Annotated in this window: 53 protein-coding genes (1 of these 53 running past the window's edge); 30 read left to right on the forward strand and 23 right to left on the reverse strand. The window is 45.9% G+C overall.

Annotation, left to right across the window (positions count from 1 at the left end; translation table 11 throughout):
• Nucleotides 1-204: 204 nt before the first annotated feature.
• The 11 genes from HMPREF1254_RS07815 to HMPREF1254_RS07865 all read left to right on the forward strand — a co-directional run bounded on the left by HMPREF1254_RS07815 (nt 205) and on the right by HMPREF1254_RS07865 (nt 15697).
• On the forward strand, nt 205-3342 hold the full coding sequence (locus tag HMPREF1254_RS07815; RefSeq protein WP_023058141.1) for a SusC/RagA family TonB-linked outer membrane protein: 3138 nt from the start codon (nt 205-207) through the stop codon (nt 3340-3342).
• 21 nt (nt 3343-3363) lie between these two features.
• Nucleotides 3364-5049: a SusD/RagB family nutrient-binding outer membrane lipoprotein gene (locus HMPREF1254_RS07820; RefSeq protein ID WP_023058218.1), complete on the forward strand. Its 1686-nt coding sequence runs from the start codon at nt 3364-3366 to the stop codon at nt 5047-5049.
• Nucleotides 5050-5576: 527 nt separating this feature from the next.
• The gene (locus HMPREF1254_RS07825; protein ID WP_023058183.1) at nt 5577-7484 is read left to right on the forward strand and encodes an LptF/LptG family permease; all 1908 of its coding nucleotides are present in this window, start codon (nt 5577-5579) and stop codon (nt 7482-7484) included.
• A gap of 28 nt (nt 7485-7512) precedes the next feature.
• Nucleotides 7513-8724 (forward strand): bifunctional 3,4-dihydroxy-2-butanone-4-phosphate synthase/GTP cyclohydrolase II, encoded by a 1212-nt coding sequence (locus tag HMPREF1254_RS07830; RefSeq protein ID WP_023058204.1) that lies wholly within the window; start codon nt 7513-7515, stop codon nt 8722-8724.
• Nucleotides 8725-8836: 112 nt separating this feature from the next.
• Nucleotides 8837-10030 carry a pyridoxal phosphate-dependent aminotransferase gene (locus tag HMPREF1254_RS07835; protein WP_023058160.1) on the forward strand — a complete coding sequence of 398 codons (1194 nt, stop codon included), beginning with the start codon at nt 8837-8839 and terminating at the stop codon, nt 10028-10030.
• A gap of 216 nt (nt 10031-10246) precedes the next feature.
• Nucleotides 10247-11068 (forward strand): MotA/TolQ/ExbB proton channel family protein, encoded by an 822-nt coding sequence (locus HMPREF1254_RS07840; protein WP_023058216.1) that lies wholly within the window; start codon nt 10247-10249, stop codon nt 11066-11068.
• Nucleotides 11069-11099: 31 nt separating this feature from the next.
• A complete protein-coding gene (locus HMPREF1254_RS07845; protein WP_023058179.1) occupies nt 11100-11720 on the forward strand; it encodes an ExbD/TolR family protein in 621 nt (206 codons plus the stop codon).
• A gap of 2 nt (nt 11721-11722) precedes the next feature.
• The gene (locus HMPREF1254_RS07850) at nt 11723-12361 is read left to right on the forward strand and encodes an ExbD/TolR family protein (RefSeq protein WP_023058157.1); all 639 of its coding nucleotides are present in this window, start codon (nt 11723-11725) and stop codon (nt 12359-12361) included.
• Nucleotides 12362-12396: 35 nt separating this feature from the next.
• Nucleotides 12397-13233 (forward strand): energy transducer TonB, encoded by an 837-nt coding sequence (locus tag HMPREF1254_RS07855; protein ID WP_023058147.1) that lies wholly within the window; start codon nt 12397-12399, stop codon nt 13231-13233.
• Between the two features lies 1 nt (nt 13234).
• Entirely contained in the window at nt 13235-14197 is a 963-nt protein-coding gene (locus tag HMPREF1254_RS07860) for a PstS family phosphate ABC transporter substrate-binding protein (protein ID WP_023058224.1), read from the forward strand.
• Between the two features lie 84 nt (nt 14198-14281).
• Nucleotides 14282-15697 carry a tetratricopeptide repeat protein gene (locus HMPREF1254_RS07865; RefSeq protein ID WP_036879871.1) on the forward strand — a complete coding sequence of 472 codons (1416 nt, stop codon included), beginning with the start codon at nt 14282-14284 and terminating at the stop codon, nt 15695-15697.
• 237 nt (nt 15698-15934) lie between these two features.
• On the opposite strand, the gene HMPREF1254_RS11790 is transcribed toward HMPREF1254_RS07865, so the two are convergent.
• A complete protein-coding gene (locus tag HMPREF1254_RS11790) occupies nt 15935-16105 on the reverse strand; it encodes a DUF362 domain-containing protein (RefSeq protein ID WP_081454892.1) in 171 nt (56 codons plus the stop codon).
• Between the two features lie 331 nt (nt 16106-16436).
• Here HMPREF1254_RS11790 and hpt point away from each other — a divergent pair, with 331 nt between their 5' ends.
• The 6 genes from hpt (at nt 16437) to HMPREF1254_RS07895 (ending at nt 21454) form a co-directional block, all read left to right on the forward strand.
• A complete protein-coding gene (gene hpt / locus HMPREF1254_RS07870; RefSeq protein WP_023058137.1) occupies nt 16437-16976 on the forward strand; it encodes a hypoxanthine phosphoribosyltransferase in 540 nt (179 codons plus the stop codon).
• Nucleotides 16973-17545, forward strand: a complete 573-nt coding sequence (locus HMPREF1254_RS07875; protein ID WP_023058187.1) for an adenylate kinase — start codon at nt 16973-16975, stop codon at nt 17543-17545. Before hpt ends, HMPREF1254_RS07875 begins: the two co-directional genes overlap by 4 nt.
• A 243-nt stretch (nt 17546-17788) precedes the next feature.
• Nucleotides 17789-18154 carry a four helix bundle protein gene (locus tag HMPREF1254_RS07880; RefSeq protein ID WP_023058177.1) on the forward strand — a complete coding sequence of 122 codons (366 nt, stop codon included), beginning with the start codon at nt 17789-17791 and terminating at the stop codon, nt 18152-18154.
• 124 nt (nt 18155-18278) lie between these two features.
• Complete coding sequence (obgE, locus tag HMPREF1254_RS07885; RefSeq protein WP_023058225.1) at nt 18279-19451, forward strand: GTPase ObgE; 1173 nt, start codon at nt 18279-18281, stop codon at nt 19449-19451.
• A 32-nt stretch (nt 19452-19483) separates the two neighbouring features.
• Nucleotides 19484-20263 carry a peptidoglycan editing factor PgeF gene (pgeF, locus tag HMPREF1254_RS07890; protein ID WP_023058203.1) on the forward strand — a complete coding sequence of 260 codons (780 nt, stop codon included), beginning with the start codon at nt 19484-19486 and terminating at the stop codon, nt 20261-20263.
• A 69-nt stretch (nt 20264-20332) separates the two neighbouring features.
• Nucleotides 20333-21454, forward strand: a complete 1122-nt coding sequence (locus HMPREF1254_RS07895) for a M23 family metallopeptidase (protein ID WP_023058223.1) — start codon at nt 20333-20335, stop codon at nt 21452-21454.
• A 273-nt stretch (nt 21455-21727) separates the two neighbouring features.
• On the opposite strand, the gene HMPREF1254_RS11485 is transcribed toward HMPREF1254_RS07895, so the two are convergent.
• The 8 genes from HMPREF1254_RS11485 to HMPREF1254_RS07935 all read right to left on the reverse strand — a co-directional run bounded on the left by HMPREF1254_RS11485 (nt 21728) and on the right by HMPREF1254_RS07935 (nt 34144).
• Nucleotides 21728-22894, reverse strand: coding sequence for a thioredoxin family protein (locus tag HMPREF1254_RS11485; RefSeq protein ID WP_023058175.1), 1167 nt, complete (start codon nt 22892-22894; stop codon nt 21728-21730).
• Between the two features lie 10 nt (nt 22895-22904).
• Nucleotides 22905-24068: an aspartyl protease gene (locus HMPREF1254_RS07905; protein ID WP_023058158.1), complete on the reverse strand. Its 1164-nt coding sequence runs from the start codon at nt 24066-24068 to the stop codon at nt 22905-22907.
• Between the two features lie 89 nt (nt 24069-24157).
• Nucleotides 24158-25882, reverse strand: a complete 1725-nt coding sequence (locus HMPREF1254_RS07910; RefSeq protein WP_023058150.1) for a S8 family serine peptidase — start codon at nt 25880-25882, stop codon at nt 24158-24160.
• Nucleotides 25883-25956: 74 nt separating this feature from the next.
• A complete protein-coding gene (locus HMPREF1254_RS07915) occupies nt 25957-26850 on the reverse strand; it encodes a lipoprotein (RefSeq protein ID WP_023058139.1) in 894 nt (297 codons plus the stop codon).
• A 19-nt stretch (nt 26851-26869) separates the two neighbouring features.
• Nucleotides 26870-28366, reverse strand: a complete 1497-nt coding sequence (locus HMPREF1254_RS07920; RefSeq protein WP_023058138.1) for a RagB/SusD family nutrient uptake outer membrane protein — start codon at nt 28364-28366, stop codon at nt 26870-26872.
• A 20-nt stretch (nt 28367-28386) separates the two neighbouring features.
• Entirely contained in the window at nt 28387-31680 is a 3294-nt protein-coding gene (locus tag HMPREF1254_RS07925) for a SusC/RagA family TonB-linked outer membrane protein (RefSeq protein ID WP_023058148.1), read from the reverse strand.
• Nucleotides 31681-32750: 1070 nt separating this feature from the next.
• A complete protein-coding gene (locus HMPREF1254_RS07930; protein WP_023058123.1) occupies nt 32751-32942 on the reverse strand; it encodes a hypothetical protein in 192 nt (63 codons plus the stop codon).
• Nucleotides 32943-32962: 20 nt separating this feature from the next.
• Entirely contained in the window at nt 32963-34144 is a 1182-nt protein-coding gene (locus HMPREF1254_RS07935; protein WP_023058200.1) for a phosphoribosylaminoimidazolecarboxamide formyltransferase, read from the reverse strand.
• A 247-nt stretch (nt 34145-34391) separates the two neighbouring features.
• Here HMPREF1254_RS07935 and HMPREF1254_RS07940 point away from each other — a divergent pair, with 247 nt between their 5' ends.
• The gene (locus HMPREF1254_RS07940) at nt 34392-34700 is read left to right on the forward strand and encodes a hypothetical protein (RefSeq protein ID WP_023058142.1); all 309 of its coding nucleotides are present in this window, start codon (nt 34392-34394) and stop codon (nt 34698-34700) included.
• Between the two features lie 146 nt (nt 34701-34846).
• Here the strand turns inward: HMPREF1254_RS07940 and rplS are convergent, their stop codons facing one another.
• Nucleotides 34847-35206: a 50S ribosomal protein L19 gene (gene rplS / locus HMPREF1254_RS07945; RefSeq protein WP_023058209.1), complete on the reverse strand. Its 360-nt coding sequence runs from the start codon at nt 35204-35206 to the stop codon at nt 34847-34849.
• Between the two features lie 376 nt (nt 35207-35582).
• On the opposite strand from rplS, the gene HMPREF1254_RS07950 reads away from it, so the two are divergent.
• Nucleotides 35583-36347: a 5'-nucleotidase C-terminal domain-containing protein gene (locus tag HMPREF1254_RS07950; protein ID WP_023058188.1), complete on the forward strand. Its 765-nt coding sequence runs from the start codon at nt 35583-35585 to the stop codon at nt 36345-36347.
• Between the two features lie 32 nt (nt 36348-36379).
• Nucleotides 36380-37228, forward strand: coding sequence for a bifunctional metallophosphatase/5'-nucleotidase (locus tag HMPREF1254_RS07955; protein ID WP_036879917.1), 849 nt, complete (start codon nt 36380-36382; stop codon nt 37226-37228).
• A 94-nt stretch (nt 37229-37322) separates the two neighbouring features.
• On the opposite strand, the gene porT is transcribed toward HMPREF1254_RS07955, so the two are convergent.
• Entirely contained in the window at nt 37323-38069 is a 747-nt protein-coding gene (porT, locus tag HMPREF1254_RS07960) for a type IX secretion/gliding motility protein PorT/SprT (RefSeq protein ID WP_023058219.1), read from the reverse strand.
• Between the two features lie 133 nt (nt 38070-38202).
• Nucleotides 38203-38400 carry a hypothetical protein gene (locus HMPREF1254_RS07965; protein ID WP_023058230.1) on the reverse strand — a complete coding sequence of 66 codons (198 nt, stop codon included), beginning with the start codon at nt 38398-38400 and terminating at the stop codon, nt 38203-38205.
• Between HMPREF1254_RS07965 and HMPREF1254_RS07970 the strand changes: the two genes are divergently transcribed.
• Complete coding sequence (locus HMPREF1254_RS07970) at nt 38392-40539, forward strand: M3 family metallopeptidase (protein WP_023058199.1); 2148 nt, start codon at nt 38392-38394, stop codon at nt 40537-40539. The genes HMPREF1254_RS07965 and HMPREF1254_RS07970 overlap by 9 nt on opposite strands.
• Before the next feature lie 187 nt (nt 40540-40726).
• On the opposite strand, the gene HMPREF1254_RS12185 is transcribed toward HMPREF1254_RS07970, so the two are convergent.
• Nucleotides 40727-41002: a hypothetical protein gene (locus HMPREF1254_RS12185; RefSeq protein ID WP_156099857.1), complete on the reverse strand. Its 276-nt coding sequence runs from the start codon at nt 41000-41002 to the stop codon at nt 40727-40729.
• 123 nt (nt 41003-41125) lie between these two features.
• Here HMPREF1254_RS12185 and HMPREF1254_RS07980 point away from each other — a divergent pair, with 123 nt between their 5' ends.
• From HMPREF1254_RS07980 to rodA, 6 genes are all read left to right on the forward strand, one after another.
• Nucleotides 41126-41719 (forward strand): MGS-like domain protein, encoded by a 594-nt coding sequence (locus tag HMPREF1254_RS07980; protein ID WP_023058221.1) that lies wholly within the window; start codon nt 41126-41128, stop codon nt 41717-41719.
• A gap of 69 nt (nt 41720-41788) precedes the next feature.
• A complete protein-coding gene (locus HMPREF1254_RS07985; RefSeq protein ID WP_023058127.1) occupies nt 41789-42811 on the forward strand; it encodes a rod shape-determining protein in 1023 nt (340 codons plus the stop codon).
• A gap of 38 nt (nt 42812-42849) precedes the next feature.
• Entirely contained in the window at nt 42850-43713 is an 864-nt protein-coding gene (gene mreC, locus HMPREF1254_RS07990; protein ID WP_023058159.1) for a rod shape-determining protein MreC, read from the forward strand.
• An 11-nt stretch (nt 43714-43724) separates the two neighbouring features.
• Nucleotides 43725-44225, forward strand: a complete 501-nt coding sequence (gene mreD, locus HMPREF1254_RS07995) for a rod shape-determining protein MreD (RefSeq protein WP_023058143.1) — start codon at nt 43725-43727, stop codon at nt 44223-44225.
• A 29-nt stretch (nt 44226-44254) separates the two neighbouring features.
• Nucleotides 44255-46105, forward strand: a complete 1851-nt coding sequence (mrdA, locus tag HMPREF1254_RS08000; protein WP_023058145.1) for a penicillin-binding protein 2 — start codon at nt 44255-44257, stop codon at nt 46103-46105.
• Entirely contained in the window at nt 46086-47555 is a 1470-nt protein-coding gene (gene rodA / locus HMPREF1254_RS08005; RefSeq protein WP_023058208.1) for a rod shape-determining protein RodA, read from the forward strand. Before mrdA ends, rodA begins: the two co-directional genes overlap by 20 nt.
• Before the next feature lie 30 nt (nt 47556-47585).
• On the opposite strand, the gene HMPREF1254_RS08010 is transcribed toward rodA, so the two are convergent.
• The 3 genes from HMPREF1254_RS08010 to HMPREF1254_RS08020 all read right to left on the reverse strand — a co-directional run bounded on the left by HMPREF1254_RS08010 (nt 47586) and on the right by HMPREF1254_RS08020 (nt 50500).
• Complete coding sequence (locus HMPREF1254_RS08010) at nt 47586-48041, reverse strand: gliding motility lipoprotein GldH (RefSeq protein WP_023058135.1); 456 nt, start codon at nt 48039-48041, stop codon at nt 47586-47588.
• A gap of 6 nt (nt 48042-48047) precedes the next feature.
• Nucleotides 48048-49265: a PSP1 domain-containing protein gene (locus tag HMPREF1254_RS08015; RefSeq protein ID WP_051331308.1), complete on the reverse strand. Its 1218-nt coding sequence runs from the start codon at nt 49263-49265 to the stop codon at nt 48048-48050.
• Between the two features lie 83 nt (nt 49266-49348).
• A complete protein-coding gene (locus HMPREF1254_RS08020) occupies nt 49349-50500 on the reverse strand; it encodes a DNA polymerase III subunit (RefSeq protein WP_023058227.1) in 1152 nt (383 codons plus the stop codon).
• A gap of 859 nt (nt 50501-51359) precedes the next feature.
• Here HMPREF1254_RS08020 and HMPREF1254_RS08025 point away from each other — a divergent pair.
• The 3 genes from HMPREF1254_RS08025 (at nt 51360) to HMPREF1254_RS08035 (ending at nt 53577) form a co-directional block, all read left to right on the forward strand.
• Nucleotides 51360-52487 (forward strand): TlpA family protein disulfide reductase, encoded by a 1128-nt coding sequence (locus HMPREF1254_RS08025; RefSeq protein ID WP_081699056.1) that lies wholly within the window; start codon nt 51360-51362, stop codon nt 52485-52487.
• Between the two features lie 82 nt (nt 52488-52569).
• Nucleotides 52570-53001, forward strand: a complete 432-nt coding sequence (locus HMPREF1254_RS08030) for a hypothetical protein (RefSeq protein WP_036879893.1) — start codon at nt 52570-52572, stop codon at nt 52999-53001.
• A 150-nt stretch (nt 53002-53151) separates the two neighbouring features.
• Nucleotides 53152-53577, forward strand: a complete 426-nt coding sequence (locus HMPREF1254_RS08035; RefSeq protein WP_036879896.1) for a hypothetical protein — start codon at nt 53152-53154, stop codon at nt 53575-53577.
• Between the two features lie 159 nt (nt 53578-53736).
• Here the strand turns inward: HMPREF1254_RS08035 and HMPREF1254_RS08040 are convergent, their stop codons facing one another.
• The 7 genes from HMPREF1254_RS08040 to HMPREF1254_RS08075 all read right to left on the reverse strand — a co-directional run.
• Nucleotides 53737-54156 carry a hypothetical protein gene (locus HMPREF1254_RS08040; RefSeq protein ID WP_036879899.1) on the reverse strand — a complete coding sequence of 140 codons (420 nt, stop codon included), beginning with the start codon at nt 54154-54156 and terminating at the stop codon, nt 53737-53739.
• A complete protein-coding gene (locus HMPREF1254_RS12350) occupies nt 54140-55243 on the reverse strand; it encodes an RHS repeat domain-containing protein (protein WP_036879902.1) in 1104 nt (367 codons plus the stop codon). The genes HMPREF1254_RS08040 and HMPREF1254_RS12350 overlap by 17 nt, the downstream gene beginning before the upstream one ends.
• A gap of 86 nt (nt 55244-55329) precedes the next feature.
• The gene (locus HMPREF1254_RS08050; protein ID WP_196806301.1) at nt 55330-55749 is read right to left on the reverse strand and encodes a DUF2750 domain-containing protein; all 420 of its coding nucleotides are present in this window, start codon (nt 55747-55749) and stop codon (nt 55330-55332) included.
• Nucleotides 55724-56368 carry a polymorphic toxin type 8 domain-containing protein gene (locus HMPREF1254_RS11490; protein WP_196806302.1) on the reverse strand — a complete coding sequence of 215 codons (645 nt, stop codon included), beginning with the start codon at nt 56366-56368 and terminating at the stop codon, nt 55724-55726. The genes HMPREF1254_RS08050 and HMPREF1254_RS11490 overlap by 26 nt, the downstream gene beginning before the upstream one ends.
• Entirely contained in the window at nt 56325-56588 is a 264-nt protein-coding gene (locus tag HMPREF1254_RS12465) for an RHS repeat-associated core domain-containing protein (RefSeq protein WP_036879909.1), read from the reverse strand. The genes HMPREF1254_RS11490 and HMPREF1254_RS12465 overlap by 44 nt, the downstream gene beginning before the upstream one ends.
• 6 nt (nt 56589-56594) lie before the next feature.
• Nucleotides 56595-57167 (reverse strand): hypothetical protein, encoded by a 573-nt coding sequence (locus HMPREF1254_RS08070; protein WP_023058126.1) that lies wholly within the window; start codon nt 57165-57167, stop codon nt 56595-56597.
• 370 nt (nt 57168-57537) lie between these two features.
• A protein-coding gene (locus tag HMPREF1254_RS08075; RefSeq protein ID WP_023058193.1) for a hypothetical protein crosses the window boundary here: on the reverse strand, nt 57538-57671 show its 3' portion. The gene runs 259 nt beyond the window's last position; only the last 134 of its 393 coding nucleotides appear in the window; its start codon lies off the right edge, out of view; the stop codon is at nt 57538-57540.

Genomic DNA, 57671 nt, shown 5'->3' on the forward strand with positions numbered 1-57671 from the left:
TTTAATTCTGAGAAAAATAATGATACTTTTATTTTGACCTTATCTAATTTTTGTCTATTTTTGTAGCGTGATAGCCATATATAGCCATCATGATGCAATAACCATTGAAGCTAATCAATAAAAAACAAGAAAAGGTAACCATTTTATTTTGAGAAAACACCCTTTATTCAATTTATAGTTAATTCTTTAATACAAACAAGAAGCATGATTAAAAAAGAGTATGCATTTAGGCTTTCCATGAGGGCTTGCTTGGCAGTTTTGTTCATGTTGGTATCATTATCGTTGCATGCACAAAATTCTACTGTAAAAGGTACCGTTGTTGATAACTTAGGCGAGCCGGTTATCGGTGCAACAGTTAAGGTCAAGGGATCCAATGTCAGTACCATTACAGACATTGATGGACACTACACCATCGCGTGTCCGTCCCATTCTACCTTGGAGTTCTCCTATGTAGGTGCCCGGACGTTGAGTGTGTCTACGAATGGCAAAAGCACCATCGACGTCACACTGGAGAATGAATCGCAGGCCATCGACGAGGTGGTGGTGACAGCATTGGGCATCAAGCGACAATCGCGCTCTCTGGGTTATTCCACGACGAAAGTCGGTGGAGAGGACTTCCAGTTGGCTCGTGACCCGAACATCGGAAATGCCTTATCTGGTAAAATCGCTGGCGTCAACGTGGCCGGCAACGGTACGGGATCTACTGGTACATCGCGTGTGATCATTCGTGGCAATGCCTCGTTGACAGGTAACAACATGCCGCTGTATGTGGTTGATGGCGTGCCTTTCGACAACACCAACCAGGGCTCGGCAGGAATGTGGGGCGGCATGGACTCGGGTGACGGCTTAAACAACATCAATGCCGATGACATTGAGAGCATTCAGGTGCTCAAAGGCGCCGCTGCATCCGCCCTTTACGGCTACCGGGGCGGTAACGGAGCCATCCTGATTACGACCAAAAGCGGCAAGAAAAACCAGCCAGTTTCGGTAGAGCTGAACGAGAACCTCACGGTCAACAGTATTTACGACTATCGTGACTGGCAGAATGTGTATGGCCTGGGGCTCAATGGCATCAAGCCTACCGACGTGAAGGCTGCCCAGGAGGGTGAAAGCAATAGCTGGGGTGCCATGATGGACGGATCGGAAGCCACCAACTTCTTAGGGAATACCTATAAATACAGTCCGGTGGACAACTGGAAGAAGTTCTATGGCACGGGTGTCACATCGAATACCTCTGCCGCAGTGTCGGGGTCAGCACAGAATGTCATCTACCGTTTTGGAGCCTCCTTCAACAAGGAGAAGAGCATTCTGCCGAATGCCGGCAACAGACAGCTGGGCTTCAACATGAACACCACCTACGACATCTTCAAGAACCTGCACCTGACGGTTACCGCCAACTACACCTTTGACAAGTCAAACGGCCGATCTAATCTCTCTGACGGGAATGGCAACACCAACGCTGCCTTGCTTTACCGAGGTAACTCGTTTGACATCACCTGGATGGAAGGAACTGAGAAGGGATGGGGTACCACTCTGGAAGGCAAGGAGATGATTGGTGGAACCAACAAATACTTCAACAACCCGTACTGGCTGCAGTACCGCAAGACCAATGACTTACAACGCGAGCGTCTGGTGGGCTCGGTCAATTTGAAATGGGACATCACCGACTGGCTGTATCTCCAGGGAGCAGCCCAGCGCGACGGCTACAGCATCGAGTTCAAGCAGGTGCAGCCCATTGGAGCCGCAGCCGACCCCAAAGGATTCATGGCAGAAAACGAGAAGAACTTCTACGAAAACAACTTCAACTTCCTGCTGGGCTTAAACAAGGCATTTGGCGACTGGTCGCTTGGCGCTACATTCGGTGGCAACACACAGTTTAACAACACCCGCCAGTATATCGTGACCGATGGAGGACGCCCCTTCATTGTTGACGGACTGTGGTCCATAAACAACCTGGACGACAAGCGTCCGGCAAAGGCGCATATTCGCTACCAAGTGAACTCGCTTTACGGCACGGCCGACCTGGGATGGAAGAACCAACTGTTCCTGAACCTGACGGCACGCAACGACTGGTTCTCCACACTGGCCGACGACAGTAACAGCCATTTCTATCCATCAGCTACCCTCTCATGGGTGTTCACCGACACGTTCCGCGAGCAGCTGCCCGAGGCGTTCGACTTTGGTAAGTTCCGCGTCGGCATGGCTTCAGCATCGAATGGAACATCTGCCTATCAGAACCTTTTACTCTATCAGCTGCGCAACTATAAGGTGAACGGTCAGTCCACGGCTACCCAGAACAATGGCAACAAGTTGCCCAACAATACCCTGAAGCCCGTACACATCTCAGAGTTTGAAGCTGGTCTGAACCTTTCATTCTTCCAGAGCCGTCTGAACTTTGACATGGCTTATTATGTCAAGAAGACCACCGACGACATCGCGACGGTATCCACCTCCTCAGCCTCGGGATATGGTTCAAAGGTCATCAATGCCGGCAAGATGAAGAACAACGGCTTCGAGTTCATGGTTGACGCCTACCCCGTAAGGAACAAGGACTTCCAGTGGAATACGACACTCAACTTTGCCTACAACAACTCCAATGTGGAGTTCCTGGGCGATGGCGTAGATCGCCTTTCCATTGACGGTGCCCAGAGCCGCAACGGCAATGTGTACATTTATAATGTGGTGGGCAGTCCCTACGGCGAGATTATCGGTAACAAATACAAGAGAAACGAGCAAGGACAGCTGCTCCTGAAGAAGGGACTGCCACAGGCCGGTGAGCAGACAAGCCTTGGCAATGGCGTGTACAGCTGGACAGGTGGTTGGCGCAACACGTTCACCTACAAGGACTTCACCCTGGGATTCTTGATCGACGCCAAGTTCGGTGCCAAGATTTTCTCGGGTACCAACTATATGCTTTACTACTATGGCATGCACAAGGAAACCCTGAATGGGCGTACAAAGGAAAACCCCATTGGCAAAATCGTGGCAGCCGGTATCGACGAAGAAACAGGTAAGGCCAATACAACGGCCGTTTCCTCGCAGGATTACTACCGTGCCATCACGAAAGCAAACATCGCAGAGGAGTTTGTATACGACGCAAGCTACATCAAACTGCGTGAGCTTTCATTGGGCTACACTTTCCCAAAGGCCATGCTAAGCCGCGTGAAGTTTGTCAAAGGACTGAGTCTCTCTGTCGTCGCACGTAATATCTGGACCATCATGAAGCATACGCCGAACATCGATCCAGAGTCTGCACTTAATGCGTCGAACGGACAGGGACTTGAGCTCAACGGCTATCCCGCAACCCGTAATGTTGGTTTCAACTTGAATGTTAAGTTCTAATTTTTTTAATCGAGATTGAATATGAAAAAGATAAAATATATTGCATTAGCATCAGTGTTCTCTTTGGGCATGACAAGTTGTGGCGATTTCGGTGATCTAAACATCGACCCAGAACACTTGAACGAGGCTAACGTCCCCTTTGAGATGGTCTTCTCCAATGCCCAGCACCAGGCATTGGGGTCCGACTGGGACTTGTGGCGCACAGGCTGTATTTACTCAGCCCAGTGGACGCAGCAGCTGACCTCTATTGACTGGTGGGACGGCTACGGCCGGTACAACTATAGCGATGGCTACTCGGCATCTTTCTGGGATACTTTCAGCGGCGACCGTGGGGCCATGCGTGACGTGACTACCTGCTACGACAAGTGGAAGGACCAGAAGGGGTTGGAGATAGACTGGAACATGGCTCGCGTGATGCGCATCTATGCCTTTGCGAAGATGTCTGACCTGTACGGTGACATTCCATACACCGAGGCCGGACGCCCCAAAGAGTTCTCGTATCCCAAGTACGACTCGCAGGAAAGTATCTACAAAGGGATGCTGAAGGAACTCGATGAGGCTCAGGCCAAGCTGGCTAGCGGAAAAGCAGAAATGGGCGTGCAGGACCTGTACTATAAAGGTGATGCCGCACAGTGGAAGAAATTCGCCAACTCGCTGATGCTTCGCCTGGCCATGCGACTTGTAAAGGTTGACCCGACAACGGCTAAGACCTATGCCGCGAAAGCTTACGCCAATGGTGTTATCACAGACGTAGCCGACAATGCCAAGCTGGACCATGCAGGTGGCGTGACAACTAACGACTCTTCTGAGCCCTTTGCAAAAATCAACGCAAGCGAAGACAGGGAGTTCTTCTTGAGCAAGACTTTTGTTGACATGCTTAAGCAGACCAACGATCCACGCTTGTCGCTCATTGGAACCACCGTGAGCAAGAAAGACCTGATCTCCGTGCAGGATGGCTGGCAGGAAGATGATTTCGGTGATATGACGGCCGAGAAACAAGAAGGAATCCTTTCTGGAGGATACAGTCTGAACCCCACCAGTCCCTACGCTATAGCAAAGGTTGACCCTCGGTTTGGGATAAAACCTGAGAACATTGTGGAATACAAGGAGGGGAAAGCCGATGACGGAAGCGTGAAGAAAGAGCCGGTTTATTGGTACTCCCGTTACACGCGCTATTTCTCAATTCCTAACCGGTATACCTACAGTGATCCTACTGCGCCTACATTCATCATCACGGCCGCACAGACCAACTTCTTGTTGGCAGAGGCTGCCATCCGTGGATATATTAGTGGTGACGCAAAGACTTTCTACGAGAATGGTGTGAAGGCTGCATTCAAACAGTTCACGCAGTTCCCCAATGCTGGCAAGGTGTACAACAAGTATCTACCGGAAGGCGCTGTTGAGAAGTATCTCAAGGAGAATCCGTTCGACGTAGCTAAAGCTTTGGAGCAGATCAACACACAGTACTACATCACAACATTTGGCGATCCTCACGAGGTGTTTGCCAACTGGCGCCGTTCGGGCTTCCCCGTGCTGACACCAGCCGCGATGGCCAAGCAGGATGGACAGTGTGCAACCGACGGTTCTATACCACGCCGCTTCCGCTATCCTTCTTCAGAGTCACAGGTCAACAAGGCCAACTACGATGCTGCTGTTAGCCGTCAGGGTGGTGATACTTTCAGTACTCGAGTGTGGTGGGATAAATAGTAAAACCATTACATGTCCAAATAACAATCCAGGCCAGCACAGTGCTAGCCTGGATTTTTAATTGGAGTATGAGTCATTTTGCAGGCGTGTTTGTGTTAAATGTAAAATCGTTCAAATTGCAGACTAGTTTAATTTGGAATATTCAAGGAATTTATACACCATCGCCATGCTGTCTGAAGCGCAGTGAGGGCTGGTGTGAAGCAACTCCATGAGGAATAGGAGATTGTATAATGTGTATCGAGTAGGAGGTAAACACTAATTTTGGTATTTATCTCTTACTGACTTCTTATACTACCATACATGCAGTTCGACATATAGCGGTTTCGTTCCTTCCTTTCACACTATGCGTAGCAAGTTGTAATTAGCTAGTCGTTCTAATTTCATCACTTCTATCTTATAATTGGATTTATTGCTGCATGCTTCAAGGCGGCATCATGCTTAAAAAAGCGAAAATCGGTGCATATCTTATTTTTTTATGCTATTTTTGCACATCGTTCGTACACGTGTACAACATAGCAAGGGCATAGATGTTTCGTATCAAGAAATTAGATTTATTCATCGCCAAGCAATTTGGACTGCTGTTTGCCGGAACCTTCTTCATCTGTCAGTTCGTACTGATGATGCAGTTCTTGTGGAGGTATGTCGACGTGCTCATCGGCAAAGGACTGTCCATGGAGGTCATGGCACAGTTCTTTTGGTACATGGGCTTGTTTCTGGTTCCACAGGCTTTGCCGCTGGCCATCTTGCTGTCGTCCCTCATCACGTTTGGCAATTTAGGCGAGAGTAGCGAGCTCACGGCTATCAAGTCGGCGGGCATATCAACCATGCGAACCTTTCGCTCGCTCATCGTCATCTCGGTTGTGGTTTGCTTTTGTTCTTTTTATTTTCAAAACTATGTAGGCCCCAACGCTAACATGAAGATGGCCCAGCTGATGATTTCGATGTCACAGAAGAATCCGGAGCTTGAGATTCCTGAAGGCATCTTTTACGATGGCATTCCCAACAGCAATATTTATGTGCAAAAAAAAGACCTAAAAACCGGCAAGTTGTACGGCATCATGATTTACAGGATGACAGGCAGCTACGAGGATCAGGCTATCATTTTAGCTGATTCGGGCATGCTCCAGGCTACAGCCGACAAGAAACATCTGCTGCTGACCCTGTGGAGTGGCGAATGGTTTGAGAACATGCAGTCGCAAGAACTGGGTGCCAGTGCCAGCATTCCTTACCGCAGAGAGACCTTTGCCGACAAACGAATCGTGCTCGACTACGATGGCGATTTTAACATGACCGATGCCGCTGCGCTGTCCAATAACGCCCGATCAAAAAGCTTGTCACAACTCACTTCGAGCATCGACTCGCTCAATATAACATACGACAGCGTGGGGCGCAGCATCTATGACGATGCGCAGCGAATGTATTACCGTATTCCGAAAGTTAACAAAAGAGATTCACTGGCCGCTGTGAAATTAGCGCAAGGCAAAACATACCATTTTGACTCGATATACAACAAATTAACCAAAGAGCAGAAATTGAGCGCGGTGAACATGGCACTTAGTTCCGTTCAGTCGGAGGTGAGCGAGCTTAACTTCAGAAGCATGATAACCAGTGACGGCGACAAGCTGCTTAGGGAGCATTATATTGAGATGATTAACAAGTTTACGCTGGCCCTGTCGTGCATCATCTTCTTTTTCATTGGCGCGCCGCTGGGTGCCATCATCCGGAAAGGCGGACTGGGCATCCCCGTGATTGTATCGGTATTGGTCTTCATCGTGTACTATATTCTCGACAATACCGGCTACCGTATGGCGCGTGGCGACATGTGGACGGTGGAATTCGGCAAGGGGCTGGCCCCTGCGGTGCTCATCCCCTTGGCGGGTTTTGTTACATACAAGGCCAACCGCGAATCCATGGTATTCAACATCGATCAGTGGAAAGCGGTTATTATGAAAGCGCTGGGCTGGCGAACCAAGCGTCATGTATACGGCAAGGAAGTAATCATCGAAGATCCCAACTACATTGAAGACCGCCAGTTGCTGCTGAACCTGAACGAAGACATAAGGCGTTATGCCGAGGAACATCGGTTGAAATCGCTCCCCAACGTGGTGCAGGTGTTCTTTAAATACCAGCCCGACCACGAGGTGGAACGCATCAGCAATGAACTTGAAAAAGTGATAGATGACCTCACGAACACCCGGGACAAAGTGGTCTTGAACGAGCTGAACAACTATCCCGTGCTGGCAGTAAAGGCCCACACGCGTCCCTTTGAGCACAAGTGGCTGAACATAGTTTCGGCCATCATCATCCCGCTGGGACTGTTCTTCTACCTCAGAATGTGGCGATTCAGAATTCGGCTGCTGCGCGATCTCAGACAAATCGTGCAGACAAATGATGCGGTGACCGAGCAAATTACGAAAATAATTCATTCAAAATAACACCTCTTTATATATAGATATATACGATATGGAAAACTTTAAACTGGCCAGCATCGAGGATGCGCTCAAAGATTTCAAGGAAGGAAAGTTCGTCATCGTTGTGGACGATGAAGACAGAGAGAACGAAGGCGATCTCATTATCGCAGCTGAGAAGATTACTCCAGAGAAGGTGAACTTCATGCTGAAACACGCCCGCGGAGTGCTTTGTGCCCCCATCACGTTATCCAGATGCGAGGAGTTGGATCTTCCGCATCAGGTGACAGACAACACATCGGTGCTGGGAACCCCATTTACCGTGACCGTAGACAAACTGGAAGGATGCACTACGGGTGTTTCAGCTCATGACAGGGCTGCCACCATCCTCGCACTCACAGACCCAACATCCACCCCACAGACATTTGGTAGACCAGGACACATCAACCCGCTGTATGCGCAAGACAATGGAGTGTTGAGGCGCAGTGGACATACCGAGGCAACCGTAGACCTGTGCAGGTTGGCCGGACTTTACCCCGCCGGGGCCCTGATGGAAATCATGAACGAGGACGGATCCATGGCTCGCATGCCCGAATTGCAAAAGTTGGCCACGGAGTGGGGAGTGAAAATCATCACCATCGCTGAGCTCATCGCCTACAGACTGAAAAAGGAGTCGATTATAGAAGTGGGCGACGAGGTAGACATGCCTACCCGATACGGGCATTTCCACCTCATACCTTTCAGGCAACAGAGCAACGGCTTGGAACACATGGCTTTGGTGAAAGGCAAGTGGGAACGGGACGAACCGGTGCTGGTTCGCGTGCATTCGTCTTGTGCCACGGGCGACATCCTGGGAAGTTTGCGTTGTGACTGCGGACAGCAGCTGCACAAGTCGATGGAACTGGTTGAGAAAGAGGGAAAAGGCGTTGTCATCTACATGCAGCAAGAGGGTAGAGGCATCGGGTTGATGAACAAAATTGCAGCTTACAAATTGCAAGAAGAAGGATACGATACCGTGGATGCCAACATACACTTGGGCTTCAAACCCGATGAGAGGGACTATGGCTGCGGCGCACAAATGCTGCGTCATCTTGGCGTACACAAGATGCGACTGCTGACCAATAACCCCGTGAAGCGCGTTGGACTGGAAGCATACGGATTGGAAATTTCCGAAATCGTGCCCATTGAGGTGACCCCCAACCGATACAACGAGCGTTACCTGAAGACCAAACAGGTGAAGATGGGACACACGCTGCACCTCAAATAAATGCCTGAATGTTACAAAATCAAAACGATTGTTGAAATAATATCACTTTTATTTCGCCTCAAAGAATAAAAATGCTACTTTTGCAGTCAACAACTATTCAATTGTAAAACAAATGGCACACCTATCAAACCGTCTGAACCGTCTGGCTCCTTCAGCCACGCTCGCCATGTCGCAAAAGAGCAGTGAGATGAAAGCTCAAGGCATTGACGTCATCAACATGAGCGTTGGCGAACCTGATTTCAACACGCCGGAACACATCAAGATAGCCGCAAAGCAAGCCATCGAGGAGAATTACTCGAAATACTCCCCCGTACCGGGATACCCGGACTTGAGGAAAGCCATCGCGGAGAAACTGAAGAGAGAAAACCAGCTCAGTTACGATACCGCCGAGATTATGGTGTCCAATGGCGCCAAGCAGAGCGTATGCAACACGCTCATGGCGTTGGTAAACGACGGAGACGAGGTGATTATCCCAGCACCTTATTGGGTGAGTTATCCGCAGATGGTCAAGCTGGCAGGTGGAAATCCGGTGATTGTGAAGGCTGGTTTTGAACAAAACTTCAAGATGACGCCCGAGCAGTTGGAAGCTGCCATCACGCCTAAGACGCGCATGCTGATACTCTGCTCACCCAGTAATCCTACCGGAAGTGTTTACTCAAAGGAGGAACTGGAGCAACTGGCCAACGTCATCAAAAGGCATGAAGACGTGTTTGTGCTGGCTGATGAAATATACGAGCACATCAACTATGTTGGACGTCACGAGAGCATCGCACAGTTTCCCGGCATGAAGGAACGTACTATTCTTGTCAATGGCGTTTCAAAGGCGTATGCCATGACAGGCTGGAGAATAGGATACATCGCCGCTCCCGAGTGGATTGTGAAAGGCTGTAACAAGCTGCAAGGACAATACACCAGCGGACCGTGCTCGGTGAGTCAGCGTGCCGCGCTTGCAGCATACGTCACAGAGCAAGCATGTGTGGAGGAAATGCGTCTGGCTTTTCAACGTAGAAGAGATTTGATTGTGCGGTTGGCAAAAGAGATTGACGGCTTTGAAGTGAACGTACCACAAGGAGCTTTCTACCTGTTCCCCAAGTGCAGCAGCTATTTTGGTAAGAGTGACGGTCAGCATACCATCAACAATGCTACCGACCTGGCTATGTATCTGCTTGAAAATGGGTACGTTGCCACTGTTGGCGGTGATGCCTTTGGCGATCCAGAGTGCATACGCATGAGCTATGCCACCAGCGATGAAAATATTCGGGAAGCACTCAGGAGAATGAAAGAAGTACTCGCAAAATTGAAATAAAGAAGGGCCAAACGAAGATAAATTGCAAGAAAAAGCAAGATTATACTCGTTAAAACTTCTTAATTTCACAAAGATTTATCTATAAATTATATATCTTTGCGATGTTAAACCCCAAGTAAATCTCCTTTGTTGAATGAGGATGGTGGAAATCTTGAAAAACGATTAGCATATTAACAACTTAAATTATTAATAACCAAAAATTAAAATTATTAAATTATGGCAACAACAAAAGCAGCCCCACAAAAAAAGTCTAAGGGCTTTCAGGGCGTTAGACATGCGTTTATTATCATTATCTTGGCATTCATTGTAGGATGGGCATTCTACAACTTTATTCTTGGTGATCCTGCCAACTTCGCTAACGGCGATCGTGAAGGTCATCCTTTGAATATGCTGGGTACCGTTTACAAAGGTGGATGGGTTGTGCCTATTATCTTTGGTTTGTTGTGTACCGTAATTGCAATGTCTGTTGAGCGTTTGATTGCAATCAGCGCTTGCTCGGGTAAAGGTAGCGTGATAAAATTCACAGAAAACGTGAAGGCAGCTCTGAGAAATGGTGACATCGCTAAGGCTGAACAGCTTTGCAACAAGCAGGGTGGTTCCGTGGCAAACGTGGTATTGGCAGACTTAAAGTCTTACAAAGAGATGGAAACGGCTAATATCAAGTTGAAGGAGAAAGTGGCTACCATTCAGAACTCACATGATGAGGCTACTGCACTTGAAATGCCTACCATGACGATGAACTTGCCGATTATCGCTACGATCGTAACATTGGGTACACTTACCGCTTTGTTCGGAACCGTGCTTGGTATGATTCGTTCGTTCGCAGCTTTGGCAGCTGGTGGTGGTGCTGACTCTATGGCACTTTCTACTGGTATTTCTGAGGCCTTGGTAAATACGGCTTCTGGTATTGCTACATCTTGGTTCTCTGTAGTTTCTTACAACTACTTCACCAACAAGATTGACAAGTTAACATTTGCAATGGACGAGATTGGTTACACAATCGCTCACACATTCGAAGAAAAGCATCCAGAAGCTTAATTTTAGCTAACCCCTTAAAAATTATTCAGTTATGGGTAAGTTAAAAGTTAAGAAACAAGATGTCTGGATCGACATGACTCCTATGTCGGACGTGATGGTGCTGTTGCTGACGTTCTTTATGTTGACCTCAACATTCGTAAAGAACGAACCAGTGAAAGTAAACCAGCCATCGTCTGTCTCTGAGATCAAGGTTCCAGAAAGCGACGTGCTAAACATTCTTGTCAATGACAAGGGCAAGGTGTTTATGAGTATGGATAATCAGAACGACATGCTTTCGCTCATTCAGGGAATGAATGAGACAGGCAGCCTCGGACTGACTGATGCTGAAATGAAGAAGTTCCAGACCGACCCAATGTGGGGCGTTCCTTTGGACAACTTGAAAGGCTACTTGGGTTTGCCTACTGAGAAGATGACAGAAGTGATTACCAGTGCTGAGGCTGGCGTTCCTTTGGATTCTATCGATGGTGGAAAGAGTGAATTCCAACACTGGGTAACCGAAGCATTGAATGTCAATGAAGACATCAAGATTGCTATCAAAGTTGATGCGAAGACACCTTACGCTAAGATGAAGAAGGTGATGTCTGAACTTCAGGATATGAATCAAAACCGTTATTACCTTATCACTACATTAAAAACGGGGGAGGATAAATAAGTATGGCAAAATCTAAAGATACAAGTAAGCAGAAGAAAATCAATGTCCGCGTAGACTTTACGCCTATGGTGGATATGATGATGCTTCTTATTACGTTCTTCATGCTCTGTACTTCATTGGCCAAACCTCAAACGATGGAGTTGAGTATGCCTAGTAACGATAAGAACATGACAGATCAAGACAAGTCGGTAACGAAGGCTTCATACACGATTACCGTATATGTGGCTGGGAACAATAAGATCTTCTACACGGCAGGTTTGCCTAAATACGACGATCCATCAACCCTCAAAGAAACAACTTGGGGTAAAGACGGAATCCGCAAAGTCTTCATGCAGCACGTGACCGAGGACAACACGCAACCCGTGCTACAGGTAATGAAGGCCAAGGCAGAGCTCGATCAGAAGAAAGACCAAATGCCCGACTCCGTATACAAGCAGGAATTGACTAAGATCAAGGCCGGTGAGATCGGTGGTCAGAAGATCCAGACAATGACTGTCATTATCAAGGCTACGGATAAAGCGTTAGCACAGAATGTTATAGATGCTCTCGACGAGATGCAGATTTGCAGCATAGCTAAATACGTTCTCGACAAGATTTCCCCAGACGACGCAAAGTTGTTGAAGTCCAAGGGCGTTGAGTAAGAGAACAAAGTATTAACTATTAAAAAAGAGAAACAATGTCAAAAATTGATTTGATCTCTGGTGAATGGACCGACCTTGTTTTTGCCGGTCGTAACCAGGCTTACGGTGCCTATCAGCTAAGGAAAGGTACTGGTAAGAGAAATGTTATCTCTATCATTGCTGTAGTCGCATTAGTGTTGTTGTGTCAAATCGGTCTTACTTTAAAGAAGGCCGCTGACGCAGAAGCCAGAAAGAGAGCAGCCATGACAGAGGTAGTTGAACTTTCTAAGTTGGAACAGCCTAAGAAAAAGGCCGAAGTAAAACAACTAAAGAAAATTCAAGTTGAACCTGAAAAGGTTGTTGAGCGAGTAAAGAGTTCTATCAAGTTTACCGCACCTGTCATCAAGAAGGACAACGAGGTGAAACCTGAAGAAGAATTGAAAACTCAAGATGAATTGATGAATACGAAAACCGCCATTGGCGCCATTGACGTAAAAGGTAATGACGATAAGGGTGGTGAAGTTTTGAAACTTAAGGAAGCAGTTGCTCAACCTGAGCCTAAACCTGAAGTTGAGAACAAGGTATTCGATGTAGTTGAGCAGATGCCATCATTCCCTGGTGGTCCTTCTGCCTTGATGAAGTATTTGAGCGAAAACGTTAAGTATCCTGTAGTGGCACAAGAAAATGGTGTTCAGGGACGTGTGGTTGTTTCTTTCGTAGTAGAGAAAGATGGACATATCACTGACGTTAAAGTAGTTCGTTCAGTAGATCCTTCTTTGGATAAGGAAGCAGCTCGTGTTGTAAAGAGCATGCCAAGCTGGATTCCTGGTAAGCAAAATGGCTCAGCCGTACGTGTGAAATACAACGTGCCTGTTTCGTTCAAATTGCAATAATATGAATTGTAAATTATCTTACGTCATCGTAGGATTAACACTCTCTGCTTTTCTTTTGGCTTCTTGCCAAAACAAGAAGTCAAAAGATGGCAGAACAGATACTTATTCGTCAGGAGCAATAACTTTTGCTTCTGACGAAAGTTTTAGTCCTGTTATCGAAGAGGAGCGCGAGCTCTTCGAGTTTACTTATCCAGAAGCTAAGCTGACTCCCATCTATACGAACGAGTCAGATGCCATTAACAAACTTCTCAAGGGAGAGGTGTTCATGGCCATAACGTCGCGTGATTTTACAAAAGACGAGCTGGAAAGTTTGAAAGCAAGCAAACAGTTTCCTCGCTCTATCAAGTTCGCATACGATGGACTTGCTTTGGTTCAGAATATAAACAACACAGATTCTTGCATCAGTGTTGACAATATAAGGAAGATATTTAACGGAGAAATTACTAAATGGAGTCAAATCTATCCCCATTCTAAGATTGGAGATATCACGGTAGTATTTGACAATCCTAACTCTTCTGCCGTGCACTATGTCGAAGACTCCATCCTTGGAGGGAAGCCTATTGCGAATAAAAATGTAGCTGCAGTCAAAAAGACGGAAGAGGTTATCAAATACGTCGAAGAAAATAAGGGAGCCATTGGCATCATTGGCAGCAATTGGCTCAATGATAAGCGTGACTCCACCAACCTTACTTTCAAGAAAGAAATACGCCCGATGGCTGTTTCTTCAATTCCGGTGGCAAATGTGCAGAACAGTTGGAAGCCTTATCAGTATTACTTCTACAATGCTAATTATCCTTTGGTGCGTACTTTATACATTCTATTGAATGATACTCACATGGGCCTACCCACAGGATTTTCCAATTTCATTATCTCGCAAGACAAGGGCCAGAAAATAATTCTAAGGTCAGGATTGCTGCCCGCTTATGGAAATTTAACTATACGAAACGTCCGTGTTTCAGAATAAAAATGTACTTTTGGCACGAAAAGACTGACAAACAAAACGTGAGGAGCGTTGAATTATCAACAAAACCAAAGAAAGTAGAAGATTATGAAAGCAATTAAATATTTACTGATTGGAGCCTTGTTACTAGGATTTTCAGCTCCATCAATGGCTCAAAACGATGTAGCCATCACACAAGCGACTCAGATTATCAAGGCAACAAGTCCTGCGACTGTCGAAAAGGCATTGAAGGATATTGTGAAAGCAAACAAAAAGAATCCAGCAGTATTAGTGGGCATTGGCCATGCGTTTTTGGATCAGAAAAATACGGAATTAGCAATGAAGTATGCCGAGTTGGCCATGGCTCGTGATAAGAAATATGCTCCTGCTTACATTTTGGCTGGCGATGTTGAAGTAGCCAAAGACGATGGTGGTGCTGCTGCAGGATGGTATCAGCAGGCAAAATACTTTGATCCAAAGAACCCGGATGCTTACTTCAAGTATGCCAACATCCTCCGTGGTCGAAGCCCTGAAGAGGCTGTGGCAAATCTCAATGAGCTGCGTACACAGCGTCCAGATATTGCGGTTGACGCACTGGCTGCCAGAATTTATTACAGTTCAAACATGCTTGATAAGAGTATGCAAGCGTATGAAAAAGTGGACAAAAGCAAGCTTGAAGATGTAGATATTACCAATTATGCCATGGCTGGCTATTTGTCACAGCATCGTCAAAAGAGCTTGGATATGGCTCTATATGGACTCAATAAGAATCCACGCAACGCAGCTTGGAACCGTCTGGCGTTCTATAATTACACAGATGAGGGAAAGATTGAAGAGGCGCTTCAATATGCTGACCGACTTTTCAACGCTTCTGACAGTGCGAAGATTTCTGGATACGACTATACATATTATGGTCAGGCATATTTAGCCAATAAGCAATATGACAATGCTATTGATATGTTCAAGAAGGCTTTAACTGCCAATGCTGAAAGTAAGGACCTGGCTAATAGCAACAAGAAAAGTCTCTCTGATGCTTATTTGGCTAAGGGCGACCATGCCAATGCCATTTCTTATTATGAAGAATATCTGAAAAATGTTAAAGAACCTACTGCGACAGATTTGGCAGGATTGGGATCAATCTATACGACCATGGCAGCAAGTCAGACCGGCGAAGAGCAGAAAGCTACGTATCTGAAAGCTGATGGGGTGTACAAGCAGTTGGGTGAGAAATTCCCAGCCAACATTGATTTTGCAAATTTCTTGCGTGCACGGGTAAATTCTAATCTGGATCCTGACACCAAGCAGGGATTGGCAAAGCCATTCTATGAGGCTTTGGCCAGCTCTTTGAGTCAAAAGGCAAATCGTGATAATGTGGACAATACTCGTTTAATCGAGGCTTACAGATACTTGGGTTACTACCACTTGCTTAAGGACGATAAATCAACAGCCGATGGCTATTGGAAGAAAGTCTTAGAGTTGGATCCCGAGAACGAAACAGCCAAGCAAGCTTTGGGAATGAAATAATCAGTATAAAACATATAAGTTAAGGAGGGTGAAGTCACGTTTCATCCTCTTTTTTGTTTGCATGTTTCATATCGTTGATTCACGATACGGACATAGTGCGGCGAATATCAAATAATAAGAGGCTGTTTTGACTCGCAAAACAGCCTCTTAAACTTTCAACTCCAGTGAGTGGTTCAATCTTCTTCAGATTTACCTTCCATGTGTCACCGGGTTGTGACTTTTGTTCATTCCATGTTTTTATTCCGGAAGAGAAATAGCCTCGTTAGGGCATACCTCTGCACAAGTTCCGCACTCTGTGCAAGCTTCAGGATCAATAGAATAAATGTCGCCTTCAGAGATGGCGCCTACTGGGCACTCATCGATACATGTACCGCATGCGATACAATCGTTTCCAATTACGTAAGCCATAGATGTTAACTTTTAAGTATTCAATAATGTTTTTGTATAATAGTCTTGGTAGATACCTACTTTTAACCATGCAAAGATACATCTTTTTATTTTGAATACCTATAAGTAGGTAGTGTTTTTTTGTTAATTTATCTCTATTCTTTTTTCGTAAACATCTACAAGCGACATTAAATGCTGTTTATTACATCTTGATGATGCGCTTTTGGACATTCATTTCCGTTTTATTCTTAGCCGGTTTTTATCTCCGTCCTGTTACTTTCATCGGCGTGTTGTCGCATGTTTATGATATTTTTCGTAACTTTGCGATTGATAATTATCAAATTTAGATTCCATGAGTAAAGTAACGATCAAGGACAAAACGTTCAGAACGTTCATCCCGGAAGCTGATATCTTGGAGCGGGTGAAGGCGGTTGCTGAGCAAATCAATACCGACTTGTCAGGCAAAGAGCCGCTGTTTCTCGCCGTGTTGAACGGCTCTTTCGTGTTTGCGGCCGACCTGATGCGATACATCACGATTCCCAGTGAGATATCGTTTGTCAAATTGGCTTCGTATCAGGGTATCGCCTCCACGGGTGTCATTAAGGAAGTGATAGGTCTCAATGAGGATATCACCAACCGACATGTGATCATTGTCGAGGATATTGTCGATACGGGAGCTACGATGCGGCGTATGATTGAGACGTTAGGCACGCGCGGTCCGGCATCGATAGACATTTGTACTTTGCTACTGAAGCCCGGCAAGTTGAGCGTTCCTTTGGACATCAAATATGTGGCCATGGAGATTCCAAACGACTTCATCGTGGGTTATGGACTTGATTACGAACAACAAGGAAGAAACTTAAGAGACATTTATACATTAGTAGAAGAATGAAAAATATTGTAATATTTGGTGCGCCTGGATCAGGAAAGGGCACCCAGAGCGATCGGTTGATTGCAAAGTATGGTTTGGGACACATCTCCACGGGTGACGTGTTGCGCAGTGAAATTAAGAATGGTACGGAGCTGGGCAAGACTGCCAAGGGATATATTGATAAGGGACAGTTAATTCCCGACGAACTCATGATTGATATCCTGGCCAGTGTGTACGATAGTTTCGGCAAGGATCACAAGGGAGTCATCTTTGACGGTTTCCCACGTACCATCCCTCAAGCCGAAGCTTTGAAGCAGATGTTGGCCGACCGCGGTCACTGTGTAGCAGCAATGATTGAGTTGGATGTGCCTGAAGATGAACTGATGAAGCGCCTCATTCTCCGCGGACAGGAGAGCGGTCGTACCGATGATAACGAGGAAACCATCAAGAAACGTTTGAATGTTTATCACTCTCAAACCGCTCCCTTGATTGAATGGTATAAAACAGAGGGTATTCATCATCACATCAACGGCTTGGGCGAATTAGACAGAATCACGGCAGACATTAGCCAAACAATCGATGTACTTTGAACTTTGAACATTGAACATTGAACTTTGTTTACTTTGAACATTGAACATTGAGCTTTGAACTTTATAGTTACATGAGTTTTCGTCATGGGTATAAAATTCATTGTTCACCATTCATCACTCAAAGTACATTGTTCACAGTACAACGTAAAAACTGTTCAAAATAAATAAAGTTCAAAGTTCAAACCTCAAAGTTTAAAGAAAATACAGTTCAAAGTTCAATGTTCAATGTTCAAAGTTTAAGGTATGTCTGAGGATAAAATCATAGAAAATGACATCTATCTATTGTCGAAGGAGTTTGCACTAAGAATAGTGAATCTATATCGTTATCTGACAAAAGAATATGGTGAATATGTTCTGTCAAAGCAACTCCTTCGTTCAGGCACAAGCATAGGCGCGAATGTGCATGAAGGTAAGAATGCTCAAAGTCGTCCAGATTTTACAACAAAGATGAACATTGCCTTGAAAGAAGCAACTGAGACTGAATACTGGATTGATTTACTTTATGAAGCAAAATTTATCAATGAGCAAGAATATCTTTCTATCTCTAACGATTGCGAGCGTCTCAAGGCTGTCTTAATTAAAATAGTCAAGGCAACCAAAGGCACTTGAATCATGTTCAAAACATCACAACCTTCACTGTTCAAAGTTCAAAGTAAGAACAGTTCAAAGTTCAAATCTCAAAGTTCAAAGTAAGAACAGTTCAAAGTTCAAATCTCAAAGTTCAAAGTAAAAGATGGCTTCCAATTTCGTAGACTATGTAAAGATTTGCTGTCGTTCTGGTAAGGGCGGCCGGGGATCCATGCACCTTCGTCATGTTAAGTACAACTACAACGGCGGCCCCGACGGTGGTGACGGCGGCAAAGGTGGCAGCATCTATCTCCGTGGAAACCATAACTACTGGACGCTGTTGCACCTCAGATACGACCGACACATCTTTGCCGAGCACGGTGGGGATGGCGGCCGTGACAAACGGCACGGCACCGATGGCAAGGATGTGTACATCGACGTGCCTTGCGGAACGGTGGTGTACAATGTCGAGACGGGCAAGTATATCTGTGATGTCACCGAGGATGGACAAGAGGTGCTGTTGCTCAAAGGCGGCAGAGGCGGACTAGGTAACTTCCAATTCCGCACGGCCACCAATCAGGCACCGCGCTATGCGCAACCCGGTGAGCCCATGCAGGAACTCACCATCATACTCGAACTGAAGCTCCTGGCGGATGTTGGCTTGGTTGGATTCCCCAATGCGGGCAAGTCTACCTTGGTGTCAGCCATATCCAGCGCGCGCCCCAAGATAGCCAACTATCCGTTCACCACCCTCGAACCCTCCTTGGGCATCGTTGAATACCGTGACCACAAGTCGTTCGTCATGGCCGACATCCCGGGCATCATCGAGGGGGCGAGTGAGGGAAAGGGCCTCGGACTTCGTTTCTTGCGGCACATTGAGCGCAACTCGTTGCTACTCTTCATGGTGCCGGGCGATACCGATGACATCAAGAGGGAATACGACATCTTGCTCAACGAGTTGCGAACGTTTAATCCCGACATGATGGACAAGCATCGTGTCTTGGCGGTAACGAAGTGCGATTTGCTCGATGACGAACTCATTGAGATGCTTCATGAAACCCTGCCTACCGACCTTCCCGTGATCTTCATCTCTGCCGTGACGGGAAAAGGTATCAACGAACTGAAGGACATTCTGTGGCAAGAACTCAACAGTGAGAGCAACAAACTCAAGGGAATCATTGCAGAGGACAATCTGGTGCACCGTGACAAAGACCCTGACAAGTTTGCCGCAGAGTTGGCAGATGAAGGAGAGTTCGCCGAGATAGAATACGTCAGCGATGATGATCTCGACGATGTCGCCGACCTGGAAGATTTTGAATACGAGGACCTGGACGATTAACCGGGGCTTCGATTCAACCAAACAACGATATTTTGACCAAACCACAACTCACATATCATTCCCTGCACCCGCGTGTAAGAGCATTCTCTTCCATGCGGAAAGGTGGAGTGAGTGAAGGCCAGTATGGCGAATTTAACATCAATCCTTATTGCGGAGACGCTCCCGATGCGGTCATGATGAACCGCAAGGCCCTGTGCACCGAGCTGCAGATAGACGATGCCCACTTGTTGATGGCGCACCAGGTTCATGGCACCGAGCCCCGAATCATCGCAGAAGAGTTCTTCTCCCTCTCGCCGTCTACACGTCAGCGGTTGCTCGAAGGCGTTGACGTACTCATCACGGCCATCCCCCATGTTTGTATTGGCGTGTCAACAGCCGACTGCATCCCCGTGCTGTTGTACGATGAAGAGCACCATGTGGCCGCCGCCGTGCACGCCGGTTGGCGCGGAACGGTGGCGCGCGTCGTGCAAAAAACCATTGCGGCGATGCAGCTGTCGTTCCACACGCAGCCCGCTCATCTGCATGCCTGTATCGGCCCCGGCATCTCGTTGCGCCATTTTGAAGTAGGGGATGAGGTGTATCAGGCATTCGCACAAGCCGGCTTCAACATGTCTGCCATCACCCAACAGATGGACAAATGGCATATCGACCTGCCCGAGTGCAACCGCATGCAGCTGTTAGAAGCGGGCGTAAGTGATGACCGAATCCTGTCCTCCGGCGTTTGTACGTACGAGCAAGTGGATGCGTATTTCTCGGCTCGGCGGTTAGGCATCCGGTCGGGGAGAATCTATAACGGCATCATTTTGTTGTAAACCATGCAGGTAATGTCGCCCCTCACAATCGGGAGTGGTGCCTTGTCTGCACATTATTTTTGTTAATCAATGAAACTACATGTAAGAAAAATGCTCTTGGCTGCAACCACCGTTGTGACGCTGTCTGCGTTCGCACCCGCCGTCAACCAATTCACTGCCGCCGAGCAGCAGCAAATCAACATATCCACGCCCCATCTGTTTGACAAGGAAAAATCGTTTTCAATCGACTTCACGCAGCTCAAGGACAACGAATATTCGTTTCCGCTGCCCGTCGGAAAGCCCAAAACCTTGCCCAATCTCTACATGGAGATAGCAACCAAGAAGGGCGATGCCGTGAAGGCCATGTTCGGCGGTGTGGTTCGCCTGTCACGCAAGTTTCCCGAATACGGCCATGTGGTGGTGGTTCGACATCCCAATGGTTTGGAAACCGTTTATGGCAACAATGTGCAAAATCTGGTTAAGGTTGGCGAAACGGTGACGGCGGGACAAACCCTCGCCATCGTGGGTGAGCGGGGTGGCAGAGCCTGTTGCACCTTTGCCATCATGGTGGATGGCAAGCGCATCCGTCCCGAAATCATCATCGAGGGCAATAGTCATCAGCTCAGACGTCGAATGATTCAATGCACAAAAAAGGGCCGTCATGTGGATGTCGCCGTGCTGTCTGAGCCGGAACGACCGATAGGCGTCGACTCCGATGATCCCTTCGCTCACGGTGACTCGTTCCAGTTGAACCTGGCTGAGATGGAAAAGTCGGGGCAGTGGGCGTTTCCCTTACCCGGCGCCAAGCTCATCAGTCCCTACGGAGGCAGGCGAGGGCATAGCGGATCAGACCTCAAAACCAAGCCGAAAGATGAAATCCTGGCCGCCTTTGATGGTGTGGTGACCCTTTCCGGGCCGCATTATGGTTACGGAAATTGTATCACCATCAAGCATCGGTATGGCTTTGAAACGCTGTACAGTCATCAGTACAAAAACCTGGTCAAGGTGGGACAGCGCGTGAAGGCGGGTGATGTGATTGGCCTCACGGGGCGTACGGGCCGAGCCACCACAGAGCATTTGCACTTGGAAGTGAAGTTCAGAGGAAGGCGAATGAATCCGAACGTGATATTCGACATCCCGAACCGAAAGTTGCAGAATGTGACGTTAACATTGACAAAGTCGGGCCGTGTTACCTCGAAGCGCAACCGCTAACCGTGAAATAACGAGCTGCGTCGCCAAGTTTATGCAGTGCTGCATGGGACATTCTGTAGAATGAGGAGTGAAAAGCAGGGCGTTCTTGGCTATAGTTCTTGTAAGGTGGCTGTAACCGTTTGATTATCTGTTAGTTATAAAAGCATAAAAAGCCTTTCCAATAGCATAGAGATTAGGGCCCAAAGTCATAGAGATTGGGCTGTAAAGTCATGTAGATTGGCCTTCAATAGCATGGAGATTAAAATCCCGTCTTAAACACCCTTCCTTTTCAAGTCATTCTTTCGTGTTTTCTCCCGTGTATTCTAAAATCCGCTGTTCCAATTCTTCGTGCTTGGGCCCTACAATGGTTTGGGGCTTTCCTTTTGTCGGAATCACTAAGAGAGTGGGGAGGGCACCGATGCCTAAATCGGCCGCCAATTTCTTCTCTTGGTCATAATTAACCTTATAAAACTTGATTTTTCCAGCGTATTTTTTAGCCAACTCGTCAATCAATGGCGACAAGCGTTTGCACGGTATGCACCAGTTGGCCCAAAAGTCGATGACGCACGGCACATTGTCGCGATAGGTATAAGGAGTGGAAGCAGTGTAATCCCACACATGATCTAAGAAATAGGTACGACCGATGTCAGTGGGCTTGCCCGTTTCAATGACGACGGCAGATTTGGAAACAGATTTGTAAACGATGGCATTTTCATCGTATGCTTGAAAGTAGATGGACGCTTTCGTGAAATCAACGGACAGCAATCCATGTTGCAAAATGCCGTTACCTAAGAACGAGTCAGCGGCCTCTTTCGTCGTTGCTATGGCTGTTTTCCATTCCGTATGCGCTATTTTCAGGGAACACGAATTTGTAACGCCCAGCTGTTGGCATTGCTCTTGAGAGAGTGTTAGCTCAGACGATTGGTCTAAGCGCAAGGGCAGGCTGACGTTCTGTTGATTCACCATGACCGGCAAGCGCAATACTTGTTGAGGGGCTTCGTTCAACCTTATTCGATTAGACAATTTCATGAAATCGGGTCGATAGGGCGCAGAGATGGTTAGTTTGTTATTTTTTGCATCGATGGTAAGCACCGCATTGCGAAACATGTCCATGCCCAACAGTCCTTTGACATTCTGCTCACGATAGGTAGCTGGGGCAGATTCCACCGCAAACGACTGCTTTTCGGCATACAAACTTTTGCCTAACGATAGTGTGTGGGTAGTGTTTTGAACCGTTTGGGGCGTTGACTTTTCTTCTTGAAACAACACAGTCTTCTCGTTTAACGCCAACACGAAAAGAGCAGGTTGGTCGTCCAACGTCATGGCCAACGCCATTTCACCCTGACGCAATAATTGATAATCAAACGTCTCTTGCGAAGTGTTGTTCACCTGTGCCTTGGCTGTTGTAGGAATATTGGCCAACAGCAATAAGATATAGATAAGTAAAGAATGTAAGCGCATCTTGATAAAATTATAATTTATGAATGGTAACTTTAAACACTTGGTGATGGCGACGAATCGTCAGTTCGGCCTCCTGACCTTTGATATCCTTAAAAATATCAACGATAGTCATTTCACTTAAAGGCAAAGCGGTGATGTCATGGCCATTGACAGCCGTCACTTCGTCGCCAATTTCAACTTGTGGTTGGGTGGTTCCCCATATCGTAGTAACCTCAAAACGCTGGTTGACTGGCAAAATTCCCACAGTCCATGTTTGCTTTTTATTTGCGAAATCGGCCGTGGAAGTTTTGTAGGGTTGGAAATAGAACCTGCCTCGCGGATAGTCAATGGTTACTGTGCCATACTGCAAAAGTTCGGCTCCTAAAATCGTGGGGATGCCCGCTGCCGCCATTGCAGGCGTATTTTCAAACTTTTTACCGCTGATGGTAAACGGTGCTAAGCGTACATATTTCAAAGGTTTCGGCTTGGCCAATCCCTCTAATCCAGCACCCACAGAACCCACTCCCTCGCAGGTAACGGTGGCAGCTTGCGCCTGCGAAAGACGATGAAAGTCGTCTTCGCTCAACGTGAGCAGTTCAGGAACGCCCGTGTCAAACATCATCTGTACGGATTGATTCTTGAACGTTAATGGAAAATTAACGTGCCATGTTGGCGAATACTCCAAGGGAATGCCGTCAGACAGTTTAAGCCCTTTTGGGCGATAGGGATAAAATAGGCGAAGTTGTTGCGCATGTCCGTCGATACTGATCACCACATCTTTAAACGCATCGCCACCAAGAATGCCCACCACGCCTAAGTCACGAAAGCCTTGTATCTCGGGCAACGCAATGGTGTTGAGTGTGGTAAAGCGTAAATATCTACCTATCTTCACCTCCGGCAGGGTAGCTTTTGAATAGCTGTGGGCCTGTCCGTTCATGTCGGTTGTTACCTGTTGGCCTCCCGTCAACTCACCCTTTGCCTGTTCTACCTCACGCCACATGGTGGCTGTCTGTCCGCCCGTGTCTAAGATGTATTTATGGCAACGCCCCTTCACTTCAACCGGAATGATGATTCGTCTATACTTCACCTCATACGCAATGGTGTCAGCGTAACGGTTGATTGCCGTTGCCTGAGCTAAGCACGACATGGGGTGGATAGCCAAACATGTGAGAACCAGTGTTACAACATATTTCATAGCCAGCGTTGAATGATTGATTTGAAATCTATTTCAATAAGATTGCTTGATGTTACTTCATCAATGAATGGGCCACACACCTTGTTGATTTATTTCCTCGTGCTGTTTTTTTCTTGCAATACTTTTTTCACTGCGTTTGCCACATTGACGATGCCACCCGAGATGGAAATGTCTGAATAAGTAAAGAGGTCGTTCACCTTACGGTCGTTTACCACAATCGTTTTCTCTATTTCCATGTCTTGCATGGGTGTCACGGAGTTGTTGAGTAACTCGCGAACCTCTGCGGCGGTGAGTTTGGGAAAGTAAGACCTTACCAATGCAGCGGCCCCGGCCAATGTTGCAGCAGCCATTCCTGTGCCGGTAGACAGGCCATAGGTGTTTCCCACCCCTGCGCTGTATATTTCTTTTCCTGGCGCGTGAATGTCCAATTCGGTTTTTCCATAGTTGGCTTTCAACGAAGGCTTGCCCAACTTGTCACTGGGTGCGACGATCATTAAGTTGGTTAGTTCATGTCCCGCAATCATCTTCCGGTTAGGATAATAAGTGGTTTTTTGCAAATCTTGCGCACTCTCTGTCACCGGAACAATCGCCAGTACATCGTGCTGTTCGGCATAGTAAAGAGCGTCGGCAATCCACTTACGCTCTACGGGAGGGAACAACGTATTCTGCGACGGTAGCAACATTACCTTAGCTCCATGGTCAACAGCATATCTTATGGCCAATGCTACGTCTTTTAAATAAGGGTCACCAGCTGTGGTTGCACGCAGGGGCATGATGCGGGCAGCATTGCAAATGCCGTCGGCTCCCTTACCATTGCCACGGATGGCCGCGATGATAGATGCCTCCATGGTGCCTACGTTTGCGTCTTCTGTCAGCAAATCGGCATTACCGTAATGGTTGTCAAGCAAGTTATAGGGATCATCCCCCACGATAGTCTGTCGGTTGTCAGTGCTGTGTTTCTGCAAATAGGCTTCGTATTCCTGCTGAGCTTGCTTGATAGGCGTACCCGCCATCTCTACATCATATATCTTTTTCCACGAATTAGTCTTTGCCAAGGGAAAGCTGTAGCCTAAAATCATGAACGCCATGTCTGACAATAAATCTTTTGGAGCATTCTTGTCATACAACGTTTCGAACTCTTTTTGCGTAATTTCTTGACCGGGGAACCGTTCTTTCAGCTTCTTGTCAAACACCTTGGTATAGTGTTTCACCATCTTGGCAGCCAAGATTCCGGCGTAACGTGAAGCCAATGGCGATTCGTACACAATGGTGTCACGATAGTAATGGTACTCCTGTACGTTTGCAGGCGGTGCCACTTCTACCATCTCATCGCCTTGGAAGCGAAAGAAACGCTTGCCGTCTGAAATGTAGTCGGCATACTTTTCTCGTAGTCTGAAGTATTCGCGATCGCCCTGGTTCATGGTGGAAGTCATGGCAATCGTAGTTCCGTCTTTGTCAATCCCGCCAAGGAAATTCCATCCATGCACGTCATCAACCAGTCCGTTGCCGTCATCATCCTTTCCATTCAGTTTTTCTTTTCTGTTCTGCCAAATCATGGTTTGGTAATCTTCATGCATCAAATCGATGCCCGACCCGATGAGTGCTACCGTTATGGGTTTGGCTTTTCGGCCTTGAAGCAAACGATAAGCCTCGTTCACTCCAATACCATAAACCTTATCTTGGGTAGGAGAGAGATTGTACCAATCCAGCTCTTTCTGTGGCAACTCCTGTGAATGAATTTTGACAATGCTTACTGGTTGAAACAAGAGGCATAAGGCCAGTAAACCGATATGATAGAACTTAAAATATTTCATAATTGATGTTGATAAATGATATATCGTGAGTTTAATTCGTTAAATGTGATTCTCGTACAACGAAGTGTGAGGAACTACCGTGCAGTTGCCATGTCGCCAATGCGCTGAAGGTCAACTTTGAAGTTGTTTTTAAAGTAGTTAATCACGACTTCGTACTTTTGTTTAACCTTTTGATGAGACAATAGTCCATCGGCTGTTTTCAACTTGCTGGCTGGCGTAGATACGATTGTTTGCAAATAGTCGTACCAATCTTCGCGCACACTGTTTTTATGTCGGTCGTCTATAAACCCCGCATCCAGACTTCCATCCACATCTGTACCGTAGGTAGATATGGCAGCAAACGCCTCTGGAATGGCTTCACGGAGGGCGCCTCTATTGATGGTAGGATAAATACGGCGCAACAACAATTTGCAAAGGTCGATGCGAAATTCGTCTTTCTCTTGTCGTGTCATCTTCTTAATAGTGCTATTTCCATGATTCACGGCAAAGAATTCGTATCCTTCAAACGCATTGACAGGCTTGTAATCGTCATGAGTTGGTTCTGTTGTATATCCACCTTCTAAATAATACAGCTCGCTGCAAAGCAGAATACGCAGCGGTAAATGTTTCTTCAAAAAGCTGCTTGGAAAGAGGTTCAAGAACTCTGTCTGCAACATTTTTACTTGCTCTCCCACATATTTCTCGTCAGGTAGCTGGTATAAATACCCTTCATCAGCCATTCGTTCTTTGCTCCACAGATAGTTTCTCGTCACGCCCCAATCGAATTCCGAGGGTTGGTATTTATAAAGAACCAATGTGCCTGTTTGCTTAAAGATGCGCTGAATGTCAGCATCATAAGGATGGTTGCCTTGCGGTAGGCGATGAGATTCGAAGGCGTTTTTCTGCTTTTGAATAGACGAAATGGGGTCTTCGTTGCCACAGCTGATGAGGAGAAAAGCTGTTAGTATGTATAAAAAAAAATGTTTCATCTTGTCAATTGTTTATCAATTAATCCAATTCCGGATTGCGTTGTCTTACTTCTAATGGAATGGGCAATACATATTTGCTGCTGTTTTGTTCCAGCTTGTAAGTTGTGGTTTGTCCACTCACGATGGAAAATTTGTGCTCTATGGCTGGCATTCCTTGTCGTTTTAAGTCAAACCAACGATGATCTTCAAAGCAGAGTTCACGTCTGCGTTCTTGCAGACAGAAGTCAATGAGCTCGTTCGCATCTGTGATGTTGATGGGTTGATAGGTACCTGTGAAACGAGATGCGCGTAAAGTGTTCAAGTCACTCAACGCGGCTTGTCTTAGTTTTTCATCCTTATTTTGTAAGTACAAGCGTGCGTTTGCTTCTGCCCGGTTGAGATATGCCTCGGCAACGCGCATTCCCTTGGTGGGATTTTGCGGCACTTTGTCGCTTTTACGTCCTACTAAGAGATGTTTCTCTGGCATGAAACCATTCATGGTAAGATAGCTGTAGAAGTAAGCTTCACGCCGGATGTCATTGGGCTCGTAAAGTGATTCCAAAGTTTTGCTAACCGTAAAAGCGGGCAATTTGCCGAAGTCGATGTGCGGATTGATACCTACAAAGAACGCATCATATTCGCCATTGATAGAATATCCCCATATCAATTCAGGACTGTCACTATTGTACACTCCCCCTTTTGCCATGTCGTACAACACGGTACCTTGCCAATCGTCGTATGTATAGTATTTGCTTAGCTGCCTTAGGGTAGGTTTTTGGGCGATTACGGCATTGCTGTAGCGTGCCGACTCAGCCCATTTGCCCTCATATAAGTAAAGGCGTGACAGCAAAAGGTCAACAAACAAGGGTGATACGGTGTAGACGCTGGCTTTATACTCACCGCAATTCTGCCACAGTTTTTGAGAGGTTAACAGGTCTTTTTCTATTTGTTGATAAACCTCTGCCACGGTGTTACGCTTAGGGAACTCATCTTTTACCGTCGATTTCAGTATTAATGGAACACCCAAAGCGTCATTCAATGCTGGGTTTGCTGTATTGTAAGCAGGCGCGAAAGTGTTGACAAGCAGGAAATAATAAAACGAACGAAGTGCCAAGGCCTCTGCCTCAATTTTTTGTTTAGCTAAGCCCGAGCCTGATACTTTTGGCAACTGATCAATCACAACGTTACAACCATTGATCCAATGATACAACTGTTGCCACGAATTGCTCCAGGGAATGTTGTTCTTTTGCATTTGCTCAAACATGTCATTAGCCCATGTAAATGCGGCTGCTCCTGCACGAAGAGCATCTTCTTGATTGGTGGCATCCGAATAATTGCTTTCAACATCGTCTGTCAACAGTTCCAGATATGAAAAAATAGGTGTGTGCGAAGCGTATCCATCGCCTAACAATAACTCTTCCAAGTCGGATGTTGTACTGGGTCGCACCTCGTCTTGACTGCTTTCAGACAAGAAGTCATTACAACTCGAAAGCAGCAATGCGATGCATGAAATGTATAAATAAATATGCTTTTTCATAAAACAATGTGTCTGATTTATTAAATTCCAATATTCAAAGTCACGCTATAAGTTGGCGTAATGGGCTGTGCGCCGGTCGCCACTTCGGGGTCGATGCCCTTGTAATCTTTGCTCACCACGATGAACGGATTGCTCACAGAACCGCTTATTGACAGATTATTGAGCGACATTCGTTGTATCAATTTCGTAGGAACCGTGTACGACAGCGAAATGTTGTTGCAGCGCATGAACGATGCGTTGACTACTCTTGCTGTAGAATAGTTGTACAAACGATGCGCATATTCGTTCGACCCATTCGGCAAGTATACCATGGGTATGTTATGATTAGGAATGGAAGGTATCTGCGTATGCAGCTCATCACCAGGTTTTTGCCAACGGTTCACCATTTCTTTAGACAGATTGCTGTAGGCCGATGGTGTGCTGTTGTTGAGATAATCTTCGCTGAACAAATCGGTTAAGAAGCGTTTTCCGCCTAACGCAATCGAAAAAGAAGAGGACAGAGTGATTGATTTCCAACGCAATACGGTAGACAAACCGCCCGAAATGTCGGGTTCTGTAGTACCTGCATATTTCATGTAAGAGGTAGCATCCAATTTGTCAGCACCCTCCTCAATGGTTGGAATGCGGAAAAGCGGATAACCACCTTGCGCATCTAAGCCTGCGAAATCCCAAGCCCAGAAAGCACCAACCGGATAACCTTCTTTGTGAATGGAACCACCTGAGGCAGCGCGCCAGTTCTGATTTTCGGCCATGGTCGACTTGATTTCGTTGAAGTTTTTCGCCGTGTTAACCGAGATGTTCCAAACCCAGTCTTTGGTTCTGATGGGCGTAAAGGTAGCCGTAAACTCAAATCCATAGTTATTCATGTTGCCCCCATTAATAGGCATGAACATCACGCCATATTCGTATGGTACGGCTTTCGAAACGATAAGGTCGGTTGTATGCTTGGAATAATACTCGGCACTGAAAGCAATTCGGTTTTTCCACACGCCAAAGTCTACCCCTAGGTTAATGCTCTTGGTTTTTTCCCAACGCAAATTATCATAAGGCAACGATTTTATTTTCAGGATATAACGGCCTGTTCGAAGATCAATAAAGTCGCGCCCACGTCCTAATTCTGCAATCAAATCGGGCCCATAGTTGCTTGCTACATTGCCTTGCCACCCGTACGAAGCGCGGAAATTAAAGTCGCTAATCCAACGAATGTCTTTTATCCATGGCTCGTTGATGATGTTCCAGCGGGCTCCAGCCGACCACACAGGCAAGAAACGGTTACGCTCATCTTGTCCGAAGCGGTTAGATGCGTCGGAACGAATGCTTGCCGAAAAGATGTAACGCTCATCAAAACTATACATACCCGTGGCAAACATACCTACCGTATTAATCTTACGATCGATGATAGCGTTGTTGAATTGATGGTAAAGATCGTTTTCTATCCAGCGTGAGGCATCCAGTGGGTCGATAACCTGACGTGGAGGAAAGATGATAGATTTACCTCTGTTGGGGAAGTAACCATACAACGTGGTGTTGTAGCCGTCGTACTTATTGCTTCTAATCTCGCTTCCAGCCATCAAACTCATGCGATGCACGTCACCGAAAATCTTGTTGTACGACAGTGTACCTCGTAAGGTATAATTGGTGTTACGATTCTCTGTGGTGTTGAGTTCGCCACCATGAGGCAGGCGAGATTTTTTATATTCCAGATCACCAGGCTCATACAGCCCAAATTCGTAACCACGTAGATTGGAAATAAAGAAACTCTGTTCGTCGGCGAACGATGAGCCCACCACGTTGGATAGATTATAGCCAAACAAGCCTTCAAACTGCAATCCCTGCAAGATAGTCCACCGTAAATTGGCAGATAATGCCACTGAATTTGTCGTATTGGTGTTGCCCGTACAATCCATCTCGTGCAAAATGTTGTACATACGTCGGTTGGCGTCCTGCGATTTCGCATAATAAAACAAACTTCCGTCTTCGTTATAGGCTGGGATGGCACGATTGATGGTAGACGCATATTGATAAGGATCTACCCTGAAAAAGCCGTTCGTCTTATTGGAAGCGGCGTTCAGTCGAATGCCCAAGTTGATTTTATCGCTCAAACGCGTGTCGACACTCACCGATGCACTGTAATTCTTCGCATCGTTACCAACAGATATACCATTGGTGAACGAACTGTTGATAGACGCATAATACTTAAAACGGTCGGTACCACCACTCAGACTAACGCTGTGATTGTGACTTACAGAGTGGCGAAACAACTCCTTAAACCAGTCGGTGTTGTTCATGCGAACCTTCTCAACTCCTTGTTGAAATTGTGCGTACGATATCTCTTTGCGCAAATATTGCCCCAGCAATCCTTCGTAGCCGATGCGCTCCAATGGTCGGTTGGCTTCGCTCACCAGTCCTCTTCTATAAATTTCTTCGGACACATCTACACGCTCAGAAGAGTTCATCAAGTTCATCTTACTATAATAGATGCGCGGCGCAACGGTCATGCCGCCGCTATAATTGACCGATACTCGGCCGGCTTTACCTTGTTTGGTAGTGATGACAATAACGCCGTTGGCTGCTTTCACCCCATACATCACTGTTGCCGCCGCATCTTTCAGCACCGATATGGTCATGATGTCGTTGGGACTCAGCCAAGAAATAGAATTTCCCACAAAATTCTTGATCATGTCAAAATTGTCTTGCGAGATGCTTCCTAAGGCATCTAAGTCGCGCGGCTTGAAAGGCAACGGATCTTCTTGTATGATGCCATCGACCACCCAGACAGGCTCTTGGTTGCCCAACAAGGTAGATGTACCACGCACGCGTACTTTCTGAGTCGTTCCTACCAATCCGCTGGTGTTTAACACACTGGTTCCCACAAGTTTGCCTTGTAGCATCTGCTCAATGCTTTTATGCCCATCGTAAAACAAATCTTCGCTTTTTACGGTGTTGGCAGAGCCAATCATCTCATTCTTTCTAATGCGTTGATAGCCCGTCACCACCACCTCATCAATAAGCTCTACCCCGTCTTCCATCAATACTTTCATTTCCTTCTCGCCCTTCCATGGAAGCAACAGGGGCTTCATGCTGGCGTAGGTAAACTGCAATTTTGGGGCGGCTACGTCGGTTTCCAACTTGAAACGTCCTTCCAAATCGGATTGTGTACCCTGCGAGGTTCCTTTGATAAAAATGGTTACTCCTGGCAATGGTTCTTTGTCGGTAGCCGACAACACAATGCCTTGGATAAGGTGCTTGCGTGCCCCATCGTTTGATTTCGCTTCGGTGGTGCGCAGCGAGTCTGTTGGAAATTCGCTTTTCATTGGAGCCGCAAACGCATGAAAGTTTATCGCAGCCATTGATCCTAATAAGCAACAAGTGATGACAGTACTTTTCACAACCCATGTGAAAAGTAACTGTTTTGCCGATTGATTATTTGTCATACATCATCAAAATTTAAAGACATTATCCTTTCTTTGTCTTTGTTATACTTCATTCGAATAACCCTAAAAACAATCTGGTATTCTTATTCAAGGTGCAAATATACTGAAAAATATTGTAATAAGTGTGGTTTTATGTTTCTTTTTTGCAACGTAAAGCACGTTTTATCTTTACGTTAGACGGATGGAGGGTGGGGTAGAACTGTAGAAAGAATGCCACTGTTTAATCCCCGTTGGTGCATTTTATCCCATTTCGGCAACGAGGGTAACGTTGCCCATTACGTTGTGATTTTTTACCAATTTTAGCCCCAAAAACGGCACCTGCAAATTGACAAAATAGAAAAAAATGATAGGCAAACAGGAAGCAAACAGACGATGATTTGGTAAGAAAAATCGCATTTTACACTAAAAATCTTGCTTTTTCTCCGTTAAAACCATCCTTTTGCTCGTTAATCTGTAATGTATTGCAGGTCAAAGTCATGTGAATTGGCCTCTTAAAGCAATGATATTGAAGCTAAAAGTAGTTGGATATCCCGCTCGTTCGATATGCGATGCGCGTAAAGTGTTGACTATTAGCGATATGCGAAAATCGTTTATCTTGGGCGTATTTGTGACCAGCGGCAGGGTTGTTTGTAAATTCGCCAAGCATGGAGAGGTGCGTTGTCAAGAAAAATTGTAGGACGGTAGTAGCCGAGTTTACAAGTTGACGAGTTCTTCAGTTTACGAGTTTACGAGTTTACAAGTTTACAAGTTGTTAGCTTCTTTAGTTTACAAGTTGACGAGTTGACGAGTTTACGAGTTGTTAGCTTCTGTGTTCATGACTGCTCATACAAAAGTCACGAGTTGACAAGTTCACGAGTTGTTGGGCAGTTAGCATCTTTGCTGATGTCCGCTAACTCCCATTAACTCCTGCTAATTCCCATTAACTCCCGTCAACTTCTGTTGCCTCTGAGCTATCTTTTCTTGTTCCTGTTGGCGCGCTGTTGGCGGTATTTGGCCTTTTGACGGGCCGACCCACTGCCATGTGCGCCAGTGATGTATTGCTTCTTTTTGGCTTTGGTCTTTACCTTTGCATCGTCCTTTTGCTCTTTCGGTGGTTTGCGAAACACCAAGCCATTCTCTAAAATATCGTCAAAATCGTTCATGTCTGTAGGTGTGATATCTGTTAATGATGGAACAGTCGTACGCCTGTCATGGCCATGGCGATACCATATTTATCGCATGTCTCAATCACATGGTCGTCGCGAATGGAGCCTCCGGCTTGGGCGATGTACGCTACACCGCTCTTGTGCGCGCGTTCAATGTTGTCACCAAAGGGGAAGAAGGCGTCGCTACCCAAGGCCACATCCTTGTTTTGGGCTATCCAGGCCTTCTTTTCATCTGCGGTGAACGGCTCCGGTTTGGTGGTGAAGAAGTGTTGCCAAGTGCCTTCGTGCAGCAAATCTTCGCATTCGTCACCAATGTACTGGTCAATGGTGTTGTCACGATCGGCACGGTGAATGTCCTCCTTGAAGGGCAAATTCATGACCTTTGGGCATTGGCGCAGCCACCATATGTCGGCCTTTTGCCCCGCCAGGCGTGTGCAATGGATGCGGCTCTGCTGTCCGGCACCGATGCCGATGGCCTGTCCGTCCTTCACATAGCATACGCTGTTGCTCTGAGTGTACTTGAGGATGATGAGGGCGATGATGAGATCGCGCTTGGCTTCATCGCTGAAGTGCTTGTTTTTGGTGGGGATATGCATGAAGAGCAAATCGTCATCAAGCTTGATGTCATTGCGTCCTTGCTCGAAGGTAATGCCGAAAATCTGTCGCCGTTCGATGGGTGCGGGAACGTAATTGGGGTCTATTTGGATGACATTATAAGTGCCTTTGCGCTTTTGTTTTAAGATGTCGAGTGCCTCAGGCGTGTAGTCGGGTGCGATAACGCCATCGCTCACCTCCCGCTTAATCAATGTGGCCGTGGCAGCATCGCAGGTGTCGCTCAGTGCTACAAAGTCGCCATACGAGCACATGCGGTCGGCTCCGCGTGCCCTGGCGTAGGCACATGCCAGCGGCGAAAGTTCCATCTTGGCGTCATCAACAAAGTAAATCCGCTTCAATGTGTCGCTCAAAGGAAGTCCGATGGCGGCTCCTGCCGGCGAAACATGCTTGAACGAGGCTGCCGATGGCAAACCGGTTGCGGCTTTTAACTCTTTCACCAGCTGCCAACTGTTCAGGGCATCGAGGAAATTGATGTAGCCTGGTCGGCCATTCAACTCTGTGATGGGTAACTCGCCTTCGTCCATATAAATGCGCGAAGGCTTTTGGTTGGGATTGCATCCGTACTTCAATGCTAATTCTTTCATGATGGAATCGTATTTTATTTTGTTACAAAGTTACGAATAATTATTTTGTTATGCTGTGTATATGTCTGTTTTTTACACCTTTGTCAACTATCTTACTTGATGGCAAAAAAATAAAGGTCAGCATGCAATTGCATTCGTATTTTTTCAGTACTTTTGTGTCGTGTTAACAATTGATGGGTTGAAAAGCACAAGTTTCAACAGGTCAATCGGTGGCAAGACATGTCAAAATAGGGATGTTCATCAGCGTATGTTACACGATTTAAAGCTCCTTCTGCAAGAAGTGGAGGCTACGATTGGTAAAAAGGTAACCCAATCTTCTGATTTTGAAAAGCTGGCCCAATTGTTTTCCAATCGTGGGTTAAGCATGACGGAGAGCGCGCTCAAGAGCGTGTGGAACCATGTCAGCATGAAAGAAAAGCCGTCCAAGGCTACATTGGACGTGCTGGCTTTGTTTGCCGGATTCCAGAGTTGGGACGATTTTAAGCAGGCTTTGCATGGTGAAAACAATGGTGATTTGGAGGGTGAAGACCATTCCAAACGCCTTCGTCATGGCTGAGACTGATAGGTTGATGACAGGGAAATGCGTCGTTTGCATCAGGTGGTAGATATATAAAAACAGGTGGTAGATATATAAAAAGAGGTTCAATGAGCGAAATCATTAAACCTCTTTTTATATGTTCTAAAGTCTGAAAAGACTGCGTGTTACTTGGTTGTAACCGTTCTTCTTTCCTGAATGCGAGCCCTCTTACCTGTAAGGCCACGCAGATAGTAAAGCTTAGCACGACGTACCTTACCGCGTTTGTTCACTTCGATAGAGTCGATGTTGGGTGACTCGATAGGGAAGATACGCTCAACGCCTACTGTACCAGACATCTTGCGAACGGTGAAACGCTTCTTGGTGCCATGTCCTGAAATCTTGATAACAACACCACGGTAGAGCTGAATACGCTGCTTGGCTCCCTCGACGATTTTGTAAGCGACAGTAATAGTATCTCCAGCTTTGAACTCTGGGAACTCCTTGCCGGTTGCAAATGCTTCTTCAGCAACTTTAATTAAATCCATTGTATTTGGTCATTAAATATTGTTTGTCGTTCCAACACAACATGGCAAGTAACTCTTCTACTGCCAGCGGTTATGCCGAAAAGCGGTGCAAAGTTACGACAAATATACCAAACTCGCAAGCATTATTGCTTTTTTGTGCATGATGGTGCATGGTTCTTGCTTTTTTTCCATTCGTCAGAACGCCTGCGTTCGTTGGTTTCGTCCCATGCAATTTGCTTCAATTATTTCATTTGTTGTTCAATTAATCCCTCAAAAGAAACGGCGTAGAATGGCGATATCGTAGAGGATGGGTGTTAAATTTTATTATAAGATTGTAAGCGAAACGGATAGATACGAATGCTTTAACTATCTTTGTACAATAAAAACAATATTTTGTATGATGCAAAAACGATTAGTAGGAGCGTGCATCGGCATGTGCATGGTGTGTGCGTCGTGCGTACATCAGTACCAACTCACGAGCGTTCAGCGCACGCGTATCGTGGTAGACCAGCGCTATGATGCCACGCATGATAAGGTTGTTGAGATGTTGATGCGACCTTATAAAGAAAATGTTGACAGCCTCATGGCACCGGTGGTGGGGCGAGTGGCTCGTGACATGAGTGTGAAACGACCAGAAAGCACGCTGTCAAACTTATTGTCTGACATCCTGGTATGGGGTGGAAAGAAAGCCAACGACGCACCCGATTTCGCCGTATATAATATGGGTGGCATCCGTGCGGCATTGGTCAAGGGCGACGTGACCATTGGCGACGTGGTGGATGTGGCGCCCTTTGAGAACAAACTTTGCCTGCTTACGCTCACGGGATCGCAAGTTCTTCAGCTCTTTGAGCAGATGGCAAGCGTGGGTGGTGAAGGCGTGAGTAAGGAGGTACGGTTGGTGATTACCAAAGATAGACGACTCAAATCGGCCTTGATTAACGGGCAGAAAATAAATCCAAACGCTAAATATCGCATCGCAACCTTGGACTATCTCGCACAGGGCAATGACAAACTCGTGGCCTTCAAGCACAAGACGGATGTGGTGTCGCCACAGGTTTACGAGAACAACGTGCGCTTCATCATCATGGACTACTTTAGACAACAGGCGGCAAAGCATGTGGAAGTAGACGCGAAGATAGAAGGAAGAATTGTCATAGAATAGATTTGACCATCAAAATGAAGGAGAAAAAACAAATGAAGAGATACCTGTTTGTAACCATGGCGTTGCTCATGATGGCCGTGATGCCAATGGCGGCGCAAGACAAAACCTTGACCATTCTGCACACCAACGACACACATAGTTGCATTTATCCCTTGAATCCCAATTTGGCCGACACGATGTTGGCAGACCGAGGTGGATTCATTCGCCGCATCGAGATGTTGAAGCAAGAGCGGAAGAAAGACCCCGATTTGTTGCTGTTCGATAGCGGTGACTTCAGTCAGGGTTCACCTTATTATACCCTTTACAAAGGCGAAGTGGAGGTGAAGCTGATGAACAGGATGGGCTATGATGCGGGTACGATTGGCAACCATGAGTTTGATTTCGGCATGGAAAACTTCGCTTTCATCCTCCGGAACCTGCGTTTTCCCATCGTCTGCACCAACTACGATTTTACGGGAACGCCTTGTGAAGGTCTGGTTAAGCCTTACTTAATCATCAAGCGCAAAGGCATTAAGATTGGTGTCTTCGGTCTTTCGCCGGCTTTAGATGGACTGGTTGATGCCCAGAAATGCAAGGGTGTGCGGTATTTAGACCCTGTGAAGACGGCGCACGACACGGCTCTGATGCTCAAGCGCGACAAAAAATGCGACCTGGTGATATGTATTTCTCACTTAGGATGGTTGGATGGCAGCCAAGGCGAAAAAGCCATGATTGCAGGGTCGCGGTATATCGACTTGGTCTTGGGTGGGCATTCGCACTCTTATTTCAAGACTCTGGAGTACGCAAAGAACCTGGATGGAAAAGAGATTCCTGTCGATCAGAACGGCAAACACGCGGTGTTTGTGGGTAAACTGAAACTCTCTTTCGTCAAGAAAAAATAAAGAAAAAGGCGCTGAAGCAGCGCCTTCAAGTCAGATAGCGGCTTGCAATCCGTGGCACTGATGATGTGCCGGAAGGGTTGTAAGCCGCTGTTTGTTATTCAAAATAGAAGGTGAGCACAATCATTTTGGACCGAGATCGATTCACGGATTTGGCATACGGAATCATGTTTTTATCCTTCAAACCGTCCGCATGCTTGGCATCGTAGCTGTTGGTCAGGCCAAACAAAAACTTCAATTCGGGTCTTAATTTGAAATAAGGTAGGTAGAAATCGCATCCCACCCCCACCTCTGCGAATGTTTCATATCGCTTCAAGGCAACGTATTGGTCACTGTTGCCGCTCAAATTCACCATGGGATTCACGCCTGCCATGAGGTAAGGACGATGGTTGTTGAAGCGAGGTGCGGCAAAAATCAAGTCGAGTGCGGTAGAAATGTACGCCGTCTTTATATCTTGTCGCTCTTCGATGGCCTGCCCATTCGCATCCTGTTTGTTGAAATTGTGAAACGTCAAGTGGCGATTACCGAAGTACATGGCAGGGGCGATGCGGAATTGAAAGTTGGTACTCAGTCTGAATTCGCCCAGCACGCCCACCGTTAAACCTGCGTCCCAGCGGTCTTGATCGGTCGTGATGAGTGCTTCGCTCGTCGAACCATCTTCGTGCGTGATGTGCTGTGTGCCAACGTTATTGAACTCAATGTCCTGAAAATGAGTGCCCAGCAGCACGCCGAAATGGAACGGGCGCAGGTCGGTATACGGCCGATTTTGCACCGTCCGGTCGGGCTGCGCATGAGCAACCATCGCGCACAGCGCCAGCAGCAGAATCTGAAAAACCTTCTTCATGATGTATCATTAACGCTATTTTTCGGCGGATATTGCCTTGGGTGCGCTGGGTTTTGACGATAAAAATGAAAACACAAAGTTCTTAATAGTTTTGAAAAAAGTGGCAATCTTACGCTTATCTCGAAAAATATGCTTATTTTTGTTGACAAGCCATCCCATCTAAAGAAAACTTGTTGAGCGTTTTGCACGGTTTTTTCATCTTCCAACAAGTTTTGTTGTGAGGACATGCGGGTGGATGGATGAATGAAAATCGTTGGATGAATGCCAGTCCATACACCAACACCATCAGTTCAGAAAGAATGTAACCAAAATCATAAAAACTATGTATCATTATTTTAGAAAATCTTTTTTAGGAATTACAATGTTATGCGCGGCCCTGTGTGCAACCACACTAACGGGCTGCACAGACAAGAAAGGAGCCGATTTGGACAACAACCCTTTGATGAAAGAGAGCACGCTACCTTTTGGCGCGCCTGATTTTAGTAAAATCAAAACCGAACATTTTTTGCCAGCGATGAAAGCTGGAATCGAACAACAGCGTGAGGCCATCAAGGCCATTGTGGATAACAAGGACTCGGCGACATTCGAGAACACCATTCTGGCTTACGAAAAGAGTGGCGTATTGCTCGACCGAGTAACCAGCATTTTCTATGGGCTTACCAGTGCAGACAAGACCCCTGAACTGGAGAAAGTAGAGAACGAGGCTGTGCCTTTGCTCACCGATTTCAACAACGAGATATCGTTCAACCAACCTTTCTTCGATCGAATCAAATATGTTTACGATCACGAACACGATAAGTTGCAAGGCGAAGACAAAAAGTTGTTGGAAGAAGTGTATAAGAATTTCGTGCGTTCTGGGGCTTTGTTGCCGGCAGATAAGAAAAAGCGCATGGAGGAAATCAACAACAAAATTGCCAAATTGCAGCAGGATTTTGGTAACATGTTGCCAAAAGCTACCAACGAAGCGGCCATTTGGGTGGACAAGGTTGAAGACCTGGCCGGACTGAGTGAGGCGGATATCGCACAGTGCAAGAAAGACGCTGAGAGCCGTGATGGCAAGGCGCCTTACTGCATCGTGATTACCAACACCACGCAACAGCCCATCTTGGCAAGCCTTGAAAACCGTGCGTTGCGCGAGCGTGTGTTCAATGCTTCCATTCATCGTGCCGACGGAACAGGAAAATTCAACACCTTCCCCATCATCGTTGAGATGGCAAAGCTGCGTGCTGAGAAGGCCGAACTGATGGGATTCAAGAATTATGCGGCCTACTCGCTGGACAATACCATGGCGAAAAATATGGACAATTTAAATGCTTTCCTCAAGCAGTTGATTGGTGCTTACACGCCAAAGGCCGATGAGGAAACGCGCGCCATCGAGGCGTATGCGCAGAAAACCATGGGAACTGATTTCAAATTGCAGCCTTACGACCGGTTCTATTATTCGGCTAAGATGAAGAAAGAGCAGTTCAACTTCTCGGAAGATGAGGTGAAACCCTATTTCAACCTCGACTCTGTACTGGTTAATGGCGTGTTCTTTGCCGCCAATAAGGCTTACGGACTTTCTTTCAAAGAGCGTACCGACCTGCCTACTTACCACAAGGACATGAAGGTGTTCGACGTGATGGACAAGGATGGCAAGCAGCTGGCATTGTTCTATGTTGACTATTTCCGCCGACCAACCAAGCGCGGTGGCGCATGGATGAGCTCGTTTGCCAAGCAGAGCAAGTTGCGCAACCAGCTGCCTATGATATATAATGTGTGCAACTTTGCCAAGGCTCCCGAGGGACAACCCACGTTGCTTACTTGGGATGAGGCAACCACCATGTTCCACGAGTTTGGCCATGCGCTGCACGGAATGCTCTCGAATTGTAAGTACAACACGTTGAGTGGAACGGCTGTGACGCGCGACTTCGTAGAGATGCCCTCACAGTTTAACGAGTCGTTTGCCGTCATTCCCGAAGTGTTCGCTAACTTCGCCAAGCATTATAAGACCCAAAAACCCATGCCGGAAGAGTTGAAACAGAAGATGCTCAACTCACTTCAATTCCATTCAGCATACGCCTTGGGCGAGAACCTGGCAGCCACCTGTCTGGATTTGGCTTGGCACAACATGGCTTCATCGCAAATTCCTGCGGCCGACAAGGCTGGCGAGTTTGAGACAAAGGCACTCCAAGGAATTGGACTGTACAACGTTCAGATTCCTCCACGCTATTCTACCTCGTACTTCAACCATGTGTGGGGCGGCGGCTATGCGGCTGGCTATTACAGCTATCTGTGGTCGGAGGTGCTCGCTGTTAACGTGGCCGACTACTTCAAGGCGCATGGCGCATTGAAACCAGAGGTAGGTCAGGCTTTCCGTGACAAGGTGCTCAGCCGAGGCAATACGGGCGACCTGATGCAGATGTTCTGCGACTTTACAGGCTTGAAGGCACCTGATGCCAAGGCCTTGTTGAAGGCTCGTGGACTTTGATAGACCTTCGTCTAAAGACTGATTAGAATTTTAATTAGAGCGTTACCTCATCTTGTTTTCCTAGCAGGTGGCCGATTTTTCAGGCCCATCGCTACTGCCAAGTGAAACAAGATGGGGCAACATGTTTTTATGATAAGCTGACTTGTGTCGGAAAACTGTCACGCAGAACTTGCCTCATGCCCCGCTCTCAAATCCCGCCCTTATATTCTCTTGTTTTCCAGCCGTTTAGAACATTTTTCCAAAAGCATAAAGATTGAATGGCAAAGTCATTGAGTTTAGCGTCCAAAGTCATTGGGTTTGGCATCCAAATGCAGTGGGTTTGCGCTCCAAAGTCATGGAGTTTGAAAATCCTCCCCAAAAACTTGGGCGGGCCACGGGTGAAATGAGGCGAATAGGGCGTGCAGCGTAGGGTAGCACCAAGGATTCGCATCACTTTTTCTTTCGTGGCGAATTTCAATTTCACATCAAAAAACCTTTTTCATTGAAAGTACCGTGCGTATTCTATGTAAAATAACGTTTTTTACAATCATTGATGCGGTTCATTCAAGTGTTTTTCGTAACTTTGTGGGCAAATACACATAAAAATATGGCTGGAGTAAAACAAATTAAAACAGCGTTGGTTTCCGTCTTTCACAAAGATGGATTGGAGACACTGTTGGCAAAGTTGGATTCTGAGGGCGTTAAATTCCTTTCAACAGGTGGTACACAACGGTTTATCGAGTCGTTGGGCTACGAATGTCAAACGGTGGAGAGCGTGACTTCTTATCCATCTATCTTGGGTGGACGCGTCAAGACGTTGCACCCCAAGGTGTTCGGTGGTATCCTTGCCCGTCGTGAAAACGAGGGCGACAAGGCGCAGATGCAGCAATATGACATCCCGGCAATCGACTTGGTGGTGGTTGACCTTTATCCTTTCGAGGAGACTGTGGCCAGTGGTGCTTCAGAACAAGAAATCATTGAGAAGATTGACATTGGGGGTATCTCCCTGATTCGCGCTGGTGCTAAAAACTTCAACGATGTGGTTATCGTGCCAAGTAAGAACGAATATGGCATGTTGCAGGGCATCCTTGACAAGAATGGCGCACAAACCACGCTCGAAGAGCGAAAGCAGTTTGCCGAGCGTGCCTTTGGGGTGAGCAGCCACTATGACACGGCTATCCACCAATGGTTTGCAAAATAAAGATGATATAGGCTGGCAGGGGGTGGCTCCGTGTCGGCATTTAGGCCTAAAAATAAAATATAAACAGATATGGGATTTTTTTCTTTTATCCAAGAAATAGCAATGGACTTGGGTACCGCCAACACCATCATCATCAGTGATGACAAGATTGTGGTTGATGAACCGTCGGTTGTTGCGCTGGATCGTCGCACCGACAAGATGATTGCTGTGGGCGAGAAGGCGAAGTTGATGTACGAGAAGACGCACGACAACATTCGCACCATTCGTCCGCTGCGCGACGGAGTAATCGCCGACTTTACGGCCTGCGAGCAGATGATGCGTGGCTTAATCAAGATGGTGAGACCTGGTAGACGCTTGTTCTCAACGTCACTTCGCATGGTCATCGGGGTTCCATCGGGCAGTACCGAGGTGGAACTTCGTGCCGTACGCGACTCGGCAGAACATGCCGACGGTCGTGATGTGTACCTGATTTTTGAACCGATGGCGGCCGCCATTGGTATCGGTATCGACGTTGAGGCACCGGAAGGCAACATGATTGTGGACATCGGTGGAGGTAGTACCGAGATTGCTGTGATCTCGTTGGGTGGCATTGTGTCGAACAACTCCATTCGTACGGCCGGTGATGACTTGACGGCCGACATCCAGGAATACATGAGTAGGCAGCACAATGTCAAGGTCAGCGAGCGCATGGCTGAACGTATCAAGATTCACGTTGGCTCTGCGTTGACCGATTTGGGCGAAGAGGCTCCTGAGGATTATGTGGTTCATGGACCTAACAGAATTACAGCCTTGCCGATGGAGGTGCCCGTTTGTTATCAAGAAATAGCGCACTGTTTGGATAAGACCGTGGCCAAGATAGAGAATGCAGTGCTGTCTGCTTTGGAGGCAACGCCGCCTGAGTTGTACGCAGACATTGTGAAAAATGGCATCTATCTCAGTGGTGGCGGAGCCTTGCTGCGCGGACTTGACAGGCGATTGACTGACAAAATCAACATTCCTTTCCACATTGCAGAAGATCCATTGCACAGTGTGGCAAAGGGAGCAGGCATCGCTTTGAAGAATGTAGACCGCTTCTCGTTCTTGATGAGATAACGGTTAAGGGTTTGTGACACTGAAAATCAATTGTATGCATGCGGAATCTCATTGAGTTTCTTGCAAAACACCACCATTGGTTTGTTTTTATATTGCTTGAAGCTATCAGTTTTACGTTGCTGTTCAGGTACAACAGTTACCAGAACAGCGTGTGGTTCTCGTCTGCGAATGTCGTGACGGGAAAGGTCTATGAGTGGAGTTCGCAACTGGAAAAATTCTTCTCATTGGCCACGGTCAACCAGCATTTGACCCAACGAAATCTGGCTTTAGAGCAAAAAGTTGTGGAGCTTTCGGAGAAGCTGACGGCTGTAACGAAGGATTCATCATACGTCAAAGCCGATGTCACCCAGCAGTTGTCCCAGTTTAAGCAGATTCCTGCCAAGGTGGTGAGCAACTCTTTGAAGGATGCCAACAACCTGATGACCATTGATAAAGGGTCGGTTGACGGTGTGCGAAAAGACATGGGTGTGGTCAGTGGGACAGGCGTTGTGGGGATTGTTTATTTGGTTTCGTCACACTATGCCGTCGTGATTCCGCTGCTCAACGCAAAGTCGAATGTGAGTTGTAAGATTGAGAATCGCAACTATTTTGGTTTTCTCAACTGGCGTGGAGGCTCCACCGATCAGGCCTTCTTGGATGACATTCCACGGCATGCGCGTTTCAAATTGCACGAAAACATCGTAACCAGTGGTTACTCATCGGTGTTCCCGCCTGGCATTTTGGTGGGAAAAATTTTGCATGTTTACAATTCTCCTGATGGTGCTTCGTATCGGTTGTGCGTTCAGCTCGCCACCGATTTTTCCACATTGCGTGATGTTTCCGTCATCGACAACACGCTGATGAAAGAGCGAATTGAGGTGATGAGAGCCGCACGTGATTCGATGGAAGTGAAAGACGATTAAAGTTATTGGATATGAGTATAGACATATTGAAAGGAATATCATTCTTTGTCCTGCTCTTGTTGCTGCAAGTGTTGGTGTTCAACCATATCCATCTCTTTGGTTTCGCCACCCCTTTGCTGTATGTTTACGTCATGTTGCTCTTCCGACGCAACTTCCCTAAGTGGGCAATCTTGTGTTGCGGATTCTTAGGGGGCTTATGTGTTGACATCTTTTCCAACACCCCTGGCTTGGCCGCAGCCAGCATGACGTTCATCGGTTTGCTGCAACCTTACGTGCTGATGTTATTCTTGCCTCGCGAGAGTGCTGATGATTTGCAGCCGTCCATGCGGTCGTTGGGCGTGGTATCGTTTTTGAATTATGCGTTGTTGCTGGTGTTTTTGTACTGCATTGTCTTTTTCACACTCGAGTCATTCAGCTTCTTCAATTGGATGCAATGGCTCAAATGCGTTGGCGGCAGCACGGTACTGACATTAATATTGCTGCTCACTTTAGAAAACATGCGGAAGAGTTAGTGGGTGGATGAGGCTTTTGTTGCGGATGAATGAAGGATTATAATCTTGAAAAACGTAGATATGTCATAGCCGGGGTGGCCATCGTGATTGTGGTCATCTATATCATTCGTCTGTTTACCTTGCAGTTGTTAAGCGACGATTATAAGAAGAATGCCGACAGTAACGCCTTTCTTAAGAAGATAGATTATCCCTCTCGTGGCATCATTACCGATCGCCATGGCAAACTCATGGTGTACAACCAGCCTGCTTACGACATCATGGTGGTGATGAATGAGCAGAAAAACAGGATTGACACCCTCGAGTTTTGCGAAGCCTTGGGCATTACCAAAGACTTTTTTAAGGCGCGCATGGCCGAGATTAAGGATAGAAACAAAAATCCCGGTTATTCGCGTTTTACGCAACAACTCTTCATGAGTCAGTTGAGCGACAAAGAGTTCAGCGTGTTTCAAGAGAAGATGTATCGCTTTCCAGGGTTCTATGTTCAGAAGCGAAGCATTCGGCAATATCAATATCCTTACGCAGCACATGTGTTGGGAGATGTGGCCGAAGTTTCGCCAAGTGACATCGAAGCGGACGACTATTACCAGGCTGGCGACTATATAGGAAAGTTGGGTGTGGAGCGTTCTTACGAGAAACAGTTGCGTGGACAGAAAGGTGTTCAAATCTTGTTGCGTGACGTGCACGGCAAAGTTCAGGGGAGTTATCAAAACGGCGAGCTTGATACTAAGCCCATTCCCGGCAAGAACCTCACTCTATCCATCGACCTTGATCTGCAAGCGTTGGGTGAGAGATTGCTGCAAGGAAAGATAGGAAGCATCGTTGCCATTGAGCCTTCCACGGGCGAAGTGCTGTGCATGGTGTCGTCACCCACCTACGATCCGCGTTGGATGGTGGGGAAGAAAAGGGCGAAAGTTCATCGTGCGTTGCAGCGAAACCAATGGAAACCCCTGCTGAATCGAAGCATCATGGGGCAGTATCCACCAGGGTCTACCTTCAAAACTACGCAGGCTTTGACCTATCTCTCAGAGGGAATCATCTCTCCCTCCACGTCGTTTGCTTGCCATCGCGGATTCTATTACCGCGGACTTCACGTGGGTTGTCACGGTCATGCCTCACCCTTGTCACTCGTACCGGCCATCAGTACGTCGTGCAACGCTTATTTCTGTTGGGGATTGTACTATATGATAGGCAACCGACGCAAATACAAGAACGTGCAAACCGCCATGGACACTTGGCGCGACTACATGGTGAGCATGGGCTTTGGCTATAAACTTGGCATCGATTTGCCAAGTGAAAAGCGCGGATTGATACCCAATTCGGCTTTCTATGACAAAGCCTATCATGGTTCATGGAACGGCTTAACCATCATTAGTATCTCCATTGGACAGGGAGAAGTGAACCTCACTCCCTTGCAAATTGCCAACCTTGGGGCAACCATTGCTAACCGGGGCTACTATCATGTGCCGCATGTGGTGCGCAAAGTGCAAGGCGAACCGCTCGATACCCTGTTCACTCGACGCCATTATACCAAGGCCAACAAGCGGGCATACGAATATGTTGTGGCGGGAATGCGTTCGGCTGTTGAGCGCGGAACCTGCCGAGCTGCCAATCGAGCTGATTATGCTGTGTGCGGAAAGACAGGTACGGCGCAGAATCGGGGACACGACCATTCGGTCTTCATGGGCTTCGCTCCGATGAACAACCCAAAGATAGCCATTGCCGTATATGTGGAGAATGGCGGATTTGGAGCCGATTATGGTGTGCCAATTGGTTCTCTCATGATGGAACAATATATTAAAGGAAAGCTTTCTCCGGCATCGGAAGCGAAAGCAAAAACAATGCAAAATCGTCGAATAGGATATGGCTCGAGTAACCGATAAACCCTCTGGAGTGTTTCGTTCACTTGACTGGTGGACCATTCTCATCTACATGGCGCTGCTCATCTTTGGGTGGCTCAGTGTGTGTGGAGCCAGCTATACCTACGGTGACACCGATATTTTCAGCCTCAGTACGCGGTCGGGTATGCAGATTGTGTGGATTGCCACCTCCGTCTTCTTAGGCATGGTGCTGGTTTTACTCGATGATAGATTCTACGATATGTTCTCGTACATCATCTATGTTGCCTTCCTCGTGCTGCTCTTTGCCACCATCTTTAATCCGCATGACATCAAAGGTTCGCGCTCATGGTTGGTGCTGGGACCGATTAGATTGCAGCCCGCAGAGTTTGCGAAGTTCGCAACAGCGTTGGCCGTGTCAAAGTTTATGGGGCGCTATGGCTTTGACATTCATCAATGGAAAGACTTTGCCATCGCCATGGGTATTGTCCTGTTGCCCATGCTCTTCATCATTGCGCAGAAAGAAACAGGTTCTGCCTTGGTTTATTTATCGTTCTTCCTGATGTTCTATCGCGAGGGAATGCCAGGCAGTGTGTTGTTTACAGGCGTGGCGATGGTGATTTATTTCGTGTTGGGTATCAAGTATGAGGATACCGCATTGTGGTCGCTACCCGTTTCTGCGGGCAAGTTCATGGTGCTGTTATTGGTACAGTTGTTCTCGGCTTCGATGGTGTATCTCTATTGTAAGGATAAGCGGCAAGCCCGTTTTATGTTGTTGGTTTGCTTGGGAGTCACCGCGCTATCGCTGCTTTTTGCTCAATTTGTGCTTCCCTTTGACGTGGTTTGGGTGCAGCTCATCGTGTCCATTGTGCTGATTGGTTATCTGACTTATTGTTGGCTGGCCAGTCAAATGAGGAGTTATCTCTACATCGCATTGTTTGCTGTTGGTTCAATCGTGTTTTTCTATTCGGCCGACTACGTGCTCAATAACGTGATGAAGCCGCACCAACGCGTGCGCATCACCGTGCTGTTAGGGTTGGAAGAAGATGTGGCCGGGGCGGGTTATAACGTTCATCAGAGTGAGATTGCCATTGGTGCGGGCGGACTAAGGGGGAAAGGATTCCTCAATGGAACCCAAACCAAGCTGAAGTTTGTGCCCGAACAAGACACCGATTTCATCTTCTGTACGGTGGGAGAGGAAGAAGGATTCATTGGTTCTGCCGGCGTGTTGGTGCTTTTCTTGGCATTAATCTTGCGACTCATCAAGCTGGCCGAACGACAGCCGTTTGCTTTTGGGCGCATCTATGGATATAGCGTGGCCAGTATCTTTCTGTTCCATGTCTTCATCAACGTGGGCATGGTGTTAGGACTTACGCCTGTCATCGGCATTCCTTTGCCGTTTTTCAGTTATGGCGGTTCGTCGCTTTGGGGCTTCACCCTCCTGTTATTCATCTTCCTCAGGATAGACGCGGGGCGCAACTTGGTGCACACATAAGCTACCAATTTCTCAAAAGCACCAAACCCCTTACCGTTTCGTCAGGCTCACTCCCACGTTGCTGATGCCTGGTAAAATCTCTCTTTTCATGTCATGACGAACGCTGATGTGCAGCGAATCACCTTCGTGTAAGTCCATCGTAGTGATGTCAAACGCATATTGATAGTAGCCAATTCCTTGTCCCTTGGGCACCCCATTGGCACCAATGAGCGCGCAATTGAGCGTGTCAACGTATTTGGTATGCGCCGGATGAACGGTTTGCTCAACGATGAGCGTGAGTCCCATGAACGGATATTCGTTGTTGATTCGCAGGGCCAACGCCGATTGGTAACGTCCAGATGCTTTCAACTTGGGCACATCAAACGCCAGACTGTCATTCTTTTCCCAGCCTGCAAGCGGTGTATGACGAAAGGTGTCATACACTTTTTTTTCGTTGCAAGCTGCAAAAAGGATGCAAAGGATGAGTGCTACCCCCAACTTTCTCATGTCCTATCAATTATCTGCCTGACGTTCTTGATTGTCATTTCGATCCGTTCTCGGCCTGCGGTTTTGGTTGTTTCTGCGCCGATTGTTATTGTTTGCCCGTCTTGCATTGCCATCTGAAGCCTCCGTGTTGGGCCTTTTCTTTCGGTTTTTGTTTTTGTCAAACCTACTGATGTCAGCACCGGCAAGCAAATCCTTGTGCTTGGGTTCCTCTTTCTTCTGCCCATCATTCAAGAGCGAAGCCGGCTTTTCGCCCCGCTTGTTCATTTCGATGATTTCCTGAACGCGTTGGATATCAATCGTTTCGAGGTCCACGGCAGCGTTCTTTTCACTGGTGTAGGTCACCATGCCTGTGAGGATGTCTGCCTTGAAATGATAATAATCCTTGTCCACCGTGTGCAGTACAATCTCCCTGCTGGGCAGTTTTCGACTGGCTTCCAGATAGTCGTCGGCCTCGTAGTTGAGGCAGCATTTCAGTTTGGCGCACATTCCAGCCAGCTTTTGTGGGTTCAACGAGATGTCTTGGATGCGTGCCGAATTGGTGCTAACCGACACGAAGTTCTTCATCCAGGTGGCGCAGCAAAGCTCTCGTCCACACGGTCCGGTGCCGCCAATGCGCCCTGCTTCCTGTCGGGCACCAATCTGTTTCATCTCAATGCGTACGTGGAAAGTTTCTGCCAGCACTTTGATGAGCTGCCTGAAGTCTACGCGTTCGTCGGCGATATAGTAGAAGATGGCCTTGTTGCCGTCGCCCTGATACTCCACGTCGCCTATCTTCATTTGCAGACCAAGATCCTTCGCAATCTTTCTACTCTGTATCATGGTGTCGTGTTCGCGAGCCTTCGCCTCCCTGTATTTCTCCATGTCCACCTCTTTGGCGATGCGGTAGATGCGTTTAATCTCATCTTGCGATTTCAGATTAGCCTTCTTCATTTGCAGCTTCACCAGGCTTCCGGTGAGCGTCACCACGCCAATGTCGTGTCCCGGATTGGCTTCCACGGCCACGATGTCGCCCTTTTTCAGGTCCAACCCGTTCACGTTGTGGAAATATCCCTTTCGGGTATTCTTGAACTGAACCTCCACCAAGTCGGTCGTCAGGTTGTTTCCTGGGATGTCAGCCAGCCAGTCATAGGTGTTCAACTGCTTGTCTTGGCGGCCACACGAGTGGCGGCAAAGGCCTCTGTCACACCCGTTGGCTATCTTGAATTTCATATTTTTGTAATCCATTGTGTAAAAGTTGAGTGGAAGAATGCCGCTGTCACGGTTGTCGGCGGTGTGCCTTCTCGTGGACGACATTCTTGTATATATTGTTATTTTTTGATGAGCAGAATAATCATTTCCAACGCCATGTTGAAGAAAACAATCTTTGCATTGGCGTTTTGCCCGATGTCTCTTCGTGCCGAGGCGAACAGTTCTTCAATCTCCATGACGTTGGCTTCGTTGATGAATCGGGCGAAGTTCTTGGCAAAATCCTCCTCTTCCATCGTCATGTAGTTCAGCTCGGGCAGGCGAAAGTTGTACATGAAGTTTTCGCGAACCATTCTGCTGAAGTAGTCCAGCATGCGCCGCTGCTTCTCTCGTCCGTAGCCGGCAACGCCCTCAGTCCATTTCTTCAGCTCCTTCACGTTGCGCATGTACGCCAGTCGCATCAGTTGTTTGAACGTTTCCAGAAACTGTCTGTTCTCGTTGTCAGCATCCAGCGTCTCCAGTGCTTTCAGCCAGTTGCCGTTGGCCGTGCGTGCTATGCGGTGCGCCATGTCGGCTTCCAGTCCGCGTTTTTCTACCAACGCTTTCTCAATGGCCTGGTCGTCAATGCGCCTCACGTCGATGCGTTGCACGCGACTTCGGATGGTTTCGAGCAGTTTTTCGGGCTCCTCGCACACCAGGATGAACAGGGTTTGCAGGGGCGGCTCTTCCAGTAGCTTGAGCAGTTTGTTGGCACAAACCTGATTCATGCGCTCGGGCAGCCAGATGAGGGAGATTTTATACCCGCCCTGACTCGATTTTAAGCTCAGCTTGCGGGTCAGCTCATCGCTCTCTGCCTCAAATATTTGGGCTTGCTGCGTGGTGGCCTTCATGCGGTCGAGCCATTGATCCATGCTGAAATAAGCACCTTCTTTGAGCAGCGTTCGCCATTCCCTGCCAAAGTCGTCGCTCACCATTTTGTGGTCAGATGAGGTGCCTGTTGGGCGAATCACGGGGAAGGTGAAGTGCAAATCGGGATGCTCCCAGTTGCGCAGCATGGCCTCGGCATTGGTCACGGCATGGTCGTTGTTCAGCACCGATTGCCCCTTTTCGTTGCGTTCGCCCAGCAAATAGGAGGCGAAAGCCAAGGCCAAGGCCAACTTGCCACTGCCGTACGGGCCGCAAAGCATGATGGCATGGGGCACACGGTTCTCGCGCACCAGCTGTAAAAGGCGCGCCTGAGCGTCTTCCTGTCCGATTACTTCGCTGAATTTCACTGTCTCAAAATCGTTGTTGTGGGCCGTTGCCAGCTGCCTTTCCGGCTCGAGCCATCTGTTTGCAAAGTTAGTAAAAAATTCATGAATTATGCTTTGCCCTGCCGATTATTTGTCACTTCCAGGCCAAGCTCTATCATTAAAAAAGGTTGTTTGTTGTCATAAACAATCATGTTTTTTTGTTTCAACAACGAATTAAGCGAATGCAACGAATCCAATTGTCGGAGTCAATGAACGTAGGCGTTCACCGAATCAAACTAATTTGAGAATGACACACATCATGTTTATGTCGGCAGATTTGTTACATTCGTCGAACGCTTGCGTTCATTGTCTTGTTTAGTTTATTCGTTACATTTGTTAAATTCGTTGTTTAACAATATAGCCCTTCAATGAAAGATTTGTCGCCTCCAGACCAAGCATGCCATCAGATGTTCCGCTCCCTTCCGCTTCCGTCATCATCTAACGTATGGGCGATGGATTTCAATCTCCATGACTTTACCCTCCAAACCCGTTGCCTTTAACCGCCAATCTCCATGCCTTTGCCCTCCAATCTCTATGCTATTGAAAGACTGTTTTGGGGTTTTTGTCAACGCGTTGGATTTCAGGTAGTTGTGTGTTAAATGCCGGATGCCCGACTTGCCATCCCTTGCGTGCGGGATGAAAAGAATTTTGAAGTTGAATCTACCTTTTTGATATGTATATCGTAATATTTGTATAATTCTCCAAAAATGACTACTTTTGGGTGTTAAAACATGAAAGAAGCAGAACGAAAACACTTTGACAAATCAACTATTTTACCGAATTTTGTCGTGAATGAGGCAGCTTGCCGAAACATTGGAAAACAACTTTAAATCCCAATAAGATGAAAAGAGCATATAAATTGAAATTCTTTATTTTGTCGGTGGCAACGTGGCTGTTTTCGTCAGGGGCCTCGGCACAGGGCAATTTCACGATGAGCGGCGCACTGACCGACGTTGGAAACGACTCCATCCTCGTGGAGTATGTAGAGCGAAATCTAGACAAGAAGATCATCAATTTTGCTACGCCCGTCAATAACGGCCATTTTAATTTTTTGCTTTATATAGACAAGGCCTACCAAGGGAGTCTTCGGTTGAAATCCAGTCCCAAAAAAGTCATGTACTTTTTCTTTGTCCCCGACGAATTTGTCAACATTGAAGGAGATTTCATCGACGAGTACAGCGTCCGCATTTCGGGAAGCGCATTCTATCAGCAGTACGCCAAAGTGACGGACGTGGGAAGGCCTTTCCACAAGGAATTTGGCATCGCCAAAAAAGAGTATGAGGCGGGAGTGGCTGCCGGTGACAATGCCGTTCGGCTCGACAGCATACGCAAAGCCGCCAACCGTGACATCAATCGGCGCATGCACTCTGTGGTCGAGGAGTACATCGTACAACATCCCGACGAGGACGCCACGGCGACTTTGGTGCTTGACGTGAATATGGACCGTGTGGTTCCGGTCATACGGAAGCTTAGTCCCGCAGTGCGCAACGGTCGTTTCAAAGGATATTTGGATATGTGGCAGGAAGCCTTCGAGCGGATGGCCGTGATGAGGAAAGCTCGGAAAGAAGTGGCCGATACGGCTAAAGTCGGCGCGATGGCCCCCGATTTTTCCCTCCCCACGCCGCAGGGCGATACGCTCACGCTCAGTTCCCTGCAGGGCAAATATGTGCTGCTGGACTTCTGGGGCTCATGGTGCACATGGTGCATCAAGGGATTTCCCAAAATGAAAGAATGCTATGCTCAATACGGCGACCGCATTGAGTTTGTGGGCATCGATTGCAACGACAAAGCCGAAAAATGGAAACAGGCTTTGAAGAAATACCAGTTGCCGTGGCCGCAGGTGAGAGACACCGATGCGAAGGTCGAGACCGCATATAGGGTGAAAGGTTATCCTTATAAGGTGCTGATAGGTCCCGATGGGAAGATATTGAAAACTTATTTGGGCGAGGTGGAGACGTTCTATCAGTAGTTGGGCCAAATCATAACCTCTGACAAAGATTAGTGCCAGACGTTTTTCAACTAATTAGCAGACCCTATATAAAGAACCCAAAATGAAAAGACCCGCTATAATATTCTTCTTTTTTATAATTGGATATGTGCTATATTGGTGCATATCTGATTATAATTATAGATACAATAAAATAAATAGTATCGTAGGAATTTATAAATTAGATTTTAATCATACTGATTCTGAAATTTATAAGGATTCTATTGAAAAATATAATAATTTAAGATTAATATTTAATTCTGATATGACATTTTCCTTATCATTTTCCGTGCCATTTATGGCTGATTCTGTAGGAACATGGAAGGTTGGAGGAATGGATGAATGGAATGAAATTGTCTATCATAATGGCATTATAGATCAATTGGGGGAATTTGACGATGGGGATACGATTATATATATAAATTCCCCAACTCCGCAAAAAACTTACAAGAAACCGACACTAATAAACAAGGTTTTCTTTGTGAGAATAAAGTAATTTTTTTTACTCGTTCTCCGATTTTATCAAGCGCTTATGTAGATAATTCATGTGTCAACAAAAAAATAATGTTTTTCTAAAATATAGAGCAATGGAATTATCGGGACATTCTAAAATAGCTACTCCTATTGGAAATTTATTGAGAAAAAAATGATGAAAATTATTATTTGCTTGTTATTAGTATTTACATGTATTACCTGTAATAAGGGTATAATTACCCTTACAGATAATACTATAGGTACAAATAAAAAACAACCATACTATTCGGAGTCTGATAGCATTTTTATAAACAAAACAGGAAAGTATACTTTAATTGTAAAGAGTGAATATAGCAAGGATACTTTAGATATCTTAGATTATCAAGAAGATCCATATTCAACTCCTATCATTCTAAAACAGGTACTTGTTTTTACAGCTAATGATACAATTTTAAAAGAGTATAAACTCCAAATAGCAAATACAAAAAAAAGAACTGTAAATGGCATATTTTTAAATGTATTACAAACGCCTATTTATGAGATAGGAATTGTAAAATCAAAAAAAGCATTTACTGAGACTTCTGCATTTTACCTCTGATAAGAACGTACAAAACCTCCTCCGTGAACCTTATAAGTTCACGGAGGAGGTTAAACAACTTCAACAACAAGCTGTAGAGTCGACAGAAATAGACCGTAATATTTGGCGTAATGGACATTTGAGAGGTTTTCAGCCTACCAAATGTCCATTACGCCAGAATTAATGAATATTTCTCAAATAATAAGACTTACTTTTACCTTGCTTATTAACTAAAAAGCGAGAGGAAACCAAAGGTGTGTCGCAATCATTTGGTTCAAAATAGAGATATTTACTATTTGTTTCAAATTCTTCTACCACCCTGTTTCCTTTGATAAATATTAGGCGACATCTACTGTCAAAAACATATTTCGTATTTTTATATGGTAAATTAATAATTTTAGATATTGTCTCTCTATTATTTACCTCTCCAATAATATAAAACTTATCAAAATCCACATCATATATGTCTTTAAAGTTTATGACACAAGTATCACCAGCAATGCAATGTTGCTGTATAAACTTATATAGTTCTTTATCTTGTGAAGAACAGGAAGACAATATGATTATGAATGAAATTATATATCTATTTATTTTTACCATAGTTATTCTTTTTATTTATTTCTTGTACACCTAATTCATAATGTTTCTGAGAAATTTTAGTTCTTTGAAGATGGTACTTGCCGTTTATTTTGGTGACTGTCCATAAACCTTTTTCCTTATATTCTTTCAGAACAAGTTTCGCTAAGTTGACATTAGAAGCTTTCGGATTATTTGTTCCTATTTTTCTTCCAATAATATTGTTATGTAAGTCGGCAGACGCATCGGCAGATGCCATATTATCAAAAACTTTTTGATTCATATCCAACTTACTGTTATCTTCATGGGCATTCCCAATGCGTTCTGTGTGCGTAGCATCAATTTCTTTGGTAATAATTGCTTGCCAAAGTGTATGCCTTATCGCATTACCAGAAGTCCCATCACCTCGCTTCCCAAGATTAGCTTTATTAACAATATTTATTTCAAAATTACTCGCAATAGTAGAGATATTATTCGAACCTTCATCGTAATATCCGACTTTTAATGCATTAATAGGATGTTTCATCCCATAGCCAATCTGTCTTAGGTCACTTTTAGATGAATTCTCTAATGCTGTAGCTGTTGTATAATACATAACAGAAAGCTTTATTATACCTTTTACTATAGGTAATATTGGAAATTCACCGTTAGGGTCTATTAATACGACTGGTCTATTGAATGTATAACAATATGTTGAAATATTAATATATTTTTCTTGAAGTGGATCACAAGTCATCCACAGGCTCAACCTCGGCTCATAGTATCTCGCACCATAGTAGTACAGGCCCGTCTCCTCATCAAACTCCTTGGCATTGAGTTCTACTCTACGATTGGCTGCACTCGGCATAGTGCAAGCAAGCTTGCCTCTGCCGTAGTGGTACATCACGTTGCTTTCTGGATGGTCGGGATAGTTGATACCTGTCAGACGGTGGTAGTCGTAGGTATAGGTTATCATCTTACCTTCTTCCGCCATGTTAGCCGTCTGCTTGGTGAGTACGTTGCCGAGCGGGTTGTAGGTGAACGATGTCTTTCCACTTGCCGGATGGTTCACCTCCGTGCGGCGGTCGCCCATGTACAAATTTTGTTTTTCACCCCGAAATTCTTCTCTCATTTTATACGTTGTCTACAATTATGACTATTGAATTATAACTGGACTCATAACATCAACAATCTATTTTTTTTCATGCGCACTTTGTATTACTTGTAGTCTTCCAAAATGTCACTTAAATCTTCTGCAAATGTATTCAACCCTACGATTTTGCCAAGAGACTCTTGTACTGTCGGAAAAATATTAAGAAGAAGTTCTTCCTTACAAATATAATCAATTACAGATTCTTCAAAAGAATCAAGAGTTATAGCAATACTTTCGCAATCTGCATTGTCATTTATACAAAATGCTTGAGCATATTCTTTAGTAGACCATATAGGAAGTAGTCGTTCTTTTCCAAAAGACTGAATCGCAAAGGAACTTTTATCTCTAACTATTGACCACATCGTTTCTGTATCAGCAATTCTTTTAAGCGTATACTGATATCTTACTTCAGGCCGACACTTCGTTAGAGCCTCAAATTCCTCATTAGAAATCATAAGTTCATTTAGGCTTGTTTCTTTTCCCATTGTTGTCATATTTATGTTGTAATTTATGATTACTCTCAAGTTGCAATTGACTTTCTCGATAAAAATGGCCTTTCGCTGCTTCTTTTCCTCGAGGATGGGCTAATACTTTTCCTTTGGGATTTCGTATAGTTGAACGTTTTCCTCGATTAATTTGATTTTGCTCTTGCTTTATCCAACCACGGTCAGCCTTACCGAGTTTGGGGTCATTACCCAACTCTTTTAGCCGTGCTTGTCTTCCTGCTCTGCCTTTTTTAAGCAGCTCTTTTGCATGATTAGCGTCTGCTGATTTTACGACACCTGATGCAACTTCTGTGCCTTTCTTTACATCAGAAGCCCTATCAATGTGTCTTGCAACTTGTGTTCCACCCTTTACAACTTTAGATGCACCAGCCGGAACAAATGGCACAACAGCAGCAAGGGCATCAAATCCTGCATCTGTCCAATTCTCTTTTGCAGTTTTATGGTCTCCCGTCACATGATGATATATGGCTGCACCAACATCATAAACAAGATTTCCAACATCCCAAACGGTGTCCCAAATTTTACCGTCAGAATCAATTCGGACTATTGGGTTATTACCACAAAAAAACATATGGAGAAGAAGATAAGTCTGCTTCACAAAGAGGATCTGTAGAAGCCCAAACACTTAATCTAGGATCATAAAACCTCGCACCATAGTAGTACATACCTGTCTCCTCATCAAACTCTTTAGCGTTGAGTTCTACTCTACGATTGGCTGCACTCAGCATAGTGCAAGCAAGCTTGCCTCTGCCGTAGTGGTACTTCACGTTGCTTTCTGGAGGGTCGGGATAGCGGATGGCCGTTGTGTTACAATCCATTTTCTTTTATTTTTTCCCAGTCAGAAAAATACAAGATAAATTGAAAAAACATCTTTCATCCATCTGTATTCTTAAACATTCTTCAACTTCCTTCTTCTTGATAATAACGATTCTTTTTGCATAAGATAGGCATCGCCTCAACAAAGAAAACAAGTTTCCTTTGTTTTCGGCTTGCACTATCTTTGCATAAAATTCTGTGTCTGACTTGGAAATGAAATAGGAGAAAGTTTTACCCACTGCAATGTTTTTGACAAAAGAGTAGCCTATACAGGTTGATTGTTTATTTAATAAGTTATCATACATCATTTCAATCCAATTGAAATCACCCTTTCTTTTTTTTAAGAAATCGTAGATTAAATCATTATTTGATTTTTTATTTATTGGTATCAATGATATCCATGTTAAATAATCTTCGCTTGAATTATTTGTAACTTGAATTTCATTTATGTTTTGAGCTTGTTTTGTAATTCCGTTAAAATAGCAAAATGGTATAGTGTCAACATGTATTTCGTTCTGAGCATTTATTTTCATGCCAACAAGAGAAAAAAGAAGGAATGCAATGTAAATCTTTATTTTCATCGTGAATTGAAATGTTTATGTTGTTTGTGAAATCTACTTTCCCCATAAACCACTTTCATCAGTGGATAAACCGTTCATCGTTTCTCCTTTTACATAGAGTCAACCAACAAGTGCAAAATTAGTCAATCATTTTATAAAACTCTTGTTTGGTGTTGAAAACTTGAGTTTTTTACTTCCAATCTGGAGTGCAAAGTGCCGAAGCGTTCTCGTGCAGCAGTTTAGTTCGTGAAGGTTATAAAACGTTGGCAAAGATACTAAAACTTTCCGTCTGAGAGGGAATGGTCACTCCTTCTTTTTAATGAAACATTATCTTTTTGTCCCCCTTTTGTTTATTTCCAGAAGTTGCATTTCTTGATTGAATTTACGATTTTTAATTAAGTGCATAAATAATTCCATCGTGCCTAATCATTAGGCAAAAATTAAACGAATAATCAAAAATAATTATATCATCAACTTTCGGATACCAAATATAATCAAAGTACTTAATGACATCATCATATTTAA

The organism is Prevotella sp. BV3P1 (assembly GCF_000479005.1).
In the GTDB taxonomy this organism is placed as follows: Bacteria; Bacteroidota; Bacteroidia; order Bacteroidales; family Bacteroidaceae; genus Prevotella.

Bases quoted from the DNA above. Each gene is read 5' to 3' on its own strand.
- HMPREF1254_RS07815 (WP_023058141.1), top strand. From the start codon at position 205: ATGATTAAAAAAGAGTATGCATTTAGGCTTTCCATGAGGGCTTGCTTG.
- HMPREF1254_RS07820 (WP_023058218.1), top strand. From the start codon at position 3,364: ATGAAAAAGATAAAATATATTGCATTAGCATCAGTGTTCTCTTTGGGC.
- HMPREF1254_RS07825 (WP_023058183.1), top strand. From the start codon at position 5,577: ATGTTTCGTATCAAGAAATTAGATTTATTCATCGCCAAGCAATTTGGA.
- HMPREF1254_RS07830 (WP_023058204.1), top strand. From the start codon at position 7,513: ATGGAAAACTTTAAACTGGCCAGCATCGAGGATGCGCTCAAAGATTTC.
- HMPREF1254_RS07835 (WP_023058160.1), top strand. From the start codon at position 8,837: ATGGCACACCTATCAAACCGTCTGAACCGTCTGGCTCCTTCAGCCACG.
- HMPREF1254_RS07840 (WP_023058216.1), top strand. From the start codon at position 10,247: ATGGCAACAACAAAAGCAGCCCCACAAAAAAAGTCTAAGGGCTTTCAG.
- HMPREF1254_RS07845 (WP_023058179.1), top strand. From the start codon at position 11,100: ATGGGTAAGTTAAAAGTTAAGAAACAAGATGTCTGGATCGACATGACT.
- HMPREF1254_RS07850 (WP_023058157.1), top strand. From the start codon at position 11,723: ATGGCAAAATCTAAAGATACAAGTAAGCAGAAGAAAATCAATGTCCGC.
- HMPREF1254_RS07855 (WP_023058147.1), top strand. From the start codon at position 12,397: ATGTCAAAAATTGATTTGATCTCTGGTGAATGGACCGACCTTGTTTTT.
- HMPREF1254_RS07860 (WP_023058224.1), top strand. From the start codon at position 13,235: ATGAATTGTAAATTATCTTACGTCATCGTAGGATTAACACTCTCTGCT.
- HMPREF1254_RS07865 (WP_036879871.1), top strand. From the start codon at position 14,282: ATGAAAGCAATTAAATATTTACTGATTGGAGCCTTGTTACTAGGATTT.
- HMPREF1254_RS11790 (WP_081454892.1), bottom strand. From the start codon at position 16,105: ATGGCTTACGTAATTGGAAACGATTGTATCGCATGCGGTACATGTATC.
- hpt (WP_023058137.1), top strand. From the start codon at position 16,437: ATGAGTAAAGTAACGATCAAGGACAAAACGTTCAGAACGTTCATCCCG.
- HMPREF1254_RS07875 (WP_023058187.1), top strand. From the start codon at position 16,973: ATGAAAAATATTGTAATATTTGGTGCGCCTGGATCAGGAAAGGGCACC.
- HMPREF1254_RS07880 (WP_023058177.1), top strand. From the start codon at position 17,789: ATGTCTGAGGATAAAATCATAGAAAATGACATCTATCTATTGTCGAAG.
- obgE (WP_023058225.1), top strand. From the start codon at position 18,279: ATGGCTTCCAATTTCGTAGACTATGTAAAGATTTGCTGTCGTTCTGGT.
- HMPREF1254_RS07895 (WP_023058223.1), top strand. From the start codon at position 20,333: ATGAAACTACATGTAAGAAAAATGCTCTTGGCTGCAACCACCGTTGTG.
- HMPREF1254_RS11485 (WP_023058175.1), bottom strand. From the start codon at position 22,894: ATGCGCTTACATTCTTTACTTATCTATATCTTATTGCTGTTGGCCAAT.
- HMPREF1254_RS07905 (WP_023058158.1), bottom strand. From the start codon at position 24,068: ATGAAATATGTTGTAACACTGGTTCTCACATGTTTGGCTATCCACCCC.
- HMPREF1254_RS07910 (WP_023058150.1), bottom strand. From the start codon at position 25,882: ATGAAATATTTTAAGTTCTATCATATCGGTTTACTGGCCTTATGCCTC.
- HMPREF1254_RS07915 (WP_023058139.1), bottom strand. From the start codon at position 26,850: ATGAAACATTTTTTTTTATACATACTAACAGCTTTTCTCCTCATCAGC.
- HMPREF1254_RS07920 (WP_023058138.1), bottom strand. From the start codon at position 28,366: ATGAAAAAGCATATTTATTTATACATTTCATGCATCGCATTGCTGCTT.
- HMPREF1254_RS07925 (WP_023058148.1), bottom strand. From the start codon at position 31,680: ATGAAAAGCGAATTTCCAACAGACTCGCTGCGCACCACCGAAGCGAAA.
- HMPREF1254_RS07930 (WP_023058123.1), bottom strand. From the start codon at position 32,942: ATGAACGATTTTGACGATATTTTAGAGAATGGCTTGGTGTTTCGCAAA.
- HMPREF1254_RS07935 (WP_023058200.1), bottom strand. From the start codon at position 34,144: ATGAAAGAATTAGCATTGAAGTACGGATGCAATCCCAACCAAAAGCCT.
- HMPREF1254_RS07940 (WP_023058142.1), top strand. From the start codon at position 34,392: ATGTTACACGATTTAAAGCTCCTTCTGCAAGAAGTGGAGGCTACGATT.
- rplS (WP_023058209.1), bottom strand. From the start codon at position 35,206: ATGGATTTAATTAAAGTTGCTGAAGAAGCATTTGCAACCGGCAAGGAG.
- HMPREF1254_RS07950 (WP_023058188.1), top strand. From the start codon at position 35,583: ATGATGCAAAAACGATTAGTAGGAGCGTGCATCGGCATGTGCATGGTG.
- HMPREF1254_RS07955 (WP_036879917.1), top strand. From the start codon at position 36,380: ATGAAGAGATACCTGTTTGTAACCATGGCGTTGCTCATGATGGCCGTG.
- porT (WP_023058219.1), bottom strand. From the start codon at position 38,069: ATGAAGAAGGTTTTTCAGATTCTGCTGCTGGCGCTGTGCGCGATGGTT.
- HMPREF1254_RS07970 (WP_023058199.1), top strand. From the start codon at position 38,392: ATGTATCATTATTTTAGAAAATCTTTTTTAGGAATTACAATGTTATGC.
- HMPREF1254_RS07965 (WP_023058230.1), bottom strand. From the start codon at position 38,400: ATGATACATAGTTTTTATGATTTTGGTTACATTCTTTCTGAACTGATG.
- HMPREF1254_RS07980 (WP_023058221.1), top strand. From the start codon at position 41,126: ATGGCTGGAGTAAAACAAATTAAAACAGCGTTGGTTTCCGTCTTTCAC.
- HMPREF1254_RS07985 (WP_023058127.1), top strand. From the start codon at position 41,789: ATGGGATTTTTTTCTTTTATCCAAGAAATAGCAATGGACTTGGGTACC.
- mreC (WP_023058159.1), top strand. From the start codon at position 42,850: ATGCGGAATCTCATTGAGTTTCTTGCAAAACACCACCATTGGTTTGTT.
- mreD (WP_023058143.1), top strand. From the start codon at position 43,725: ATGAGTATAGACATATTGAAAGGAATATCATTCTTTGTCCTGCTCTTG.
- mrdA (WP_023058145.1), top strand. From the start codon at position 44,255: ATGAAGGATTATAATCTTGAAAAACGTAGATATGTCATAGCCGGGGTG.
- rodA (WP_023058208.1), top strand. From the start codon at position 46,086: ATGGCTCGAGTAACCGATAAACCCTCTGGAGTGTTTCGTTCACTTGAC.
- HMPREF1254_RS08010 (WP_023058135.1), bottom strand. From the start codon at position 48,041: ATGAGAAAGTTGGGGGTAGCACTCATCCTTTGCATCCTTTTTGCAGCT.
- HMPREF1254_RS08015 (WP_051331308.1), bottom strand. From the start codon at position 49,265: ATGGATTACAAAAATATGAAATTCAAGATAGCCAACGGGTGTGACAGA.
- HMPREF1254_RS08025 (WP_081699056.1), top strand. From the start codon at position 51,360: ATGAAAAGAGCATATAAATTGAAATTCTTTATTTTGTCGGTGGCAACG.
- HMPREF1254_RS08030 (WP_036879893.1), top strand. From the start codon at position 52,570: ATGAAAAGACCCGCTATAATATTCTTCTTTTTTATAATTGGATATGTG.
- HMPREF1254_RS08035 (WP_036879896.1), top strand. From the start codon at position 53,152: ATGATGAAAATTATTATTTGCTTGTTATTAGTATTTACATGTATTACC.
- HMPREF1254_RS08040 (WP_036879899.1), bottom strand. From the start codon at position 54,156: ATGGTAAAAATAAATAGATATATAATTTCATTCATAATCATATTGTCT.
- HMPREF1254_RS12350 (WP_036879902.1), bottom strand. From the start codon at position 55,243: ATGAGAGAAGAATTTCGGGGTGAAAAACAAAATTTGTACATGGGCGAC.
- HMPREF1254_RS08050 (WP_196806301.1), bottom strand. From the start codon at position 55,749: ATGGGAAAAGAAACAAGCCTAAATGAACTTATGATTTCTAATGAGGAA.
- HMPREF1254_RS12465 (WP_036879909.1), bottom strand. From the start codon at position 56,588: ATGGATTGTAACACAACGGCCATCCGCTATCCCGACCCTCCAGAAAGC.
- HMPREF1254_RS08070 (WP_023058126.1), bottom strand. From the start codon at position 57,167: ATGAAAATAAAGATTTACATTGCATTCCTTCTTTTTTCTCTTGTTGGC.